Origin of the sequence: Bacillus sp. JJ1773 (assembly GCF_036962035.1) — a bacterium.
GTDB lineage: Bacteria > Bacillota > Bacilli > Bacillales > Cytobacillaceae > Cytobacillus.
The window spans coordinates 1-57671 of sequence record NZ_JBALNX010000029.1 but is presented as its reverse complement, the minus strand read 5'-3'; the positions used below and the strand labels follow the sequence as shown (position 1 = coordinate 57671).

At 37.4% G+C, this 57671-nt stretch carries 48 protein-coding genes and 1 tRNA gene (1 of these 49 running past the window's edge); 13 read left to right on the top strand and 36 right to left on the bottom strand.

Annotated features, from left to right (window positions below; genetic code table 11):
• Together gabT and V7127_RS07825 are read left to right on the top strand one after the other, a co-directional pair.
• A protein-coding gene (gene gabT, locus V7127_RS07830; protein WP_335484648.1) for a 4-aminobutyrate--2-oxoglutarate transaminase crosses the window boundary here: on the top strand, positions 1-271 show its 3' portion. Its footprint begins 1031 nt before the window's first position; the window shows 271 of its 1302 coding nt (coding positions 1032-1302); its start codon lies beyond the left edge, outside the window; its stop codon occupies positions 269-271.
• 32 nt (positions 272-303) lie between these two features.
• Complete coding sequence (locus V7127_RS07825) at positions 304-1695, top strand: NAD-dependent succinate-semialdehyde dehydrogenase (RefSeq protein ID WP_335484646.1); 1392 nt, start codon at positions 304-306, stop codon at positions 1693-1695.
• A 910-nt stretch (positions 1696-2605) separates the two neighbouring features.
• Here the strand turns inward: V7127_RS07825 and V7127_RS07820 are convergent.
• Positions 2606-3013 (bottom strand): tyrosine-type recombinase/integrase, encoded by a 408-nt coding sequence (locus V7127_RS07820; RefSeq protein ID WP_335484676.1) that lies wholly within the window; start codon positions 3011-3013, stop codon positions 2606-2608.
• Positions 3014-3117: 104 nt separating this feature from the next.
• Here V7127_RS07820 and V7127_RS07815 point away from each other — a divergent pair.
• Both V7127_RS07815 and V7127_RS07810 read left to right on the top strand, forming a co-directional pair.
• A tRNA-Sec gene (locus V7127_RS07815) sits at positions 3118-3214 on the top strand.
• A 378-nt stretch (positions 3215-3592) separates the two neighbouring features.
• On the top strand, positions 3593-4768 hold the full coding sequence (locus V7127_RS07810) for a M14 family zinc carboxypeptidase (protein WP_335484644.1): 1176 nt from the start codon (positions 3593-3595) through the stop codon (positions 4766-4768).
• A gap of 153 nt (positions 4769-4921) precedes the next feature.
• Here the strand turns inward: V7127_RS07810 and V7127_RS07805 are convergent, their stop codons facing one another.
• From V7127_RS07805 to V7127_RS07765, 8 genes are all read right to left on the bottom strand, one after another.
• On the bottom strand, positions 4922-5854 hold the full coding sequence (locus V7127_RS07805; protein ID WP_335484642.1) for a response regulator: 933 nt from the start codon (positions 5852-5854) through the stop codon (positions 4922-4924).
• A 4-nt stretch (positions 5855-5858) separates the two neighbouring features.
• Positions 5859-6965, bottom strand: coding sequence for an ATP-binding protein (locus V7127_RS07800; protein ID WP_335484640.1), 1107 nt, complete (start codon positions 6963-6965; stop codon positions 5859-5861).
• A 2090-nt stretch (positions 6966-9055) separates the two neighbouring features.
• Entirely contained in the window at positions 9056-9766 is a 711-nt protein-coding gene (locus V7127_RS07795; protein WP_335484638.1) for an ABC transporter ATP-binding protein, read from the bottom strand.
• Positions 9738-11552, bottom strand: coding sequence for a branched-chain amino acid ABC transporter ATP-binding protein/permease (locus V7127_RS07790; protein ID WP_335484636.1), 1815 nt, complete (start codon positions 11550-11552; stop codon positions 9738-9740). The genes V7127_RS07795 and V7127_RS07790 overlap by 29 nt, the downstream gene beginning before the upstream one ends.
• A gap of 1 nt (position 11553) precedes the next feature.
• Positions 11554-12453: a branched-chain amino acid ABC transporter permease gene (locus V7127_RS07785; protein ID WP_335354738.1), complete on the bottom strand. Its 900-nt coding sequence runs from the start codon at positions 12451-12453 to the stop codon at positions 11554-11556.
• A 104-nt stretch (positions 12454-12557) separates the two neighbouring features.
• A complete protein-coding gene (locus V7127_RS07780; protein ID WP_335484633.1) occupies positions 12558-13775 on the bottom strand; it encodes an ABC transporter substrate-binding protein in 1218 nt (405 codons plus the stop codon).
• A 91-nt stretch (positions 13776-13866) separates the two neighbouring features.
• A complete protein-coding gene (locus V7127_RS07775) occupies positions 13867-14664 on the bottom strand; it encodes a 3-hydroxybutyrate dehydrogenase (protein ID WP_335484631.1) in 798 nt (265 codons plus the stop codon).
• A gap of 709 nt (positions 14665-15373) precedes the next feature.
• Positions 15374-17107, bottom strand: a complete 1734-nt coding sequence (locus V7127_RS07765; RefSeq protein WP_335484628.1) for a sigma 54-interacting transcriptional regulator — start codon at positions 17105-17107, stop codon at positions 15374-15376.
• Positions 17108-17865: 758 nt separating this feature from the next.
• Between V7127_RS07765 and V7127_RS07760 the strand changes: the two genes are divergently transcribed.
• On the top strand, positions 17866-18864 hold the full coding sequence (locus V7127_RS07760; protein ID WP_335484626.1) for a zinc-dependent alcohol dehydrogenase family protein: 999 nt from the start codon (positions 17866-17868) through the stop codon (positions 18862-18864).
• A gap of 250 nt (positions 18865-19114) precedes the next feature.
• Here V7127_RS07760 and V7127_RS07755 read toward each other — a convergent pair whose 3' ends face one another.
• The 9 genes from V7127_RS07755 to V7127_RS07715 all read right to left on the bottom strand — a co-directional run bounded on the left by V7127_RS07755 (position 19115) and on the right by V7127_RS07715 (position 27023).
• Positions 19115-19513 carry a VOC family protein gene (locus V7127_RS07755; protein ID WP_335484624.1) on the bottom strand — a complete coding sequence of 133 codons (399 nt, stop codon included), beginning with the start codon at positions 19511-19513 and terminating at the stop codon, positions 19115-19117.
• A gap of 154 nt (positions 19514-19667) precedes the next feature.
• On the bottom strand, positions 19668-20165 hold the full coding sequence (locus V7127_RS07750; RefSeq protein ID WP_335484621.1) for an SRPBCC family protein: 498 nt from the start codon (positions 20163-20165) through the stop codon (positions 19668-19670).
• Positions 20166-20185: 20 nt separating this feature from the next.
• Entirely contained in the window at positions 20186-20557 is a 372-nt protein-coding gene (locus V7127_RS07745) for an ArsR/SmtB family transcription factor (protein WP_335355271.1), read from the bottom strand.
• Between the two features lie 275 nt (positions 20558-20832).
• Positions 20833-21384: a GNAT family N-acetyltransferase gene (locus V7127_RS07740; RefSeq protein ID WP_335484618.1), complete on the bottom strand. Its 552-nt coding sequence runs from the start codon at positions 21382-21384 to the stop codon at positions 20833-20835.
• A gap of 62 nt (positions 21385-21446) precedes the next feature.
• Entirely contained in the window at positions 21447-22223 is a 777-nt protein-coding gene (locus V7127_RS07735; RefSeq protein ID WP_335484674.1) for a DUF7225 domain-containing protein, read from the bottom strand.
• 500 nt (positions 22224-22723) lie between these two features.
• Positions 22724-23077, bottom strand: a complete 354-nt coding sequence (locus tag V7127_RS07730; RefSeq protein ID WP_335484616.1) for a VOC family protein — start codon at positions 23075-23077, stop codon at positions 22724-22726.
• A gap of 344 nt (positions 23078-23421) precedes the next feature.
• Complete coding sequence (locus tag V7127_RS07725) at positions 23422-23988, bottom strand: MOSC domain-containing protein (RefSeq protein ID WP_335484614.1); 567 nt, start codon at positions 23986-23988, stop codon at positions 23422-23424.
• Between the two features lie 513 nt (positions 23989-24501).
• On the bottom strand, positions 24502-25728 hold the full coding sequence (dpaL, locus tag V7127_RS07720) for a diaminopropionate ammonia-lyase (protein ID WP_335355274.1): 1227 nt from the start codon (positions 25726-25728) through the stop codon (positions 24502-24504).
• 44 nt (positions 25729-25772) lie between these two features.
• Positions 25773-27023, bottom strand: a complete 1251-nt coding sequence (locus V7127_RS07715) for a Zn-dependent hydrolase (protein ID WP_335484611.1) — start codon at positions 27021-27023, stop codon at positions 25773-25775.
• Positions 27024-27188: 165 nt separating this feature from the next.
• On the opposite strand from V7127_RS07715, the gene V7127_RS07710 reads away from it, so the two are divergent.
• Positions 27189-28067, top strand: coding sequence for an AraC family transcriptional regulator (locus V7127_RS07710; RefSeq protein WP_335484609.1), 879 nt, complete (start codon positions 27189-27191; stop codon positions 28065-28067).
• Between the two features lie 320 nt (positions 28068-28387).
• Here the strand turns inward: V7127_RS07710 and V7127_RS07705 are convergent, their stop codons facing one another.
• Together V7127_RS07705 and V7127_RS07700 are read right to left on the bottom strand one after the other, a co-directional pair.
• A complete protein-coding gene (locus V7127_RS07705) occupies positions 28388-29587 on the bottom strand; it encodes a hypothetical protein (protein WP_335344767.1) in 1200 nt (399 codons plus the stop codon).
• A 203-nt stretch (positions 29588-29790) separates the two neighbouring features.
• Positions 29791-30717, bottom strand: a complete 927-nt coding sequence (locus V7127_RS07700; protein ID WP_335484607.1) for a hypothetical protein — start codon at positions 30715-30717, stop codon at positions 29791-29793.
• Positions 30718-31585: 868 nt separating this feature from the next.
• On the opposite strand from V7127_RS07700, the gene V7127_RS07695 reads away from it, so the two are divergent.
• The 3 genes from V7127_RS07695 (at position 31586) to V7127_RS07685 (ending at position 34368) form a co-directional block, all read left to right on the top strand.
• Complete coding sequence (locus V7127_RS07695) at positions 31586-33013, top strand: dipeptidase (RefSeq protein WP_335484605.1); 1428 nt, start codon at positions 31586-31588, stop codon at positions 33011-33013.
• A gap of 120 nt (positions 33014-33133) precedes the next feature.
• Positions 33134-33415, top strand: coding sequence for a phage holin family protein (locus V7127_RS07690; protein WP_335484603.1), 282 nt, complete (start codon positions 33134-33136; stop codon positions 33413-33415).
• A gap of 98 nt (positions 33416-33513) precedes the next feature.
• Positions 33514-34368 (top strand): DUF2935 domain-containing protein, encoded by an 855-nt coding sequence (locus tag V7127_RS07685; RefSeq protein ID WP_438823980.1) that lies wholly within the window; start codon positions 33514-33516, stop codon positions 34366-34368.
• A 59-nt stretch (positions 34369-34427) separates the two neighbouring features.
• On the opposite strand, the gene V7127_RS07680 is transcribed toward V7127_RS07685, so the two are convergent.
• From V7127_RS07680 to V7127_RS07610, 15 genes are all read right to left on the bottom strand, one after another.
• On the bottom strand, positions 34428-35351 hold the full coding sequence (locus tag V7127_RS07680; RefSeq protein WP_335484599.1) for a cation diffusion facilitator family transporter: 924 nt from the start codon (positions 35349-35351) through the stop codon (positions 34428-34430).
• A gap of 198 nt (positions 35352-35549) precedes the next feature.
• Positions 35550-35864 (bottom strand): thioredoxin family protein, encoded by a 315-nt coding sequence (locus V7127_RS07675; protein WP_335484597.1) that lies wholly within the window; start codon positions 35862-35864, stop codon positions 35550-35552.
• A gap of 77 nt (positions 35865-35941) precedes the next feature.
• Complete coding sequence (locus V7127_RS07670) at positions 35942-36538, bottom strand: NADPH-dependent FMN reductase (protein ID WP_335484595.1); 597 nt, start codon at positions 36536-36538, stop codon at positions 35942-35944.
• 672 nt (positions 36539-37210) lie between these two features.
• On the bottom strand, positions 37211-38215 hold the full coding sequence (locus tag V7127_RS07665) for a proline racemase family protein (protein ID WP_335484593.1): 1005 nt from the start codon (positions 38213-38215) through the stop codon (positions 37211-37213).
• 122 nt (positions 38216-38337) lie between these two features.
• Complete coding sequence (locus V7127_RS07660) at positions 38338-40017, bottom strand: peptide ABC transporter substrate-binding protein (protein ID WP_335484591.1); 1680 nt, start codon at positions 40015-40017, stop codon at positions 38338-38340.
• A gap of 38 nt (positions 40018-40055) precedes the next feature.
• Positions 40056-41123 carry a M24 family metallopeptidase gene (locus V7127_RS07655; protein ID WP_335484589.1) on the bottom strand — a complete coding sequence of 356 codons (1068 nt, stop codon included), beginning with the start codon at positions 41121-41123 and terminating at the stop codon, positions 40056-40058.
• A 33-nt stretch (positions 41124-41156) separates the two neighbouring features.
• Positions 41157-41510, bottom strand: coding sequence for a DUF3899 domain-containing protein (locus V7127_RS07650; protein ID WP_335344777.1), 354 nt, complete (start codon positions 41508-41510; stop codon positions 41157-41159).
• Positions 41511-41540: 30 nt separating this feature from the next.
• Positions 41541-43541, bottom strand: coding sequence for an ABC transporter ATP-binding protein (locus V7127_RS07645; protein ID WP_335484587.1), 2001 nt, complete (start codon positions 43539-43541; stop codon positions 41541-41543).
• Positions 43542-43553: 12 nt separating this feature from the next.
• Complete coding sequence (opp3C, locus tag V7127_RS07640) at positions 43554-44570, bottom strand: oligopeptide ABC transporter permease (RefSeq protein ID WP_335344840.1); 1017 nt, start codon at positions 44568-44570, stop codon at positions 43554-43556.
• 2 nt (positions 44571-44572) lie between these two features.
• The gene (gene opp3b / locus V7127_RS07635; RefSeq protein WP_335344832.1) at positions 44573-45499 is read right to left on the bottom strand and encodes an oligopeptide ABC transporter permease; all 927 of its coding nucleotides are present in this window, start codon (positions 45497-45499) and stop codon (positions 44573-44575) included.
• Between the two features lie 363 nt (positions 45500-45862).
• Positions 45863-47353, bottom strand: coding sequence for an aldehyde dehydrogenase family protein (locus V7127_RS07630; protein ID WP_335344833.1), 1491 nt, complete (start codon positions 47351-47353; stop codon positions 45863-45865).
• 21 nt (positions 47354-47374) lie between these two features.
• The gene (gene dapA, locus V7127_RS07625) at positions 47375-48268 is read right to left on the bottom strand and encodes a 4-hydroxy-tetrahydrodipicolinate synthase (protein WP_335344834.1); all 894 of its coding nucleotides are present in this window, start codon (positions 48266-48268) and stop codon (positions 47375-47377) included.
• 234 nt (positions 48269-48502) lie between these two features.
• Positions 48503-49456 (bottom strand): proline racemase family protein, encoded by a 954-nt coding sequence (locus V7127_RS07620; protein ID WP_335344835.1) that lies wholly within the window; start codon positions 49454-49456, stop codon positions 48503-48505.
• Entirely contained in the window at positions 49453-50493 is a 1041-nt protein-coding gene (locus tag V7127_RS07615) for a proline racemase family protein (protein ID WP_335484584.1), read from the bottom strand. The genes V7127_RS07620 and V7127_RS07615 overlap by 4 nt, the downstream gene beginning before the upstream one ends.
• Before the next feature lie 164 nt (positions 50494-50657).
• Positions 50658-51842 (bottom strand): NAD(P)/FAD-dependent oxidoreductase, encoded by a 1185-nt coding sequence (locus tag V7127_RS07610; protein ID WP_335484582.1) that lies wholly within the window; start codon positions 51840-51842, stop codon positions 50658-50660.
• A 202-nt stretch (positions 51843-52044) separates the two neighbouring features.
• Here V7127_RS07610 and V7127_RS07605 point away from each other — a divergent pair, with 202 nt between their 5' ends.
• From V7127_RS07605 to V7127_RS07590, 4 genes are all read left to right on the top strand, one after another.
• Entirely contained in the window at positions 52045-53697 is a 1653-nt protein-coding gene (locus tag V7127_RS07605) for a sigma-54 interaction domain-containing protein (protein WP_335484672.1), read from the top strand.
• 71 nt (positions 53698-53768) lie between these two features.
• Positions 53769-54044, top strand: a complete 276-nt coding sequence (locus V7127_RS07600; protein WP_066291766.1) for a (2Fe-2S)-binding protein — start codon at positions 53769-53771, stop codon at positions 54042-54044.
• Positions 54037-54369, top strand: coding sequence for a (2Fe-2S)-binding protein (locus tag V7127_RS07595; RefSeq protein WP_335484580.1), 333 nt, complete (start codon positions 54037-54039; stop codon positions 54367-54369). Before V7127_RS07600 ends, V7127_RS07595 begins: the two co-directional genes overlap by 8 nt.
• Positions 54366-55610, top strand: coding sequence for an NAD(P)/FAD-dependent oxidoreductase (locus V7127_RS07590; protein WP_335484578.1), 1245 nt, complete (start codon positions 54366-54368; stop codon positions 55608-55610). The genes V7127_RS07595 and V7127_RS07590 overlap by 4 nt, the downstream gene beginning before the upstream one ends.
• A gap of 124 nt (positions 55611-55734) precedes the next feature.
• Here V7127_RS07590 and V7127_RS07585 read toward each other — a convergent pair whose 3' ends face one another.
• Positions 55735-57558 (bottom strand): M3 family metallopeptidase, encoded by a 1824-nt coding sequence (locus tag V7127_RS07585; protein WP_335484576.1) that lies wholly within the window; start codon positions 57556-57558, stop codon positions 55735-55737.
• Positions 57559-57671: the final 113 nt, after the last annotated feature.

Genomic DNA, 57671 nt, shown 5'->3' with positions numbered 1-57671 from the left:
AATACTAGTCGAGTTGGCTGCAAAACATGAATATATCGGGGACATTCGTCGATTAGGGGCAATGGTCGCTTGCGAAATCGTTGAAGACCGTATCACTAAACATCCAGATAAAAACAAAACAACTGAAATTGCTAAGTATTCTAATGAGAATGGACTTTTACTACTCACTGCAGGTCTAAAAAGCAATGTAATTCGATTTCTAGCCCCATTAGTGATTACGGATGAGGAATTAGAGAATGGGTTAGCTATACTCGAAAAAGCCTTTCAATAATTCCTAAAATGTATAAAGGAGAGTCAGATAAAATGGGGAATGTATTAATAGTAAAAAACCCAGCTACAGGCAAGGTTATTAAAGAGGTCAGAATTAATTCGGAAGAAGAAATCCAACATGCTATAAAAATAGGATATGATAGTTTTGAAAAGTGGAAAAAAGTAAATGCTCATGAGCGCTCTCGATTATTAATAAATTGGTCAAGGATTATTCAAGAACATAAAGATGAAATTGCCGAAATTATGACATTAGAGAACGGCAAACCTTTGTCCGAATCACGTGGTGAAGTTGATTACGCAACGAGTTACATCGATTGGTATGCAGAAGAAGCAAAAAGAATTTATGGGCGCACTGTCCCTGCATCGAGCGAAACGAAGCGAATCGTAGTCAGTAAGCAACCAATTGGGCTTGTTGCGGCCATCACTCCGTGGAATTTCCCAGCAGCAATGATGACAAGGAAAGCTGCACCAGCTTTAGCGGCTGGCTGCCCATTTATCGTAAAGCCTGCTGTAGAGACGCCTTTAACTACGATGAGATTAATAGAGCTTGCTCACGAGGCAGGTATTCCAACGGATGTTATTCAATATGTTAATGGATCTGGATCTGTAGTTGGTAGATTGTTTACAAGCAGTAAATATATCAGAAAAATTACCTTTACTGGTTCAACCCCTATCGGAAAGCAATTAATTAAAGAGAGTTCTGAAACTATAAAACATGTAACAATGGAACTAGGAGGCCATGCTCCTCTTATTATCGCTGAAGATGCTGATCTTGATTTGGCTGTAACACAAACGATGATTACGAAGTTTAGAAACGCAGGACAAACATGTGTGTGTGCCAATCGAATTATTGTCCATGAAAATATTGCTGAAGCCTTTTCGGAAAAATTAGCAAAAGAAGCTAGTAATTTAAAAGTCGGAAATGGACTTGATCAAGATACACAAGTAGGACCTATTATTAATGAAAAAGGATATGAAAAAATTGTAGCCCAAATTAATGATGCTGTGAAAAAAGGAGCAGTAGTATTAGCGGGAAATCAATACAAAGCGGATAAAGATCAGGGCTATTTCTTTGTATACCCTACGGTATTGACAAATGTCAAACCTGATATGGTTATCATGCAGGAAGAAACATTTGGACCAGTCGCCCCAATCATTACCTTTAGGACTCTGGGGGAGGCTGTAAAAATTGCGAATAGTACTCCTTATGGTCTTGCAGCTTATTTCTTCACAAATAACTATAAAACAGGGACTTACCTGCACGATCATTTAGATTTCGGAATTATTGGCTGGAATGACGGTGCCCCATCCGGTGCTCATATCCCATTTGGGGGTATGAAAGAAAGTGGATTAGGCCGTGAAGGCGGCATCGAAGGGATCGAGCCGTACCTGGAAACAAAATACTTATCGATTGGTAATTTATAAAAAGGGCAAAAAGCTGATTCCATTAAAAAATTGGGATCAGTTTTTTGATTGTCAAATTAGTGCTCTATGGCTAGTTAACTTCTAATCGGGTATTTTTACTTTCCCTTGAGTTTTCCTCTCATTAGCTTAAATTGGGTGTAATCCTAAGGTATCCGCTGTTTTTCTTTTATTCCGAATGAGTGAATTGAATGAAATATTTCCAGCGACTGACTCAGCCAGCAGTCGTGCAGGTCTTCACTGTCCCCACCTTCCAGGTTGGCGCTTCCGTTTCCTTTTGGTTCGCGGCACCCGTGCCTCAGTGATGTGTTGTTGTCGCCACCGAAATTCACCGACTCGCTTCGCTTAAACAGATGTGATTTTCTGCAAATCAGCCTATCACATTGCCCACCCTAACTAAAAGACTACGGTCGCCAGAGAATGAAAGAAAGAAACTCTTATCGTTGTAAAATCGGATTTAAAAAGTTAAGGGATTACCAAAAAAGCCAAATTTCTCAGCTATTAAAATTGAGAAATTTGGCTTTTTCGTTACTCCATTAATGCGCCCTTGGAAAGCAACTGGATTAAGTTTTGAATTTCTCTTCAGATTAAACCAAATAGATTATTCTTGAATGATTTAAAGTGTGCACAAAAGTGTGCACAGACTTAATTTTTTTATTTTATCTAGATTGTTCTAGATTTCTTTAAACATCCCTCAAGCCCTTGATACACAAGACTTAATTAATCTGTAATTATTTTATTTAACTCAGTTTATTTACATGAATCCCGCTGGCAGCGTAGAGGTCAGGGGTTCGAGCCCCCTATTCTCCATAACCGGAAACCCTTGTGTAGCAAGGGTTTTTCTTTTTTATCTTTTATTAACAACGGAGTTAATATTATAATTGTGCACCTTTAGTTAACTAAAGTTATTTAATCATATAAAAAAATTCTTCTCAAAGAGTTGAGCTGCTTCTACTTGAAGATCTTCGTTAACATGTGAATACAAATCTAAAGTAATTGAAACCCTTGAATGTCCTAGCCTTTCTTGAACTACTTTTGGGTTTACTCCATCAATCATTAATTGTGTCGCATGTAGGTGTCGTAAATCATGAATTGTAATCTTGGGAAGACCTGCTTCAACAATTAGACGGTTAAAATCCCTCAATAGATTTCTTGGATCTTTAAAAGTGCCTTCCAATGAACAGAACACTATATCTTGGTGAATTATTACCTTCCCGTATTTTTCTTTTTGTCTATCTCTATGTAATTGTAATTTGTTGATTAAATATGATGTAATTGATACTTGCCGTTTAGATTTCGAAGTCTTTACATCTTTAAAAATAATCCTCTTTCTTTAGTTCTGGCTAATGACCTTACAAATATAGAAAGCTATAGACTAGACCGTTGGTGTAATTGTGGGAAAACCGTTGTAGTCCCTTGATAAATGGGGCTGATTGGGGTACTGGTGTCCCCCTCGGTCTTCAAAATCGCTTGTGACTTGCGTGCCAGGTTAGCTGGGTTCGATTCCCAGGCAGTCCCACCAAAAGTATTGTATCAACGTTTTTGAACGTTTGGAATAATTTGATTAGAAAGAACCGTTTTACCTATTGACTGTTTAGGGTACTATCAAATAGACTTGGAGCCTCTTTTGCTTTGTTGGGACCCTCAGCAAAGCGAAGGGGTTTTTTTATGGCAGTACAAAGTAAGAGAAAAGAAGAAAGTTGGTATCCAGCCGGTTATTCGTTGAAGAAGAGGGGGCAACCCCTTGGAGTGGAAAGTCGTTAAGATATTAAGTTTTCAACTTTTAAATTAATTTAATAAATAATTATATATATTTAGTATATTTGTATCTTTCTGTATATTCCTGTAGTCCATCTTTAAAATAAAGATTGTAATCAATTATTTTAAAGGAGGATAAAAGATGCCTATTCGTAAGCTCAGTTTTTTGTTCGTTGCTCTAGTCCTGCTGATTACCCAATTTCCACTAGGCTCAAATGCTCAAAATGGTAACGCTGATTGTAGTAATCTTACCGATCCATCTGTCAATGGTTGGGTTAACTACGAACAAATGGTAAAAAGGCTTCACCAAATTGAACAAACAAGTTTTGGACGTGTGGAATTGGATGTTATTGGGCAATCGCGCCTCGGCAAGGACATATATGCAGCCCGTGTTGGAACCGGCGATCGTGTCATGCTTGTTACCAGCGAAATTCATGGTAATGAGAAAACTGGTACTGAAGCTTTGTTGCAAATGTTAAAGGAGCTGGGATCCGGCAATAATCCCGAAATTCAGGCGATTCGGAACAACGTAACTATCGTTGCTGTGCCAAAGTTTAATCCAGATGGAGCAGAATTGAACCAACGTCAAAACGTTTTCCCATGGGAAGAAGTCGTAAACACTTTTCCACAGCTTAAAGATGCCAAGCAAGCTTGGTACTACACTGCATCTAGAGGCGGTTTCGATGTTAACCGCGATTTTAACCCTGACCTAAACTATGAACCTCGTGCCGAAGATATGACTAAAGATGGAAGCCAACCTGGATTTTTCTTAACGAACGAGTCCCGTGTTCTTCGTAACCTTTATGTTAATTTGAAAAAAGAATTTGGTGAAGTTGAGGCGTACGTTGATTTACATCACATGGGAGCATGTAACAAAAATGAGGGTAGTGATCAATATGTTACAGTTTCATTAGACTATCCGCCGCTTGGTCCTGAAAACAATTCTAAATATCAACAATATACACAACTCGACCAGGAGAAGTCCAGACGATACGCACTAGCGGCAGCGCTTGGCATGGAAGATCACGCTGGAAATGGTAATGCCGAAACTTCCCCATTCTGGGGTGGAGCCAGCCGCTATTTCCATCCATCTGATCGAGACTTGCCTGGTCAGGCCAGATCATCTTTTGCTCTCAACGGTACTGCAACAGTTCTGTTCGAAGTTCGTGGACAGCAGCATAACTGGGGCCAGAAACAGAAGGGAATGCTAACTAAAGCAGTAAAGAACGGGCTGTACGGTATCGCCAATGGCATGGCTGATGGATCGGTAGACAGGCTTAACGGTAATGATTTCTACAATTTACCAAAGTACTGGTAGGTCATTTTGATTCTGTGTCTCCATCAAAGCTCAGGACTGCTAAGCAATTAGACGGAAAATGGTATAAGGAAACACCTCCGAAAACTCGGAGGTGTTTCAAAAAACTTGACTTAGTAAAAAAAAATTAAAGAAGTCAAACAGAGGTATTCATTATCAATGCTCGGACATTAGCCGTTTTGCTTCAAAATATAGGGTTTGGATAAACTTTTTTGCATTTATGCGAACTAGAGTGTTTGAAAGTGCTTGCTCTTTTTTTAATTCAGCCATTCTATCCCTTACAGTCTTAAACTCAAATAGTTTAGGAGCATAATTTTCGAAGATTGGATTGGAGTAATCATCCAGTCCAAGTGATGATAGATGATTTAACGATTGATAAATTGTCCTTCTAACACGTTGTTTCGAAGCTTTCATTTCTCTCATTACTTCACTTTGGCTTACGGAGTTTCCAAGCTTTTTTTGAGCCAATTGTAAAAATATATCCTTTAGTCGCGGGAAACCATTCGTAAATGTCTCAGTCCGTTCGCATTGGAATAAATACTCTAATATATTTAATAGGTCTCGATATCCGCTTTCACCCATAATTCCTAAATCAGATAAAAGAATCTGACCAGAATCTATTATGGTTGGTACCAATGAAGCCGCTTGCTCATGTACAAAAATTTGATCCAGCGCAATTATATTACTCAATGATTGATGGATGTTTAATATAGACTTCTCCAAACGGATCCGTTCGCTCACTTTTTTTATTACAGATATAACTTCAATCTTGTTAATAGGTTTCGTTATGTAATACTCAATACCAAGGGAGTATCCTTTACTTACTAACTCTTTTGACTCTACCAGTGAAATCATAATAATTTTCCCTTTAAATTCAGGTTTAATATTGCGGATTGTTTGCAGCCCATCTCTTTTTGGCATTAAAAGATCAATAAGCAAAATATCTGTTTTCTTTAAGGTTAATAGATTTCCATCTATGAGTGTACCGTCCTCCGCTTCACCTGCGATAACCCCAAGATCTTCGTCTTCTATTATTTCCATTAACATGGATCGAATGACAATGTCATCATCTACTATGTAAAAGAACATAACATCACTCTTCCTTGACCAAATAATTAACTGGTAATTTTATAGTGAAGATCGTACCATCTACTTCTGGTTCACTTTTCAAAAGGATCTTGCCTTCAAGTTCCTCAACGATTCTTTGTACATATGACAGTCCTATCCCTGTTGATGAACTTCCATCTCTTTCAAATTTTGAAGTGAATCCAGGTTCAAAAATTAAATTCTTTCGTTTATTTGGGATGCCAGGACCGTTATCACTTATTTGAAAATGAACCCAATTATTTTGTTTGGAAACAGAAATCTTCACAACTCCTAATTGTTTTATGGCTTCAATAGAGTTCATTACTAAGTTATTAAGGATCGATAGAATTTTAAAAATATGATAATCCGGATGAGCCCCGATAATCACTTGTTTAAACTCAATCTCTTTTCCTAAGGAAAGTGCATAATTTTTATTAGCTCGTATAATAAGATCAAGGAGTTCATATATGGTCATGTATTCGCTAAAACTTTCATCCGATATTAATTTGGAAAGTCCAGCATAAATTCGCTGGTTATCCTTTTTTATTTCGTGTATCTCTCCGACAATTTTTAATGTTTTGGCGGCCAGACATTGAATTGGCAGTGACTCCTTTTGCTCTTCAAACTCCATTAGTTTTTGATATAAAAAATAGGAATCCTGTGTTATTTTTTCACTGTTTTTTAATGTTTTCTTTAAGTGGATTGTTTCTTCATATAAGCTTGAGATAATCATGAGAAGATGAGCATTTTGTTGGCGTGTTTGCTTAACTGTCAGTTTGGTGTTATATAATTTCAGGAGATTGAAAAATCCTATCGTAAAATAGCTGCGAAAAATGGCAATCACGATTATTTTATATATACCGGAAAGAGAAGTATAAGCGTCGAATGCAATGTATTGAAAAGTGATTTCCGCAATGCTGGATGATATTTCAATGATAATACCCAAAATCCCCATTAGCACTGGACGATGATGTAAGCGATTCATTTTTATGGCATAGAAAAGACAGGCAAAAGTTAGATAATAAAAAAAAGTGGGATAATGAGCAATAAAAGAGTCCGTAAACACCTTACCGTAAATAATCAGGTCTAATAGGATTCGAAATAATACAACCATGATTCCTACTATGAAACCAGAGAGAACAGACGGTATTTTTCGTAGAAGTAATAAAGAAAAGAAAAATGTCGGTGTACCAAAACTAATCCGAAACGAATCATTGAAAGGATAAAAAAATAATTGACCCGCCAAAGGAACCAATATCAACATCAAAATAAAAATATAAGGATCTCTTTTGTTGAGTAAAAAATTCAAACCATCCACATCCTGAACTTTATAAAAGTAATTATATATATCGATGTGAATTAAAGCTAGAATTTACAGAAAAAACAGTCTATTCCGACTAGTTTGTATTGCGTTAGTCTTTAATGAAGTGGGAGGAAGGTCATACGATGCCAAGATTATTAAATGGTTATGAATAGGATCCTGACAAGCTACTACACGCGTTTAGTTTTGGAACTTTTAAATAGAAATTATCATGATTTTGCACTCCCAACCCATGCATGAAAACAGTTCTTCTCGGACCATAATTGTAGTGACACAAACAGTTTGTTAGACATGGCTTTTTAAGGTGGCTCGCCCCTGGAATAGAAACTGTTTGAGTAAGTTTGGTGTTCAACCCTTTATTATAATATTGAAACTTTATTAACACAACGCTAGTGGAGACATAAGTTTAAAAAAATATTAGTTATAAATGCTCCTTAAAGTTGGGTGATTAATCGTTCAGGTTTTTACGTTATTTAAATTAAGGAGAATTTGAAAAAGAGAATACAAGCTTATGACCTGTCGTACTGGAGCTTGTTAACATTAAACACCAATATTATAAACACAATTTGTATATGTAGTAATGGAAATCCTCGTTTTGCCTTCTATATTATAGATGAGCTAGAGAGTAACGGAGTGTTTTGCAAAAGAGCATCCAAACACAAAAGGTCATTAATAGCATCAGAGTAGTACTTGAAACGAAGTGGAAAGAGTTTAACACATGAAAAACCGTTTAGTAAAATATACTAGCATCAAAAACCCGCTATTTACTCTTGTGATAATAATGACAAGTCTAAATTCTGCATATAGAACCTTGAGTTAATTGCCTAATATGAAATTAGTATAGAAACGTAATTAGATTAAAACCTAATTACATTACTGGTTAGTATTTTGTTTATCTCATAAGTATAAAATTTATATAATATAAAAATTGGCTGTCATCGAGGATCCTAGTGTCATCAAGTTTTATTAAGTGTTATCGTCCAGTTCAGAATAGAAGTGTTCCTACCCACATATTGGCGATGTAGGGTAGATGACTACATTTTATTTAACGAAATACCTATAGCAATCATGGAAATTATCTTCAAAATCATTTCTTCAGAATTACCCTCACCGCCCTTTTCTACCAAGATTGGGGGACTGCTTCCAAATTTCGCAATATAAAAATTATAGGATCAAAATGCCTCATTCCTCCTTCACACAATTATGCAGAGTTAATTAAAAGTGAGCTAATTAAAATAAATAGTTTATTATATATTGAAGAATAAAATTAAGCCTAATTTTAACTATCACGTTAGTGGAACAAGAAAAAGAGCTGCTTTTCTTTGTTAATCTCAATCAACCCAATAGTTTAGTCCATTTATTAGCAATTTTCTTATATAAGAATTTAAATATTTGGTACTTGTACAAACACTTTATTGAAAGTGTGCACAGACTTATTTTTTTTAATTATTATTAATTAGTCTAGATTACATTTATGTATCTAAAAAACCTTGATCTATTAGACTTGATTATTTTTATTTGAACTTATTTTACTAAATTGCTCAATAGGTTTTCCTCTAGCAGCGTAGAGGTCAGGGGTTCGAGCCCCCTATTCTCCATCCGGAAAAAAAGTTGAAATAAAGCCACTTCTGATAAATTCAGAAGTGGCTTTTATTATTAAATTAAAGAGTCTTAGCTAGTTCTAATAGCTTTAAAGCAAGGTTCTGTCTAATAAATCATTCCCTTTTTGCCTATTCCGAACTATCCATTAACTCGATGGAGGGACGGGGGGTTCTTGTCCCAAAATAACTAAATAGAAGAGGCTAAAATAACTTTAAATGTTATTTAACTTCTCCTATTAATAGAAATACATAACAACATATTTTATACTTCTGTTAGTTCGCTTAAGCTGAACCTAAATACGTTTTTACCAGACTATCATCCCTTAATAAATCTCGTGATTCTCCGTGTAACTTCACCTCACCTGCTTGTAAAACATATGCACGGTCAGATATAGCTAAAGCAGCCATGGCTAATTGCTCGACAACCACAACCGTCTTGCCAGATTTCTTCAACTCTAACAGAGTGTCGAATATCTGTTTTACAAATATAGGTGATAAACCCATGGATGGCTCATCAAGAATAACAAAATCAGGATCAGACATTAGCGCTCTGGATACAGCTAGCATCTGTTGCTCTCCACCACTCAATGTACCAGCGTGCTGCCTTCTTCTCTCCTTTAATCTTGGAAATCTTTTGTATTCTCTTTCGATAAGCTCTTGAATTTTTTGTTTCTCTTTTTTAATCGTAAATGCACCAAGAATTAGATTATCCTCTACCGACTGATCACCAAAAACCTGACGACCTTGAGGGACATGGGATATACCATACCCTAAAATTTTATGAGCAGGCGTACCTGTAATCACATTATCCTTATATAGGATAGTACCCTCCTTTGCCTTCATCAACCCCGTAATTGCTTTTAAGAGTGTAGTTTTCCCAGCCCCATTGGGACCAATAACAGCAACGATCTCACCTTCATTTACTTCCATTGACACATTGTGTAATGCGGATGCATGACCATAATTAACCGACAGATTTTGTACCTGCAACAAGCTGGTTCACCTCTTCTCCCCCAAGATAGGCATCAATTACCCTTGGATCGTTTTGAATAGTTTCAGGATTTCCCTCACAAATTTTCTTACCGAAATCTAACACTGTAATATAATCACAAATATTCATGACAATATCCATATGATGCTCAACCAAAATAATAGACAATCCTGCCTTCTTCAGACGTTGGATCACATCCATGATTTTTACAATCTCTTTTGGACTAGCCCCTGCTGCCGGTTCATCTAGAATAAGTAATGCAGGTTTTAAAGCTAACCCCCTTGCTATTTCAACTAATCGCTGTTCTCCATATGGTAAGTCAGACGCTTTTTCATGGGCTCTTTTTTCTAAGCCAACAATTCGTAGTAGATCATAGGCTTTTTGTGCATAGTATTTCTCTTCATCAGATACCTGACCTAGATATAATAGGTTTTTCAGGAATCCTGTTTTGAAGTGACGATGAAAACCAACCATGACGTTTTGTAAAACGCTCATGTCTTCAAACAACTGCAGGTTTTGGAATGTTCTTGTAATTCCTTCTTGTGCTATACTATGAGGAGCATATTTTGTAATGTTCTTTCCTTTCCAAAGAATGTTTCCACCAGTCGGCATATAGACTCCACTTAGGACGTTAACTGTAGTGCTTTTACCTGAACCGTTTGGGCCAATAATTCCGTGAACAGTTCCACCTAAAACCTCTATTTCAACTTCGTCAATAGCTTTTAATCCACCAAAATACATAGAAATATTTTTAAGCTCTAAAACCTTACCATTAATCCCTTCAGGTAAATCTATTGTTGCCTTCCGACCATCATGTAAAATTCCTAATTCAGTATTGGCTTTTTTACTAGAAAACTTTTTAAAGTAAGAAAGATTGGTGAAGGCACCCACGATACCATCGGGTAAAAGGATAAGTGCGAGTAATAATATTCCACCAAAGATCATTAAGTGATAATCTACAAAGTTATGAAGGAATTGCGGTAACCCAACGATAACCGCTGTACCTATAATAGGACCTATCTTTGTTCCTGACCCTCCGATAATAACCGCAATAAGGAACATAATGGATAGATTCAATTCAAAAGTTGTACTACTTATAAACTGATTTTGGAAAGCGAACAGCCCCCCGCCTACACCTGCTAAAAAAGCAGAAACAGCAAAGGCTAATATTTTCCAATTCCGAACATTAATCCCTAGTACCTCTGAAGCAACTTCACTATTTCCAAAAGCAGTAAAGGTCCTTCCAAAACGACCTCTAAAGATATTCGTTGCGAATGCTGTAAATATGATAGCTAAAAGACCAATAAACCACATATATTGAATTGGATCAAGCTCAAGACCGAAAAAGGATGGTACCGAAGTTTTGGTTCCTGCAGGACCGCCCGTGACACCTACCCAGCGGTTGGCAATAATACTAATCAATTCTCCAAATGCAATTGTTACCATTGCCAGATAAGGACCTTTCGCTCGTAAGGATAAAAGAGCTACAATTGCTCCAAATACAGCAGTTATTAAGGCAGAGATCACAATACTTACGAAGAAATTCAATCCTACTTTCATCGTAAGTATTGCAGATAAATATGCTCCTATCGCATAAAATCCTACATGCCCCAAGGAAAGCTGATTGGAGAGTCCCACAAGTAGATTTAACCCTACGATGACAATGTAAGTAATTAAAAATGTCTGGGCTACATGAATAGTATGAGCATTGTTAAAAAACCAGGGAAATGCATATAAGAGGACGAGCGGGATCACAATTTGATAAATCCACCATTTTGCTTTTATCATACTAGAATTTCTCCTTTACTCGTTTTCCAAATAACCCCTGAGGAAGGACTGCTAAAATGACAAGAATTAAGAAGAACGCAGCAGCTTCTTTCATGGATGTACTAAATAAAGTAAAGAGGTTTTCTAATACACCTAGTAAAAGTCCTCCGATAAAAATGCCTCGTGGATTCTCGATACCACCAATAATTGCAACTGCAAATGCTTTTAATCCCAGGAAAAGACCAATAAATGCACCTGGATGTACCATAGGCCCGACTAAAACTCCACCTACTCCAGCTAGAATCCCTGCAATGATAAAAGCAATGGAAGCCATTAATCGGGGATTAATTCCCATTAATGAAGCAGCGTCTCTATTAAAGGCAACCGCTTCAAGCGCCTTTCCAAATAATGATTTCTTTAAGAAGACGTATAATAGAAACATAATAACTGCAGCACTAACGAGTACAAATATGTCGTGATAGCGGATTTTCAATATACCTAAATCTAAAATAGCGCGTCCAAATGGAGATGGGGCCATTAGAACATCCCTTCCCCAGATAAGCATAGCTATGTTTCTCACAATCATAGCAACGGCCACAGTACTTAAAATCCAACCAATGGAATGCCAACTTTTTAACGGACGGATAGCGACTTGTTGCAATGCCCAACCCGATATACCCAGTATGACGATAACCAATAGTAATGATGCTATAAAGGCAATCCAAACACCCCCACCCGAAGCAGTTATTGTCATAAAGGTAGATAATCCTATTAGTGAACCAAGCATGACGAAGTCACCTTGACCAAAGTTCATAGTTTTAGTCGTAATAAAGGTAATATAGTAGCCTTGGGCAATTATCGCATAAACACTTCCATACACTAACCCATTAATAATGGCTTTTAATATATCTGTTAATTCCAAAGCAAACGCCCCCTTGTGATACTACTAATAACAAGCAATGGTGAAAAGGGAAATCCACATATGGACTTACCCTTTACACCAGTTAAAAGATTTATATGATGACTCTATTTATCTGCTGCGACAATTTGTAAATCGTCGTTATATGTGGCAATGAATACTTCGTCAATACCAAACGCTTCATGGTTATCCTTAGTGAAAGGTACTGATTTAATTGCTGTTACACCTTCAAAGTCCGTGAAGGATTCGATTTGATCACGAATTTTTTCACTATCTAAACCAACCTTTTTTATAGCATCTAAGATAAGTTTTGCACTGTCATATCCTTGTGCCGTAGCAATAGGGAATACGTCTTCACCATACGTATCCATTACTCTTGCATGGAATTTTTTTGCTGCTTCATTTTGATCAATCGTATATGACTGTACAAAGAATAGATCACCCTTCACAAGATCTCCAACTAGATTTAAAACAGTTGGGTCACCTGTAGCCCAAGTCGCGTAAATAGGGGCATTCAACCCTTCATTGAAACGAGCTTCAAGCAACTTTGCTGACTGTGGTGCAAGCCCGTAGAAGATAACTGCTTCCACCCCTGCATTATTCATTTCACGAATAGAAGGCTCTAGATTTAATTCCTTTGGATCAAAGGCTGAAATAACAGTTGGTTCCAAATTGTAGGTTTCCTTCATTTGCTTAACAATATCTTCTCTTCCACCTTGCCCGTACCCTTCCGTATCATGGATGACACCAAGTTTCGTAAGGCCTTGTTTATCGATAAGCTCTTTTAAAATAGCGGACACTTGAACCCCATCAAGAGGGGACACGCGGAAAATATAGTTTTTATCAGCATCTTTATACTCTTGTGTGATTTTTGTCCCTGTAGCTACTGGTACAACTTCAGGAATTTTTGCCTCTTGAGTAAATTGAATGTGAGCCATGGCATTCCCAGAGTTAGCAGGTCCAACTAAGGCTAAAATTTTATCTTGGCTAATTAATTTTTGAACAATCTCGACAGACTTTTCTGGTTTAGCTTCATCATCATATAGGACTACATTTGCTTTTTTTCCTTCAAAGCCGCCAGCATCGTTAAAATCTTTAACAGCTAGGTCCACACCCCTTTTTACTCCTTCACCAAATAAAGCTGTTCCACCCGACATAGAAATAGCTAAACCTATGTTAAAGGTTTCCTCACCTGAAGAAGAAGCACCAGAATCACTACTAGCTGCGGAATTTGTTTTTGTTTCTTCTACCTTTGGACTACATCCTGTCAAAACTGTAAATAATACCATAAAAGCCACTAGAAAGATTGCACTTGATTTTTTCAAAATAATTCCCTCCCCTTTTAATAAACCTAAAGTTAACTCATTTATAAAACCGGCGTAATGAAAGAATAATAGCGTTTACTAATATTTTTTCTTATTGGACTGTGTAGCCACCATCAATAACAATCGCCTGTCCTGTAATACCTTTGGCTTTTTCACTTGCTAAGAAAACGACGTAATCAGAGATTTCTTTGACATGTAATAAGCGCTTCTGTGGTACAAGCGGATAAATTACTTCTTCAAGTACATTTTCTAACTCTACATTTCTTGTCTTTGCTAAGTCAGTTAATTGATTTCGCACAAGCGGAGTGTCTACATAACCAGGACAAATGGCGTTAACGGTGATTCCGTATTCTGCCCCTTCTAATGCTGCAACCTTCGTCAAACCGTTCACTCCATGCTTCGCACTATTGTAAGCAGCCTTCCCTGCAAAACCAACTAAACCATTAATAGAGGACATATTTATCACTCGACCAAATCCTTGTTTTTTCATGACAGGAAAAACATGCTTTGTAGCAATAAATGGACCTGTTAGCATCACCTTAAGAAGTAATTCAAAGCGATCAGCAGGAAAATCCTCAATGGCAGATATGTGCTGTAACCCTGCATTGTTTATTAGAATATCAATACCTCCATATGTATTAATGGTATGATTTAATGCAGATATGATTTCTTGCTCTTTAGTTACATCACATCCAATCCCCATGACTTCTAAGCCATCATTCTTCATGGACCCGGCAGTTTCTTTTACTGCTTCTTCATTCAGATCACTGATCACTACTCTTGCACCTTCTTCAGCAAATGCTTGGGCTAAATCTAGACCTATTCCACTAGCCGCACCCGTTATGAAAACAACTTTATTTTCAAGTGTTTTTTCCTTATTTTGATTCAAAACAACAATCCCCCCATTGGAATGCTAAACAATAATTTAATTGTGCTGGAATGATTAATTCCAGTCCTGTACATGCTTGAATATCTGCAACTATGTAACCTTCAACTATCTCAATTAATGTTAATCCTTCAGGGGTTCAGCTAAGCAACCTTGAGGTGCAAGTTCTACTTCTAGCCCACAAGACATTAATTGACGTTCAAACTTTTTATTCTTGCCTTGCATAGGAGGAAATCATTTGTTGATTTGTCTATTTTTCAATAGATTTACTAATCCCCAATCGTCAACCCCACAATTATTAGAAATAATCGTAAGACCTTAAACCCCCTTTCGATATAACCCTAAGATTCATTTTTCGGGTATACCTACTAGTACAGATCCCCCAACGAGTAATGTATCATCGTCATTAATCAATGGAAGAATAACCTTCATATCACCTTTCTCCTTCCTTTTATTACTTTTTCAACCTATTTATTTTCAAAGCAAAATTCGTGCCAACTTTTCGGGAGGATCTCTGAACACCTTGTAAATGTCCCATTTCTTTATTTTTTATTATCATTTTGTTCTATATTTTTAATTAGATTTGGTGTTTAATTCAGAAAATATAGAATATTAATAAAAATAACGTNNACGTTATTTTTATTAATATGGTCATTATAGCGAGTCCCAACACTTTGTCTCTATTATGCGACACGTCTCGTTATTGCAACACTTATTGATGCCTTAACAAACTATATTTCTCCATTTTTCGATATAGGCTAGCTCTATGTATCCCAAGCATTTCTGCCGCTTCAGTTCGATTCCCTTCACTGGCCTTTAATGCCTGGATGATTGCCGCTTTTTCAGCCCTTTCCACTTCCTCTTCAAGAGAGAAGGATGAAACTGAAACATCTGTATGCCTTTCAACATGATCTAATAAATAAGGGGGAAGGTGCTCTAAACAGATTTCCGGACCATTATCTGCGATATGAAGAGCACGCTCAATGACATTTTGCATTTCTCTCACGTTACCACTCCACTGATAACGATGAAATAAATCTTCTACATTAGGGTGAAAGCCACTTATGCTTTTACCGAGCTCACTATTTAATTGACCCAAAATTAGATGCGCTGTAATAATAATATCTTTGCCTCGCTCCCTTAAAGGTGGAATCATGATATGAATCACATTTAGGCGGTAATAAAGGTCTTCTCGGAACTCCCCTTTTTTAACCATTTCCTCTAACGGACGATTTGTTGCTGAAATTAACCTGATATCAATCTGATTAGTCTGACTGCCGCCAATTCTTTCAATTTCTTTTTCCTGTAAGACTCGTAATAACTTTACCTGCATATTGAGAGGCATATCGCCGACTTCATCTAGAAATAACGTTCCACCCTGGGCTTGTTCAATCTTTCCGGGTTTTCCGCCCTTTTTCGCTCCCGAAAATGCCCCCTCCTCATAACCAAAGAGCTCAGATTCCAATAAATTATCTGGTATAGCGGCACAATTAAGGCTTATAAACGGTCCATCAGAACGGTTACTGGCTTCATGAATTGCATGAGCAAACAATTCCTTTCCTGTTCCACTTTCTCCTCGAATCAATACCGTTGAGCGACTAGTAGCCACTTTCAATGCTAAATCCTTTACTTCTTTCATTCGCTCATGCTCGCCTATAATCTGGTCAAACGAATATTTGGATCCTCGCACTTTTTTCAATTCCGGTTTATAAAAGTCCTGCATGCTTTCAGTTACGTTTAGGCGCTGAACCAATGTTTTTAACTCGTTAATATCCGTATATAAAACCTTACCTATAGCCCCAACAACCTCCCCCTCTTTCCAAATAGGGGTACGCATGACAATAATACTTTTATCCTTTACTATCATAAATGAGCCAATTTCTGATTGCCCCGTTTTCACAACAATATGCATACGTGTATTTTCAATTACTTTTTTGACGTGCTTGCCAATCACATCTTCAACTTTAACCCCGAGGAACTCACCGTAAGTTTGATTCATCATTGTTATTAGCCCCTGTTTATCAATCATGATAACCCCGTCATATAACAATTCAATAATTTCCTTTAATTGTTCTACCTCTTTTTCCTTTTGATCAAGCAGATTATGGGTATGTTTTAATTCTGGTATTTCATGAAAAACAGAGATGGCCCCAATAAGCCGACCATCCTTATATATAGGAGATTGATTTGCAACAACAACCCGACCTTGGATAAGTTGCTGTATATTGACAAGTGTAACTTCGTCCAACAAAACTTGATGCAGGGTTGAATCTTCTATAATGCTGGTAATATGCTTATTTAGCATCTCTTTTTCAGACATACCAATAAGATCACATCCTGATGTATTACACATGATAATCTTACCGTCTCGATCCACTATGATGACACCGTTATAAATCCCCTCAACAATCTCAGTCCATCCTTGTGAAATGTGACGATTAATCACGCCTAACCTCTCCTTTTGATCCTCTATCAAAAATTTGTATGGTCCATACTTATTCGACAAAAACCAGAATCTTCCTTCAAATAAAGCCTAAGCTCTGTTTAGTTAGCTTTGCCGTGTACTTTTGCATGACGCTGCGCTACAACATCCGGATTATTACACACCATATTCTTGTTAGGATAGCACCCTTTCGAATAACGGAAATAAAGGGCAAATAGCTGGTTCCATTATTTATTGGAACCAGTTTTTGATTGTCAAATTAGTGCTATTATGACTAGTTAACTTCTAATCGGGTAATTTTACCTTTCCTTGAAATCGTTGTAAATGTATTTACAACGTAAGGATTACTAAAAATAAAAAGCCCAATTTCTCAGTAAAATTGAGAAATTTGGGCTTTTTCGTTACTCCATTAAAGCACCTTGAAAAGCAACTGGATTAAGCTTCGAATTTCTCTTCAGATTAACCAAATATTCTTCTTAAACCTATTCAACAAAAATGTGCGTACTTTAAATTTTATATTATATGAAGTATTATTAGTTTAACGAACAAAAAAACTAAATATTCATTATATTCCTACTACTAAGCGTTAAAGTTGTTACGTAAAAAAATCACCAGATCATCTTATAACAAATGATCCCATCATTTTTATCATCGTTCGAAAGGGAAAAAAGAGAGTTTTGGGCGATATCATTTATTGGAATTAGGAACTAATTAGATATTTCCCTATTTTTAGGTAATTCAAATAAAAAGGAGTGACTATAGTGAAATCACAAGTTATTCAATCTTTTGGGAAACCATCTATATTTCAATTTAAAGAGATTTCAGAACCTGAACTGAAACCTGGACATGTACTTATTCAAGTAAAGGCTACAAGTGTAAATCCTATTGATACGAAAGTCCGTGCTGGTGCAGTTCCAGCCGTTGCACCCGAGTTTCCAGCAGTATTACATGGAGATGTGGCAGGGATAGTATCTGCAGTGGGTGAAGGAGTAACCGAGTTTAACATTGGTGATGAAGTGTTTGGATGCGCGGGTGGATTTAGAGGGACTCACGGCGGTGCACTTGCAGAGTTTATGCTGACAGATGCCGATTTACTTGCTCATAAGCCGAAAAATTTGACGATGGAAGAAGCTGCGGCTTTACCATTAGTTTCTATTACCGCTTGGGAAGCATTATTTAATCGAGCAAGGCTTATTCCTGGACAAGGTATATTGATCCATGGAGCCACTGGGGGTGTAGGACACATCGCCATTCAACTAGCCAAATGGAGTGGAGCAACAGTCTATACAACTGCCTCTTCGCAAGAAAAGATGGAGATTGGCACACGCCTTGGTGCTGATGTAGCAATTAATTATCGAGAAGAAACCGTTCACGACTATGTACAAAAATATACAAACGGAAGAGGATTTGACATCGTGTTTGACACGGTAGGGGGTGAAAACCTTGATCGCTCTTTTGAAGCAGCAGCGGTACATGGAACGGTAACAGCCATTGCTACTCGTTCGACTCATGACCTCTCACCCGTGCATTCGAAAGGACTTTCGCTTCATGTTACCTTTATGTTGTTGAAAATATTAAACAAGGACATGCATAATCATTATGGAGAAATTTTGAAGAAGGTTGCTAGTTTGGTTGAGGTAGGGAAGCTGCGTCCACTATTGGATTCAAACATTTTTACGTTTGATGAAGTTTCAAAAGCCCATGAGTACATGGAGTCAGGCAAAGCGGTAGGAAAAATTGTTTTAAAAAATTGTTGGTAATACTATTGCAAATTTGAAATGCCTTAACAACTTTACGTTCATTTAAAGAGTAGATGGGCATTAGAATCTGTATAAGATTCTCTATGTACCGTCTGCTTTTAATTTTAATTACCGTAAAAAAAGATGTTGTTCAATTTTATTGCCCCATTCATTGAGAAGAGCGCATTTCTAACTAAAGAATTGCGCCCATTTGTGGAAGTTCAAGATTGTGATTACTGCCTTTTGCTTGTTAACACTAATTTTAATGAAATCACGAAGGAAGATTTAGTTGCCACGATACTCCAAACCGGTCATTTAGCCAACCAAACCTTTGACTAAAACCGTAATTACCAATTGGCATAAGTGCTTGTCCACCCTCGATAAGTTTCTCATAAAGGTTGTTAATTTCTTCTTCAGTATCACAAGTAACAAATATTGAAAATGAAGGAGTAAAGGAAAACTGATGCTTCACATTACTGTCAATGCACATAAATTCTTGCCCTTTTAAAGAAAAAGTAGCTTTCATGACAGTTCCTTCGTCTCCAGTTTCATTAGCTCCATAGCGAACAATACTAGTAATTTCAGAATCCTCAATGATTGATATGTAATAATTCATCGCTTCTTCTGCTTTACCATCTTGAAACATTAAAAACGGCGTAACATTTACCATTAAATACCAACTCCTGTAGTCACTTAATTAATTATTCATCAATTGATAAAATGAATGTACGTAAGGTAACTTAAATTTAATAATGCCCCTCTATAAAAATAATTTTATCCGAGTCATACTTTTTCTTTAGCCAACCTGCGCCGATGTATGAACATCAACCTTTATAGCTGATATATCCAGTTTCAACTAGTTCTTTGAGTCCCATAAACATTAAGTTCCAACCATGTTCAGACCCATCATGATACTCTCCTAGAGCTTTTTCAATATCTGCTTTTGTCCAGTTTTCTTCTGGAGCAACGTGTATGAGTTGGGTAAAAGTCATTTCACAGCCTGTAGAAATTTCTTTTATCTCAACAGTTATTATATCTTCTAACTCACTAAATTGAGGCATTTTAAAAGTAAATACCAATTTTTTTGGAGGATCAATTTCAAGGTACTCACCTACTGCTCGATAATCTTTTCCCTCTCTATGGTCGACGATCTCCCAACCTCCACCTACTTTGGGGTCATTCTGTGCGACCTTGTTCGTCCCTTCTAATGTAAAAAACCACTTTTTCATCATTACAGGATTCAACCATGCGTCAAAAACTCTTTCAGGTTCTACATTAAATTCTCTTTTCATTTTTAATGTTGTTGTTGAGATTTTATTCATAAAATTCTCCTTCCGATGTTTTAGTGTTCTTTCTTCTTGGCTTTCAATAACTCACTTTCCAGAAGATCAAAACGATTGCTCCAAAATTTCTCATAAAATTGGAGCCATTCTTTAGCTTGAGATAATGATTTAGTATTTAAGCGACATATGTGAGTTCTTCCATTTACACTCCTTTCCACTAATTTTGCTCCCTCAAGAACCTTAATATGCTTTGAAATCCCAGCAAGGGACATATCAAAAGGCTCTGCTAATTCAGAAACTGTTCTTTCTTTTTGCGCCATCATATGAACCATTTCTCTTCTTGTTGAATCAGCTAAAGCATGAAAAATTTTATTTAAATGATCATTATTATGGTTAACCATGTAGTTAAATATAACAGAGATAATTTTCATATTCAACTATTTAGTTAAATATAAAACATATCACTTTATTTCTTTTATTCCCATTTACTAAAGAAAAGTTGAATTTTCGATCTTCTATAATACGGCTCTAAAATGAAAATGGACGCATATCCTTATTCATGGATAGCGCCCTATTATGGAATAAAAGTTTGAACAGTATGTTCGAACTGCGACATAATAACTTTTTCTTAAACTATGGATACTTTAAAGCTTATTGTAGATTCTTGACTTAAGGGTACTTGCCACTGAAACGGCTGTTAATTGAACTATAGTTTACAGTTAGCAGGTTTATTTTTATTAATATGAAATAGAACATGTTTTCTTAAAGGACTATCTTTCTTAACATTGGGGTGATTGAAAGTTTTAATAAAATTCATACCAATTTTTATCATTACGTTTTTCGAAGGCTTATTAACATCAGCTGTAAAACTATAAACATCACTAAAACCCAATTTGTTAAATCCATATTGTAAACAGGCTGCTGCACCCTCAGATGCATATCCTTTTCCCCAAGCCTCTTTCTTCAAGCGCCATCCAATTTCAATACACGGTGTAAAATCAGCCTCAAAGGTTGCCCTATGAAATCCTATAAACCCTATAAACTCTTTATTTTCCTTTACTTCCACGGCATATAACCCAAATCCACATTCTTTAAACTCGGACAATATTGATTTATAAAACACCTTTGTTTCTTCGGATGATAAGGTTTTAGGAAAATACTTCATAACCTCTTCATCCTCATTTAGTCGACTAAATGGCTCTAAGTCTATTTCTTCCCAGTCGCGTAATTGCAATCTCGATGTTTCTAAATATATCATTTTACACCTCTGAAAGGAGTATTATTGGACGGCTATCATACTATCCTGCCCTCAAATGTATCTTACCCCAGAAAAAATGGACTGGTTTTTGATATTCTTTTTAAAGAACTTATATTGACCTCATAATTATTTCCATATGTTCTAGGTGATGGGATTTCTTCCTTTGGCCCATAAAATAACAGTTTAAAATCATCATCTTTGTACTGAACTACGAAAAAGTCATCGAATTGGTCGAATGTATTTTTATTGATCGTAATAAAACTATTATCTTGGGCAGTTGTTTTAACACTAATTCTTCTACCGTCTTTTATGACATCATATCCATGTTGATTGGTCACTTTAGCTAGTTCTCCATTTGTGTAAAGAACACAAAAGAATTCACCTAGACGACCTATAAGATGCCTTAATTCAGTTGCCTTGCATCCAAGTACATTCATTTCAAATCGTAACATTTCCAAGTATTCTTCACACAACTTTTTTATTTGTGAGATTCCTATTGAACCCTGTTTAATAGTTTTATCCTTATAGAGAAGAAGTAGCCCATTATCCCACTCACCAACAACAGATTCATACTCAGCCCCTCTAGGTTTGTGAAAGATTAGTCCAGTATAAGGATAATTTTCACCTACATATCTATATGTACTTCTATTGATGTATATAAATAGATGTTTATTAAAAGATATCCCGCTGTTATAACGGTTATAACAATAATCTGAAAGTATTATACTACTTGGATTTGTATTAAATTTTGTTATTAATTTATCTCTTATCTCTATAGATGTTAGAGTTTCACCTTTTTTTTCTTTAAGAACTTCTATAAGTTGGTCATAAATAGTTATCGTAATCCTCTCCTCATGATGATCGATTAACGCCAGATTGTTAAAGTTGTTTTTTAGTCATAGCTACAACCTTGACTTCCTCAACTGTTAAAAATACAATTTTCTCAATCAAACTATTAATCACTTGAAATAATAGGGAAGGAAAACCAAGTGAAACAGCTCCAGCGCAAACTAAAATTACAATTCTTCATAACCTTTATTATACTTCCCTTGATCTTTCACAATCTAGGTTGAGAATGATTAAGTGGTTATTCTTGTTCTTAGATAGCACCTTTAATCACACTGAGGTTAATGTAAAACTATACTTTCATTTATTAAAAGAAGTTCCTATTTTAGAAATTTCATTAACGTTGTCCACGACAATTTTTGGATGAAGATCAGGTACCCTTTTATTTGTAAATCACTTGTTTATACAACACAAATTGCCCTTAACATAAAGAAAGAGCGTAATTCTTGCTGATTCTTGCTTCAGAATTGCGCCCAAATATTAAGGTAGCTTATTATTTTTTTTGAATAAGACCAAATCCAATACCCGTTGGATCTACTAAGTATGCTAGAAAAAATTCATCAAACTCCATCTTTTCTCGAACTACCATTGCACCATTGTCTTTTGCTTTGAAGATAGAATCATCTATTGAATCAACTTCTATTTGAATACGTGTTCCATGAGGAAAATCATTAGGTCCTTTACTTACTCCACCGCTCATTCCAGTTTCCTGAGTGCCTACTTCCGTAGAAACAGCCCAATAATCCCACTGTGGTTCGGAGAAATCCCATCCAAAAACCCTGGAATAAAATTTTGTTGCTTTTTCCGGTTCTTGACTGCTTAATTCAAATCCAACAACTTTTCCCATTTTGAATTCCCCTTTCGAAAAATATAAAATCACTTAACCACAGTAATTCTCTGTTCTCCAATACAACACCTTTTTCTTATTGAATGGAATTGCTATTTTTGGGTAAGCTCGGAAGTTTAATTTAACACGTTGAAATCTTTCAGGCCTCCATAAAATGGCCCTATAACGAAAGTATGCGCTGTTCCTTTTTACAGAAAGTCGCCCGATTACTAAAAATTGAGACACGAAGAGCTGCAAAAATTATTCCTCTGCTACTCTGCTATTGTGCTAAAACTATCTGTTACTTTAAATGTTTGTTTACAAACAAGATTAATTTCACTATCGTACTAATACGCACAAGTTGCTTAAACACGTTTAAGCTTTATAAATGGTCTAGGAGGTAATTTAACACGGATGGTATCACCTGGTTTCACTTCTCCGCTCTGCAATATAACTCCCATTATTCCTGCTTTTCTTATTAGATTTCCGTCTGAATCCTTATCCAAAACAGCCTTTAAAAGACCCTGTTTAAAATTATCAATTTGAGCACATGGATTGCGTAAGCCTGTTACTTTAATACTTGCAGACTCACCTATAAATAATGTCGTGTCAGTAGGTAATTCAAGAAGATTTATTCCAACAGTTGTTATATTTTCACCCATTTGTCCAGGTTTAATAGTAAAACGGTCTGCTAAATCTTTGAATAACTCATTTTGAATTAAATGCACTTGTCTTAGGTTCGGTTGGTTTGGATCTTGTGCCACTCTCGATCGATGTTTAACCGTTGAACCAAAGTGTGCATCGCCTTCGACCCCGAAACCCTTCACTAATTTTATAATTTCTTGAATTTCTTTACTAAACGTATGCTTCTTACTTAAACTAACCGCTATGACTGTTCCTAAAATTGAACTCTCTTTTTCTTCACCAAACATTCAATCCTCACAGCCTTCCTCTTTAAACTCTCTGTTTTTCATATTCAATAAAGATTTAATTATTCCTTTTTCTTCTAACCTATTCTATAGATTAAGTACACTTCTTCACAATCCTTCTTAGCACAAAATTTAAGCTAAAGAATTTCCATCAAGAAAAGTGTGCACAGACTTCATTTTTTTATTTTATCTAGATTGTTCTAGCTTTCTTTTAACAGCCCTCGAGCCCTTGATACACAAGACTTAATTAATCTGTAATTATCTAATTTAACTCAGTTTATTTACTTGAATCCTGCTGGCAGCGTAGAGGGTCAGGGGTTCGAGCCCCCTATTCTCTAGACAACGAAAACCCTTGCGCTGCAAGGGTTTCCGTTGTCTCAAAAGTGAATTTTTATTATATGTGTTAAAAAATTCTTTTCAAAGCAGGGAGCTTCATCTTGTAGAAACCTCTTCAAAATACTCTTCGTGAACAGTACACGAAATTTCTCCTCTATCGTTCCCACTAATAATTTCCCATCAATTTGGACAAAGACCTTCCCATACAACCTGTTGATATTTTGCTAGATCTGTATCTCCTTCTGTGCTTATGAGTAGTACCCGAGAGTTTGAATCCAGTGAAATCTCTTGGCACACTTTCGGGTCGTCTGCTAGTTTTCTTAAGTAGTAAAGGACACCCAATGTTACTGCACCTGACTCTCCCGAGATAACACGCGGATCGCCCTTCATTGGATTCCCGTATACCCGCATTCCTAGGGCAGCAATACTATCATGACAAGATAATGCACCAACAGCATAATGACGCAATAACTCAAAAGCTCTTGTATTCGGTTCCCCACAGGCTAATCCCGCCATAATGGTATTCATTTCTCCAGTGACGATTTCTCTGCTTCCTTCTTTAGTTGAATACGATCGATAATAACAATCAGCTTGATCTGGTTCAACCACGACAATGATTGGAGGATTATCCCGATAATAACGAACCATATATCCAGCAATGGCCGCAGCAAATGAACCCACCCCTGCTTGAAGGAAAATATGCGTTGGTGGTTCTGCATCGTCTTTTTTCAATTGTTCCACAATTTCCGTTGCCATCGAGGCATAGCCCTGCATAATCCAAAGAGGGATTTCCTCATACCCATCCCAAGCAGTATCCTGCACCATTATCCAGCCATTTGTATCAGCTAAATTTGCACATAACCTAACCGTGTCATCATAATTGATTTCTGTAATATCCGCAGTAGCTCCTTCATCGCGGATGGCAGTCAAGCGCTGTATGGACGAACCTTTTGGCAAATAAATGATACATTTATGTCCAAGCTCCCTTGCTGCCCAAGCGACACCTCGTCCATGATTTCCATCTGTAGCTGAAATAAAAGTTAATTCACCTAGCTTTTCTTTGATTTTAGGAGATTGTAATTTTTCGAAGGAAAGATCCTCAATATTCTCACCTAGTTGTTCAGCTAAATATTTCGCAACAGCGTAGATCCCACCCATTACTTTGAACGCATTAAGACCAAATCGTTGGGATTCATCCTTTACCCTTATATCAGCAATGTTTAAGTGCTTAGCTAATTGCTTTAATTGATACAAAGGAGTTTCATTGTAGGATTTATGTGTTTTTTGAAATTCAAGAACTCCATTTATATCTTTTTCTGCAAATGCCGATAATTCCTCTTCGTTATATTCAGGTGAATAAAAGTTGTTTTTCGCAAACCTCATTACGGAATTTACTGTTTTCTGCATTTTAAGAACCTCCTATTATTGTATTGCGATGACCTCTATCTCAATTAGTCATTACCTGCAAGATTGCTAACTACGTCAAGTAATACATTAGCTCCAGCTACTAAGTCTGTATCTTTTGTATATTCCTTAGGATTATGACTAATCCCATCGATACTTGGAACGAAGATCATCGCTGTTGGGCAAACACGAGCCATCATTTGAGCATCATGTCCCGCGCCAGATGTCATTCGTTTTGATTGGAGTCCGCACCCGCTAGCAGCTTGCTCTACCAGTTTAACGATTGTTTCGTCAAAAGAAACTGGCTGAAAACGTACTAGTTGTTCAGAAGTAATGGTTACTTCATCAGAAGAAGCTAGTTCTTTAAGATAGTTTGCTAGTGCTTGCTCCTCATCTTGCAATCTCTGTTCGTTTGGATCACGCAAATCAACAGTGAATGTTGCAAAAGATGGAATGACATTAACAGCATTTGGCTTAAATTCAATCGTTCCAACAGTTGCAACAGTTTGTCCATTAGAATTGTTCGCACGATCACGTAAATATGTGATCACCCGTGCAGCCGCAAGTCCCGCATCACGTCGCATATTAGTTGGTGTAGTACCAGCGTGATTGGCAACACCTTCAATCATAATACGCTGCCATGAAATACCTTGAAGATTCTCAACAGCACCAATTGGAATCCCCATTTTCTCAAGAATTGGACCTTGTTCGATATGAAGTTCAATATAAGCGTGTGGCTTAATAAACCCAGGGTCCTTCTTGCCAGCATATCCAATACGTTCAAGCTCTTCGCCCAAAAGTGTTCCATCCGTTCCCACCGTTGCAAGTGCCTCATCAACAGGGAGTCCACCAGCAAATACAAGGGAGCCCATCATATCAGGGGTATATCGTACACCCTCTTCGTTCGTAAATGCTGCAACTGCAATTGGACGAGTAGGAATAAAACCTGTCTCCTGCAAAGTGTTTATGATTTCAAGCCCAGAAAGGACTCCATAGCATCCATCAAAAATACCAGCGTTAATGACTGTGTCAATGTGAGAACCGATCATAATTGGTGCTTCATTTTTGTTTTCGGGACTATACCAAATGCCAAAGATATTACCGATTCTATCGATCATAACCTCCAATCCAGATTCCTTCATCCAAGTAACAAATAGGTCCCGGCCTGCTTTGTCTGCATCTGATGCGGCTAATCTAGAAAGTTTGTTGTCATTGTCCCGACCAATTCGGCCAAGTTCTTGAAGTCGGTTGAGTAGGCGGTCCGATTTGATTGATAGATTTAAACTAGTAAATGTCATGTTCAGCTCCCCTTTTAAAATGAAAATAAAACAGATGTGAAGAAATTATAATTTTGATGATTAATTTTCTTAAATGCAACAATTGTGTTAATATTAAGTTAATATTCGTTAGAATAATACTATTATTGAATAGAAAAATATTATAAATATATTGAGGTTTTAGTTATGCAAATGAAAAACTTCATGATAGATGAAAGCTTAAAAGAGCTTACCAAACATCATACAGTCGTTATGCCGATAGCATGTTATGAGACTACCATAAAACAAAATATACATGGCTATATTCCACTTCATTGGCATGACGAAATTCAATTTGTGTTAATCGTAAAAGGGGAAGCCATTTTTCAAGTTAATGAAGATCAGATAGTTGTTCGAGAAGGCGATGGACTGTTTATAAATAGTGGATGCTTACACAAGGCACAAGAAAAAGATCAGTCGGGTTGTATTTATATTTGCTTAAATATTTCACCTCACTTTGTTTTAGCGCAAGAACTATATACTCCTTATGTAAAGCCCTATATTCAAGCTACGAATTTCCCTTACTTATATGTAGATGCAAATCAGCTTTGGGGGAAAAACATTTTAAATGCAATTATGGAAATACATCAATATATTGAGCAAAAACCAGCGTACTATGAAATTGATATATCGATGCAGCTAACATTCATTTGGAAAAATTTAATCGTGAATGGTATTCAACTAGAATATGTTCAGACAGAAATAGTAAAGGGCCATAGAATGAAACAAATGTTAAGTTATATACATCAACATTATCCAGAAAAAATAATGCTGGAGGATATTGCAAAGGCTGGTCAACTAAGCCGTTCTGAATGCTGTCGATATTTCAAGCGGTATTTAAATTGTACACCTTTAAATTATGTAAAAGATTATCGAATCCAAAAAAGCTTATATTTACTGCAGCAAGGTGATCTTAATGTTACCGAAGTTGCTTATCAAGTTGGTTTTAATAGTACAAGCTATTTTATTGATTTATTCAGAAATTCCATGAACATGACTCCATATGCATACAAAAAATTAAGATAAATAATCCATAGTGTGGGCATGTTAGAAAAGAACAGTATTTAGATTTGGGTGGAAAAACTCTGCAAAAAGTCTTGCACAATTATGCACTTTTTTCTTGCAAAATACATGTGGGCACTATTTTAGCACGGCCGATTTGAAGAAAAAGGGGAAATTTGCTATTAACTTGGATACCACCTACATACATTTGATAACAATTATTAAGTAAAAAGGCAGTTGAAAGTTCGTTAGATTGAACTTTCAACTGCCTTTATTAAAAATTGGACTTTTTCAGTGGCCTCAGTTGTACATGGGGTGTTTTTTCTAAACTGATCGGTTCACAATCATTTTTTAATGACAAAATCCAGTAAATACTCATAATCGACAGGGATTTTATGGACTAAATCAAAAGAATGATTGTCTAGAACTAGTAAGTTACCATGTTTTTCACCATCTGTTTCAAGTAAGTAAATTTCTTGTTTGTTTATGTCTTGATATAATAGCCTATACGAGTTTTCTTTTTTTATATAATCTTTATCTAGAACAGTGAATGTTGGTTTCTCTTTAAATGACAACAAACCTAACGTGGTTCCTGAGCTCTCATTATATACGCTGTGCAAAGCAGCCTCTTCATTTAGTAAAAGTGTACCGCCGCCTTCAATCTTATAATAGAAACTTTGAGGTGGTAATTCTTTAAAGGGTTCGTATGTTTTATAATCGCCGTCTTTATTTATTATAAAGAGCTTTCCATAATTGCCAATTATATAAGCTTGGTTCTCTTTTGCATATAAGGGATAAAATTCTGTCGATTGTTTATTGAAGTTTGTATATTCAACGGACTCATTTTGGCTATCAATGATCCCTATAAAAGCTTGATCGGCAATTCCTTCATCATTCACCTGTCCATTTCCTGCATAGATGATTTTTTCTCCAAGCTGTAATAGCGGAGACCAGTTTGGCGGATAACCATATTCAGTTTCATAACTTTTTTCTCTAGAAAAGTTAGAAATAGACATGTTAAATTGGTTATCTTCATTTGTATTTTGATCCCCTGTTCTATGCGAGACATTGGTTTGGAATAAAACATCCTGACCAAAATGTTTAATATGATCAACACCTACATCATAGTTAAAATAGGTTAAATTAACCTTTTTAAATTTGCGTTGATCTATATCATAAGTATAAAACCAATTATCGATGGCAGCCGCACCGAAAAAAGAAACATACAGCTGGTTGATTTCATTTGGCTTTTGATGAATTTCCATTCGGAAAAATTGGTTATCTCTAATTTCATACTCCTTTAGCACTTCTCCCGTTATGGATACTTCCTTAACTAGTGTAAATGATTGAGAGGTTCTTGGATCGGCTGGATAGAATAATAAATAACGATCTTCTTCTGGACCTTCTATCTTAGGACTAAAATTTTCAATTCCTTTAACAACTATGCGGTTACTATTATCTGATGATTTATTCCAAGTATAAATAGTAATCATGAATCCAATCAATATTGTTATGATAGCAACAAAAAGTAATTTTCGTTTCATAATTCCTCCAGATACCCTTATTCTTTAATATTATTAGAATAATTTAGAATCTTTTGTTTTTTCTTATCCTTAAACGACCACCTGCTAAAGCAGGTGGCTTTTTTACTGATAATTACTTCTGTTACTCAAGTATGGAGGTCGAATGGGAAGGCTAAAAGCGTTACAGTCTTAAAGATGGTGGAGTTGGACCCTGGATTTGTAAATTAAATTTTACCAGGTAATGACCTGCCCCAATCCTTTATTAAACGCGTATTTGCATCAATTCTAATATCAAATGGAATGACAAGTAAAAATCCACTCCAATGTAAACCTCTAGCACCTCGCAGATCATATCCTGCATCATACCACTGTCTCATCGTTAGCTTAGAGCAATACCAATAATTGTTATTCCAAAGAGCCGTTTTAAGTGAATATGGTTCACCTCTTTGGTTTAAACCAAATGTAACTGCCTTTTTTCTTTCTGCTACGTTAGCGTTTGTTCCAAATAGAGTAGTTACTTTATATTGCTTAATGCCAGAAGCGCCTTTCCATAGCTTATCTCTATTCCAATGAAAAACTTTATTTCCGGATTTTGATGTTCTGGATGCTTCAATTACATAATAATCAGTGGTTGACAGCACAGCTGTATGACCTGTAAAAGAAGGCTCGCCAGCAGCATTATCGCTACCTATTCCGTAATACAAAATATCACCATAACGCCAGTAAGTAGTAGCAGAAAGAGAGTTAAACTCGTCCGTACCTTCCATTGAAATAGAGTCGCTCCCCTCTCCTTCACCCTGAACTCTATTTGCTTCTAAGTCCAATTCATCTAACTTTTCAACCAGTTCCTCAAATTCGTATGTTTGCACAGACTCATCAAGAGAATTAAAGTATTCTTCTATTTCAACATGTATATTGTTTACTTGATCTAAAAAAGTCTCTTTTTGTTTTTCAATCTCAGCTTGAGTACACTTTTCATAACATTGTACTTTATCCGGACTTGATAAAAGTAAACTATCTATCTCCTGAATCTTAGATTCAATTACACTTAATACCTCTTTATTTACTTCATTACTTTGTGCATTTCCTTCTAGCGGACTTATAAAAAGAATACCACTTAATAATATGGCTAATATTGGCTTAAGTTTCATCTCTCTTTCCTCCTAACTTTGTAAACTCATTTTCTACTATTTACAATCATCTGTATAAAACAGAAATTATTAATAAGATTACATCCTCTCCTTTGTATTATTAAAAGCAATATGAACAAAATACCTTTTTCCTTATATTTACAAATTACACTAACAAATCAAATTATATTTTATAAACAATCTTAGGGTAAATAGGGTTTAATTACCGTTTTTTAGGGTGTCGAATGAATCATGTGTACATTAAGGACAGCCCCTTTTTCTAGGACGAAAGATAAAAGGTAGCTGTGAATATATATGAAAAAGGATAGAACACCTAATTTCGCCCCACCTTATCAAGCAAGCAGTATCATCCTCTATAAAAAAGGTAGCTCGAGTCATTCAATATGCGGCGGTGATTGCAGCACCCCCACCTGCAATCACCGCTGCACCGTGGCCTCCCTCCCAAAGTGCAGTCTGGAGATCACTTCCAAATCACTAGCAGCCCATTCGGAAACCATATCGATCATCATTGAATGAATTTTTAAATAGCAAAAGCAAGGAAAAGAATCACTGTGCTCCTCCCGCACTGTGATTCTTTTTTATTCATTGTACTTTCATAGAGTTATTGCATTATCAAAGGGATTAAGCCCTTTGTAACAATCTGTTTTCTAAAGTGTGATTAAAGGTATATATGAGGACAGGACTATATTACTGAATGTTCAGTAATGTTTGAAAATGGAAAAATACGGTTATATAATGATCTAAACTACAAGAATCACTTGCTTATAAATCATAGGGATTAAGGAGGGATTTACCCTAAATAGTACGGATCTAGCAAAAAAGATTATAACGAGATTTATAGTTTACTAACTTATAAGGAGGTTCTCTAATGAAAAAAATGTTTGTTTTTCTCGCGGCTGTTTTATTAATATTTTCCGGTTCACTTACATATCAACAAAATGAAGTATCCGCAAACGGTTCAAACGCATTAGATATCCATTTTAACTCGATAGTCGTGGATAGCCATAATGATACGATGATGAAGGTTGTTGATCCAAATACATGGCTGCCAACGACCGATATTAAAAATAATACTCCATTCCATATTGATATACCAAAACTTCATGAGGGAGGGCTAAAAGTTCCGTTCTTTGCTGCTTATACATCAGGCTACTACGGAAATAATGAGCGCAGCATAAGCAGAACCTTAGCTTTAATTAATGCCCTTTATTGGACTGAAGAAAGAAATTCAGATATTTTCAGTATCACCCCTTCTCTAAAGGAAATTGAGAAAGCTGTTCACAATGGAAAAATCGCTGCTGTACCAACTATTGAAGGAGCATATTCCTTAGAAGAACATAATGCGATTGGCTTACTCCATCAATATTACGACCTTGGGGTAAGAGCAGTTGGATTCACCTGGAACTATTCAAATGCCTTAGGAGAAGGAGCAAACAGAGTATATGGGGATCCGAATAGAACCCCTTCTCAAGGCGGGTTGACAGAACTGGGTAAAAAAGTTGCAGAAGAAATGAATAGACTCGGAATGATTATTGACGTCTCACATATGTCTGAAAATACCTTTTGGGATGTTATTAAGGTTTCTAAAGCTCCGATTATTGCGAGTCACTCTGCCGTCCATTCATTAAGAAATCATCAGCGAAATTTAACTGATGACCAGCTTAAGGCATTAGCTAAAAATGGAGGGGTAGTAGGCATTGTTTTTTATCCAGAATTTTTGACGTATGAGTATCCTGCAAAACCAAACCATATAAAGGACTATGCAGATCATATTGATTATGCTGTTAAATTGATTGGCATCGATCATGTAGCACTTGGCTCTGATTTTGATGGGGGGCCACTGCCATCCGATATAAAAGATTCTTCGGAATTGTATAAGGTAACAGAGGAATTAGTGAAAAGAGGTTACACTAAACAAGATCTTGAGAAATTATTAGGGCAGAATACACTACGTGTGTTAAAAGAAGTAGAAAAGGCAGCTGCACATACCCCTGACAATGTTGGCCAAAAGATTTCTGTTATCCCAGCATTCAAAATGGGTGAAGTGATTCAAAGCAATACACCTCTTTTGAATGCTACTATCGTACGCGATAAAGGATCTAAATTAGATGAGGCCAGTATCCGTGTAATCGTTGATGGCATTGAATCTAAGCCAAATTTTGATAAAGAAAATTCAACCCTCTTCTTCCAGGTGAAAGAACCATTAAAAGAAAAATTCCATGTAGTTACGTTCGAAGTTGCAAATAATGCAGGTAAAATTACCAGAGAAACCAGAATTTTCTACGTTGATCAATAAAGCTTCAGGGTTTATTTAAAGAAAAGGTTGGAGAACACGTGCAGATGCATTGTGTTCTTCTTTTTTGATTGAATCAGGTATCAATCCCTCATACTGATAGGCGTAAAATAATCCCTTGGTTTGTTTCTAAGGCAAACACCACATATTCCGTTATGGAGCCACGCCTGGATAAAATTGTTTTTTGCTATCATTGCTTGCCTTTTACATTATGGGTTTGAAATCGAATCTGTCGTTCAAGGAATATTAGTAACTGGGGCTACAGTGGTCTCTAGAGATTTAATACACAATACCATTTACGGAATTCACGCACAGAAAAGCGGCATGAAGTGGGATCCTAATAAAGGAGCATTTATTCCAAAAGAAGAGAAAAAGGAGAATAATAGTAAAAAAACTACGGGTTAACCCTTAAATCAAAGTAAATTTACTTAAAGATTATTAGGACAATGTATATTCATCCTTCTTATTAATAAATTTTAAAGACAAAGTTTATTAAAGGGGGAATGGATATGACCATGCCTGAACACTCACCAGAACATTACACTCAAATTAATCCAGTGATGTTCGTTACACGCTCATTAGATGAAATTCGTTTTTGGTCGAGGATCATGAAGGAGCATTCACTATTTCTCAGATTAGGTTTCAGATGTGAGGATACACAATTAATTGCGGAGGCAAATCAGTTTTATCATATTTTTGAACAGATCGAACAGCAATCTCATTCTTTTACAAATCAAACGACTCCTGATCAAATAAGAAGGTTTAATACCCAAGTCATGCAGGCTGCAACGAATATTTTTGCCTTTAAGCGGAAGGTGTTAGGATTAGTACTTTCTTGCAAATTACCAGGGGCAAATAATTTTCCCCTTTTAATTGATCACACAAGCAGGGAAGCCAATTATTTTCGAAAACGATTAATTGAATTAAATGAAGGGAAATTGAAAGCACTGCCTGATGCAATCATTAAGGAAAATGTTTTCTTCTTGAGGATCATGGCTGATCATGCCCAATTCATCGGACATCTTCTCGATCCGTCAGAAAGAAAGCTAGTAGATTTGGCCCGAAATTTCAGCAATGATTTTGATCAATTAGTTTTTCAAGCAAGAGATTTAGAATCTATGAAGCCGCAGTCTCAGACTGTTCCTCTTCTAGATCAATTCCTTGACCAGAATCGTGTGTCTGTTGCTTCACTGAAGGACTTTAAGAAAACGGCAAGAGATTTAATTGAGGAATGTAAAATAAAAAGTATTATCCACCCATTATTAGCAGATCATGTCTTCCGCGAAGCCGAAAGATTCCTAGAAATTATCGATATGTTTGAGGCACATCTCACAGGAGAAAAGCCACGAACTATTTAATAAATGATATGAGGGGCAATCTTCATAGAAAAAGTCTAACGGACTCAGCTTTCTATTTGCTAATCCGTTAGACTATTTTTATCATTTAATGATTTTTGAGTTGGTCCTGTAACAGAGTTTGGTTCAACATGGACATGTACCGTATAGACACCATGTTCCTGTATGAGTACGTTCTCGACAATGGTTGAAATATCATGAGCTTCCTGTAGATGTAATTTTGAATTAACGAGGATTACGATATCGACAACCGTATTATTCCCGTAATTTCTAGCTCTAATTTCTTTTATTCCTTTTACCCCAAAGGTATTTAGAATTGTTGTTTTATAGTCCTCTAATAATTTTTCATCAAAGCCGTCTGTCAAATGATGTGAGGCTTCTCGGAAAATCTCCCAGGCTGTTTTACAAATAAGAATACCCACTATTATGGCTGCAAGTGGGTCAAGCCATGGTATATGAAATTGGGACCCGATTATCCCAACTGCCGCTCCGATACTTACCCAGGCATCGGATATATTATCCTTAGCAGCAGCCATAACAGATTGACTATTAATTTTATTTGCAAGCTTTAGATTATATCGATAAACACCAAACATTACCACAGCGCAAAAAATCCCTGTCCACGCTGCAATTAAATCTGGGGCTTCCTTTTCCATGTCAAAGAAAGAGTGAGCAGCCCCATACAGCACTTGAATCCCAACTGACACCATAATAAAGGAAGCTACTAATGTAGCCACACCTTCCGCCTTCCAATGCCCATATGGGTGGTCATCGTCAGGAGGCTTTCGGGAAAGCTTCAATCCAATGAGGACAGCCGTTGAAGCAACAATATCCGTCACATTATTTAATCCATCTGCTTTTAGAGCTTCAGAGTTGGTCGCAGCTGCAATAATCAGCTTTAGCAAAGATAAAATAATATAAGCAGTGATACTAACTATAACTCCACGTTCACCCATCTTTAGTTGTTCGTATCTTAGTTTCTCCATGGCTACTCCCCTTCTCTTATCCCTCCCATATCTTATCAACTGTTCTGTATGTGGGTCTAGAGCAACGTTTTTTCATCATTATATAAAAATAACAAGTGGGCAAAAAAGTTGAACAAGGGAAACTCAAAATGAACAGCTTGATATTGAGCTAAATGAACAAAAAAACTAATCGAATGAGTTCGATTAGCATTTTATCCTTTATAGATTATTTAAGAATTCTTTCACTTGTTCTGGTGTTTTTGCATTGGCACTATGCAAATGAGCAAGCTTTTCACCATTTTTAAAAACTAATAAAGATGGAATTCCCATTACTGATTGTTCCTCAGAAATTTCCGGGAATTCATCTCGATCAATGGTAAACCATTTCTTATCGGGATTCTCCTCTATGATATCGTTAATAAACATATCTAATCGTTTGCAATCAGGGCACCAAGTAGTTGTAAAAATGCCCACAGAAAGCTCATCCTTTGTTATTTGCTCACGATATTCTTGCTGCGATTTTACTTGTTTCATTTTTTTCCCTCCTACATTTCCCATTAAAGTCAAAAAGGGAAGGGATTGATTATAATCCCCTCCCATTTATATGATTCTTATCGAATCGTTTTTAATGCACCGCTCCAAGCGTTTACTTGGTCAAGCATATCATTAACATTATTAAGGTGTAATTCAGCTGGTTTGAATTCAGACATATTTTCAAAATCAGTAAATAATGACAATGTTGGATGTGTGCGAACATCAGCAATCAATAATTCTCCCATGATGCCGCGTAAATGTTCTGCTGCACGAGCTCCACCAGTTGAACCGTAGCTTACGATACCTGCTGCTTTATTGTTCCATGCTTCACGTGCAAAATCAAGTGCATTTTTTAATGCTCCAGTAATACTGTGATTGTATTCTTGAACGATGAATACAAATCCATCTAAGTTAGCAAGCTTTTCATTCCATGCTGCGATTCCAGGTTCTGTACCATCTGTTGTTCCTAAAAATGGCAGATTGAAGTCTGCAATATCTACGATTTCATAATTTGCATCCCCGCGTTTGTCTGCAATTCCTTTTACCCATTCTCCAACTTGCGGGCTTACACGTCCTTGACGTGTGCTTCCTAAAATAATTCCGATGTTTAATTTAGTCATTGTTTCTTCCTCCTTCTGATCTGTTCCACCAAATAGTCTGTTTAAAAAACCCATTTTCCTGCACCACCTATATTATTATGTCGTTTTTAAAAAAGTTTATTAAAGCATCAACCCCTTTAAATTGGCATTGTGCTCTGCCTTTTTGTACCTTATTTTCCGCTTTCAGTTTATTGTGAGGTTCTCGCTTTATTATTACCGTGATCCACTAAAAAAATTATTGCAATTGCCGTATTTATACTAGTTTTTCAAGAATAATTACGACTTATTCATCTACCCTTCGAGAATCTCAACCTTGAGATATTCAGGCGAAAAATAATTCTATCTTATAAATTGAATTTTGATCAAGTATTAATATTCGCGAGATAACCCTTAATTCATATATCTTTAAATCATTTATCTTGAATACGAGATAATAATAATATATTCATTTTTGATTGTCAACAGATTAATAATATTTTTTGCGAATTAATTCATTAAACTTCATACGGTTGGTAACCTATTTACTATCTTTATGATTAGTTATTTGGACAATCACCTTGATTTTATATATAAGTTACTTTATGTAAGTAATTATATTTTTGTATGTAAATTGTGTCAAGTAATTTGATTATCTGCTGTCTTGAATTATATTGCATTTATAGGAGTGATAGCGGATAAACTAAAAAAAGCCGAATGTAACTGATGGCTACAAACAGCTTTTTTCGAATTCAAATTTACGAACGTCTATTAAGCTAATAAAAATCCTTGCTTCAATGGATCTCTCGGATCTACGACAAATTGATGGAACCCGGTAATGTACGCCTGCCCGGATACTTTAGAAACAACGGCGTCATAATCCGCAACTTTAGTGAGCGATAATATTTCGCCAATAAATTGGCCATCCGTAATGCACTCATGGACAAAGCTTTCTCCCTCTTTTAGACGGCCTTGCTCTACGAGTGTTGCAGCTCTGGCAGAGGTTCCACTTCCACATGGTGAACGGTCAACTTGTTCATCAGCAAAAATGGTCACATTCCGAAGGTCTGCCCCTTCTATTTTTGGCTCGTCTGAAAAAATAACTCCATAGATTCCCTTTAATCCAGGCTCAAGCGGATGTTTCACTTCCATTTGGCTCTCGATGTAATGTTTGATTTTCCCGCCCCATGTTTGGAGAGCCGCTACATCTTTAAAGTTTACGTTCAAATCCATTTCTTTACTATCAACAACAGCGTAAAAAGCGCCTCCATAAGCAATATCAACATTAAATTCATAGCCGTCAATTTTCACTGGAACATCCTTCTTATAAACAAATGAAGGGACATTTTCAAATGAAACGGATTCTACTTGATTTCCATTATATTTTGCATAAGCGACTACTTCGCCTGCTGGGCTATCAATAATAAATTTTTCTTTTCCGCCTGATAGATCAAACATGCCTGTCTCAATGCCGAGCGTCATCACAGCGATAATCCCATGACCGCACATCGTACTCCATCCTTCATTATGCATAAACAGCACCCCGAAATCAGCATGCGGACTTGCTGGAGGAGTAATGATGCATCCATACATTCCATGATGGCCACGTGGTTCGTACATTAATACTTCTCGTAAGTGATCTAAATGCTCCATGCAATAGGCACGTCTTTCTAACTGGGTATCACCTTTTATTTCTGGAAATCCGCCAGTAATAACACGTAACGGTTCTCCTGCAACATGCAAATCAACGGTTGTAAACATTTTGCTGAAGTTCATGGAATTACCTCCAATATAAATAGTGTATTAGATCGAGTATTATTCGAACTTAAATCATATAAAATCTTTTTCAGATTCTTAGTCCGCGCCATAAGAATGGACATGGACTAAGAATAACAAAATTATTTTCCTTCAATATAGGTCCACTTATAAGAAGCAAATACTCCGAATGGGTGAGCTACATATCCTTTAACGTATGGCTTTTTCAACTGAGCAAGACCAGATTGGTACATCGGAGAAATGGCTGCATCCTCTTCGATTAGGATTCTTTCAGCTTCCTGCATATTCTCCCATCTTTTTTGAACATCAGTTGGATTTGTTTTTGCTTCTGTTATGAGACTATCGAATTTCTCGTTCCCGTAATTTGACCAGTTATATGGGCCATCAGATAGATAAAGATCCATAAACGTAATTGGGTCTTGGAAATCCGGACCCCAGCCAGAATAAGTAAGATCATATTGCAGGCTTGATTCTAAGGCTAGCTTTTGCTTATTAGGCTGCTGATTGATTTTAATAGTTAAGCCAGGCAAATTGGTCTCTAACTGATTTTTGAAATATTCGCTGACGCGTTTTCTTTCCTCGCTGTCGTAGCTTAGAAATTCTAACTCGATGCTATTAACACCTAGCTCTTCTAACCCTTTTTCCCAATATTCCTTTGCTTTCTCGATTCCTTCATTATTAAAGCCAGCGTATTTTGTACGGAAGTCGTTCCCGCTTTCATCAAATGCAAATTCTTTAGGAACTAAATAATAAGCGGGCACAGAGCCGTTATTTAACAGGCTTTCTGCAGCAGCTTTCTTATCCCACCCCATATCAATGGCCTTACGGATATTTACATTAGCCAAGTATTTATTCTGTTGATTCATGCGGATAAAGAATACTTCTGGCTTTAGCAATGTATGGAATTCTGGTGTATTTGCATATTGGCCAATAAATTCAGACGCGATCTCAGTTAAATCAAGTTTTCCTGTGTCATACAGATTAACCCTTGTTGCTGCTTCTTTAACAACTTTGACATTGATGGTTTCTAGCTTAACTGTCGCAGCATCCCAATAGTTTGAATTTTTCTTATACGTCCAGCCAACCTCATGCTCCCAAGAATCTAATACGAAAGGACCGTTATAAATAAGGTTCGCTGCTTCTAGGGCATATTGATCCCCTTGAGATTCCACAAATTCATTATTTTGCGGGAAAAATACTGGATAAGTAACTAAGCTTAAAAAGTAAGGTACTGGATGATCTAGTTCAATTTGCAATGTTTGGTCATCTATTACTTTAACGCCTAATTCATCTACCTTTCCAAATAAGCTATTTTCGGAATCCTGGATTGCTGTAGCATTTTTAATATCATTGAAAAGGTAAGAATAGGTTGATAGAGTGTCAGGATTGATTGCCTTCTTCCATGCAAATTCGAAATCCTTTGCCGTTACAGATGTTCCATTGCTCCATTTTGCATCTGAACGGATTTTGAATGTATAAACTTTTCCATCCTCACTTAGCTCATAGCTTTCTGCCATACCTGGTACAGGTGCATGAGATTCGTCAAGTCTGTAAAGTCCTTCAAAAATATTATTCATGGTTCTGCTTGATAGTGCATCGAATAGTCCTAGAGTATCAAGGGTTGGCAGTTCTCCGCCTTCAACGAGGTTGAGGACTTGCTCACTTACTGCTTGAACTTCTTCCTTGCTGCTATCTCCTTCTGAAGTTGTAGTTGTTTGCTTACTTTCTCCTCCATAACAACCTGTTAAAAAGGAACTTAATAGAAGCATGAAAGCAAGGATGATAGTACTTTTGATTTTCATTGGAATTGCCCCTTTTTTATATGTTTTTTGCATTGCTGCTATAAAATAATTAATTCTTTTGGAGATTTCGTGATAATTTCAATTCCGGCCTGGGTGATAAGAATATCATCTTCAATACGGACTCCTCCAAGTTCTGGAATATAAATACCCGGTTCAACCGTGAGGACCATATTAGGCTCAATCACAATCTCACACTTTGTATTTTTGAACGGCTCTTCATGAATATCTAATCCAATACCATGACCTGAGCCGTGGCCATATTGCTTGCCATAGCCTTTTTCGGTAATAAAATCTCTTGATAAAGCATCTGCTGCTTTTCCAGTCATCCCTGGCTTTATGCCGGCTAAGGCTGTTGAAAGCGACTCTAGTACAATATGATAAATTTCTTTTAATTCTTCCTTCGGTTCGCCAACCGCAATCGTTCTCGTGATATCAGAACGATAGCCCTTATAGTAAGCACCAAAGTCTAGTGTTACCATATCGCCTTTTTCAATCATTTTTGAACTTGCCACACCGTGAGGAAAAGCACCACGGTACCCTGACGCAACTATCGTATCAAAAGCGGAGGAAGTTGCCCCAAGTTTTCTCATATATGCCTCTAATTCATTGGAAACTTCTATTTCCTTGATTCCTGGTTTAATAAACTCGAGAATATGTGTAAATGCAGCATCCGCTATTTCTGCTGCTTCTCTAATAATGCTTATTTCCTCTTCATCCTTAATCATCCGAAGCTTTTCAATCGCTCCTGTTAGTGGAACCATTTCTGCTTTTAATTGGGCTTGATACTCGGAATAAGAATAAAAGCTCATGTGAGTTTGTTCGAATCCAAGCTTCGAAATATTTAATCGCTCTGTTTGTCGAACAACTTCAGAGAGCAATTCTGCTTTTGTGCTTACTTGAACGATGGAAAAATCTTTGGCCTGCTCGTTTGCTTGTCTTACATAGCGAAAATCTACTAATAGCAATGCTTCTTCCTTCGTAATCAATACTAACCCGGCCGTTCCAGTAAAACCTGTTAGATATCTGCGGTTTTGATCATTCGTAATCAGCAATGCATCAATTCCAAAGCCATCGAACAATTCTCTCAATTTTTCTAGTCGTTTCATTTGTATTTCCTCCCGTTGAAATTTATTATTTCATCATAAATACGCAGCAAAAAGTGAAAATAAAAATAAGGCAGTACCAGAAATAAGAATTGGATGAACCGATAAACCACTTAAACTATTCTTAGGAGTGTTTTGTAACTCTCCAGTTTGCTCTGAGATATAATTCTCAAGCTTAGATGTTCGTCTATAAAAACGCCGAAAGCTATAAATGATTCCATCAAACATCCCGCCCTTAAGTACTATTAAAATTCCACCTAACATAAGCAGTGTGATAGAGATAAAAAACAGAAAGTTGATAAAGTCAATCCATTTATCCCCATTTGCAAAAGAGGTTGCAATGAATGAAATACACAGTGATATCAAAATGATGTAAATTGATTTTTTCATTGCTTTCCCCCTGACACTTCCTTTTTTCGCTTAGACGACATCAGTGTTTTGATTCTTGTATTCCTCATATTCCTGTTCTGTACATGCCAGCCAATGACCTGACTTTACTTCTCTAAGTATTGGCTCCTCTCCTTCACCATTCCAAGCAAAGCTAGAATCAAATTTAATTCTCGTACGTGTTTTCTCTGTTGCAGGATCAGGTAAAGGGATGGCTGATAGAAGTGATTTCGTGTATGGATGTAATGGATTATCGTATAGCTCATCACTTTCCGCTAATTCTACTAGTCTTCCTTTATACATAACTCCAATTCGGTCGCTAATATATTTCACCATAGAAAGATCATGGGCAATAAATAGATAAGTCAGCCCTTTGTCTTTCTGCAGCTTTTTCATTAAATTCACGACTTGAGCCTGAATGGAAACATCAAGGGCAGAAATAGGCTCATCGGCAATAATAAATTCTGGCTCTACTGCTAGCGCCCTTGCTATCCCAATTCTTTGCCGCTGTCCTCCGCTGAATTCATGCGGATACCGGTTCGCATGCTCCCGGTTTAGACCAACCGTTTCTAGTAATTCATAAACTTTTTCCATCCTTGTTTTTTTACTAGAAGAAAGGCCATGAATATCTAGACCTTCTGCAATAATATCCGCAACTGTCTGTCTTGGATTCAATGATGAATATGGGTCTTGGAAGATCATTTGAATTTTTCGATTTAATTTCTGTGCCTCACTAAAGGACTTTTTCTTATTAATATTTTCATTGTTGTATAGAATTTTTCCGTCAGATGCTTCATATAGTCCAATAATTGTGCGGCCTGTTGTAGATTTTCCACAGCCAGATTCTCCTACAAGTCCGAATGTTTCTCCTTTAAAAATATCAAAACTAATCCCATCCACTGCTTTAACTACATTGGAACCTGATGAAAAATATTGCTTTAAGTTTTGGATTTCAAGAAGTTTTTCCTTTTTTTCTTTCTGCTTAGCTAATCGTTCCTTTTGTTTTTCTTTCGGATCTTCTTCTCTATGCTTTTTAAGAACTTCAGGCGGCATGATCTTTGGCGATTTTTCATGAAGAAGCCATGTGGCTGCATAATGTGTATCCGATACCTTAAACATTGGAGGCTCAAACTGAAAATCAATATTCATCGCATATTTATTCCGATTAGCAAATGCATCGCCAACAGGCAGATGAATAAGATTCGGTGGTGTACCAGGAATGGTCGTAAGCTCCTCTGCTCTTTCATTCAAATTCGGCATAGCTCCTAAGAGACCCCATGTATAAGGATGCTGAGGACTATAAAAAATCTCCTCCACTGTTCCGATTTCAATGATTTTTCCAGCATACATAACTGCCACACGGTCGGCAATATTGGCAACAACCCCTAAATCATGGGTAATAAAAATTATGGACATATTTAATTTTTTCTGTAAATCCTTTAATAGCTCAAGAATCTGCGCCTGAATGGTAACATCAAGAGCTGTTGTCGGTTCATCCGCAATTAATATTTTTGGATTGCAGGAAATAGCCATTGCAATGACAACCCTTTGTCTCATTCCGCCAGAGAATTGATGCGGGTATGATGCCAATCGTTTTTCCGGCTGTGGGATTCCGACCATACTTAACAGTTCAATCGCTTTTTCCTTCGCATCTTTCTTAGAAAGCTTTTGGTGCTTCACAATACTCTCCATAATTTGCTTCCCAACTGTCATTGTCGGGTTAAGGGATGTCATCGGATCTTGGAAAATCATTGCTATTTCTGAACCACGAATATTCTGCATTTTCTTTTCTGAAAATTCAACTAAGTCATTTCCTTCAAAAATAATTTCTCCTCCTGAAATTCTTCCTGGCGGATTCGGAATTAACTTCATTAGGCTTTTTGAGGTAACTGATTTTCCAGAGCCTGACTCCCCAACAATAGCGAGCGTCTCTCCCTTATTAAGATGAAAGGAAACCCCGCGCACAGCCTTTACTTCCCCAGCATACGTATCAAAGGATACTTGTAAGTTTTTAACATCGAGTATTTTTTCCACGTTCACATCCTCCTATTTGCGCATTTTAGGGTCTAAGGCATCTCGAAGACCATCCCCGATCAAATTGAAGCTAATCATGATCATGCTGATAATAATGGAAGAAAAAGCGAGCATATGCGGATAAATTCGCATTAATTTATATCCATCATTTATCAGTGTTCCAAGTGAAGCGGTTGGAGGCTGCAGCCCTAATCCGATAAAGCTTAAAAAAGCCTCAGTAAAAATAGCCGTTGGAATTGTGAACATCGTTGTAATAATAATCGGACCCATTGAATTCGGAATTAAATGCTTCCAAATTAAGCGTCTATCTCGTGCACCAAGCGTTCTTGAAGCTAAAACATATTCCTGCTCCTTTAGCTTCAAAATTTGCCCGCGTACAATTCTCGCCATGCCAACCCATCCTGTAATAACCATCGCTAACGTAATGGAAACGATTCCTGGCTGTAAAACGAGAATCAGTAAAATAACGACGATTAAGCTCGGAATCCCTACTAAAATTTCAACAATTCTTTGCATAATATTATCAATTCGTCCGCCGTAGTAAGCGGAAATTCCTCCATAGGCAACACCGAAAATTAAGTCAATGGTAGCTGCCAAAAAGGCAATGTATAAGGAAATCCGTGTTCCTTCCCAAACTCTTGTCCATAAATCTCTTCCTAAATTATCTGTGCCAAACCAGAAGTATTCCGTTATACCGCCTGTTTCATAGCGGTTCACTCCTTGAATATCGACCCCATTAAAGCCTAACCATGAGACATGCTCTAACCCAGGAACTTTTGGAGGCAAATTTGCCCTAGTCAGATTTTGTTCATCATATCCATGCTCATTCGCATACGGACCAAAAATAGCTAAACCAAGAATAATCGTAATGAGAATTAGTCCTGTAAAAGCCGCTTTATTTTTTCGAAAGCGCCTCCAAACCTCATTCCAATATGTCATGGCTGGACGGGTAATAGCCTCTGGACTCTGCTCGGAAACAGCTGGCTGGAACATCTCGTCTGTGATTATGACTTCCTTATTATTAATCATCATCATTTCGTCCCCCCAGATAACCGGATCCTCGGATCAATCAACCCGTATAAAATATCAACGATTAGCACGACACCAATAAACAGGACACTATAGAACAAAGTCACACCCATTATGACCGAAAAGTCATTCGTCATAATAGATTTAACAAATTGTTCACCAAGGCCAGGGACACTAAATATTTTTTCAATAACTAATGTCCCTGTCATGAGATTGACAGTCAGTGGTCCTAGTATGGTAACAATGGGAATTGCAGCATTTCTAAGTCCATGCTTCAAGATAATGGAAAAGTGATTTAGCCCTTTTGCTTTAGCGGTCATGATAAAGTCTTGTCCTAATACTTCAAGCATTTCTGTTCTCATGAACCTTGCAATAGTTGCAATCACAAAGACGGATAATGAAATGGTAGGCAGGATCGAATACTCAAATCCTTCCCAAAAAGCAACTGGGAGCCATTGTAAACGAACTCCTACCCAATATTGCAATAGACCTGCAAAAACAAAATTGGGAACAGATAATCCGATTACAGCGATCACCATTGCCATATAATCAATTGCGGTATTATGTTTAACCGCAGCAATTATCCCAAGGAGTAGGCCAATAATACACCCAACGAGGATTGATTGTGCTCCTAAGACGGCAGAAGCGCCAATTCTCTCCCCGATAATATCAGTAACGGCCCGGCCATCATATTGGAATGAAACTCCAAAATCCCCTTTTGCAATATTCGTCATGTACTTTACATATTGAATAGGTACAGGCTCATCCAATCCATACCGCTCATAAAGTCTTTCCTTTTGTGACTCGGATAGTCTTTCATCATTAAATGGCGAGCCTGGCAAGGTTTGCATGAGAAAAAAGGTAAAGGTTGAAATAACAAAAAAAGTAATAATCATATAGCCAATTCTTCCGAAAACGTATTTCCACATTTGATTACACCTCCATTTTTTATGTAGAATCTCTGGCGAGTGATTTGGATTTACTTTTTAATATGCAATTTTTATACCAATCTCGACAACTTTAGGTAAAATTCCGAAAATAAATATTTCTCCCACTACTTTGAATAGCAATTGTTTTCTGCTTGTCTACTTTTTTATACACATTTGTAAAATATTTTTAGACAGTGTAAAAAATCATTTGAATAAATTTGCCTATTCCACTTATTCAAAAAAAAACCAAACAGCTCCTAATTAGCACTGTCTGGTTTTCCTTTATCAGTAAGAAAACAGGCAGCTTTCAAATAAAGCTGCCCGTTCCTTTTTAAATAAGATTTTGAAGTGTCCGCGTGCATCTTACTGCTTGATATTAACAAAAACACTTTTCACTTCTGTATAATTTTGCAAGCCGTACTCTCCACCCATTTCACGGCCGATTCCTGATTGTTTGTATCCGCCGAATGGCATTGTTTCCCATTCAAGACCAAAGTCATTAATCCAGACAGTACCTGATTGCAGCTTGCCTGCAATGTAGTGAGCTTTCTTGATATTCTCTGTCCAAACACTTGCAGCTAAGCCGTAATCACTATCGTTCGCACGTTTAATAACTTCATCAATCGTGTCAAAAACGAAGATGGACATGACAGGACCGAAGATTTCTTCACGGGCAATGACCATATGATCTTCTACATCTGCAAAGATGGTTGGTTGCACAAAATAGCCTTTATCAAATGCTTTTTCTCCGCCTGCTACAAGGCGTGCCCCTTCTTTTTTCCCTTGCTCGATATAATTAAGAACAGTTTGCTGCTGTTTTGCTGAAACGAGTGGTCCCATATCTGTTTCAGGATCCATGCCAGGACCAACTTTTAGTGCGTTTGCGCGCTCTGCTAAAGCTTCTACGACATGATCATATTGACTTCGATGTACAAATACACGTGTGCAAGCACTACAGTTTTGCCCATGATTGTACATCGTTCCATTAAATGCACCTTCTATTGCTTCTTCTAGATTAGCATCCTCTAAAATAATGGCTGGTGATTTCCCGCCAAGCTCTAGTGTTACACCCTTTATTTGCTCAGCAGCTTTTTTCATAACTTCTTTTCCAACAGCTGTTGAACCAGTGAATGCGACTTTATCGACATCCTTATGCGTGATAATCGCTTCTCCAGCAATTCTGCCCGATCCTGGCACGATATTCACAACACCGTCTGGAAAACCAGCTTCTTTAAACAGCTTTCCAATATAAAGTAGGGATAGCGGTGTTTCGCTTGCCGGCTTAATGACAACTGTACAGCCGACAGCAAGTGCCGATCCAAGCTTCCATGCTGCCATGGCAAGAGGGAAGTTCCAAGGAATAATTTGGCCTACAACACCAACTGGCTCATGAAGAGTATAGGTGACATAATCCTTCGAAATATTAGTTGTCTTCCCAAAAACCTTCGTTGCCCAGCCAGCGTAATATCGGAAGTGCTGGATAGTTCCGTCTACATCATCCGAAAGCGCGACTTTGTATGGTTTTCCATTATCCAATGATTCTAGCTGTGCTAGCTCTTCGCGGTTCTCTTCTAATAGATCCGCAAATTTATAGATTAGATGGGAACGCTCGGCCGCATCCATTTTTGTCCATTCACCTTCATCAAATGCCTTTCTGGCAGCAGCTACCGCAACAGCAATATCATCCTCTTGTGCTTCGCTTACTTCCGCAATGACTTCTTCGTTAGCTGGATTGACGACAGTAAATGTTTTACCACTGTTCGCTGGAACATATTCACCGTTGATATAAAGACCTTTTACACCATCTAAAAATTCCTGTACTTTCGGTTTCAACGTATAATTTGTCGCTTGCATGTTCTCTCTCCTCCATTAAACTTAGTTTTTGATAGTTTCTAAACTAGCAAGAAGTTCTTTTAGCTTTTGCTCTTCCTCTTGTGATAAGCCTAAACGTGGATAACGTGCAGGTCCGCCAGCCAATCCTTGCAGGTCCATAGCTCTCTTAACGATTTGTACATATTTACCTGAGCCTTCTAAGAATGAGCAAAGTGGAAGAATACGATCATTAATGGCCCATGCTTTTTCAATTTCTCCATTTTGGAAATGGTTGAACATGTCGGTTACTAGCTTAGGTACGATATTACCAGCAACTGAAATCCAGCCTGTTGCGCCAACAAAATAAGATTCCATAACAAGTTCCTCTGCTCCGCAGAACACTTCGAAATCGCCTTTTCCTTGTCTAGCAAGGTCTCTTACTTTGCCAATTTCTCCACTTGATTCTTTAATATGTGTAACGTTTTCGCATTCTCTTCCGATTTGCAGCATTAATTCTGTGCTCATATTCACACCAGAAGTGAATGGATTGTTATAAAGCATGATAGGAATATTGACAGTATTTGAGACTTCTTTAAAATGGTGATAAATTTCATTTTCTTTTGGCTTCATATAATAAGGATTAATGATTAAGGCACTGGCAGCCCCATGTGCCTCTGCCTGCTTCGTATATTCGATTGTTTCTTTTGTTGTTTCAGCAGCTGTTCCGACGATAACTGGAATACGGCCGTTTACCTCTTTTAATACTGTTTCTACCATTTGAAACTTCTCTTCTTTTGACAAGCTTACAAATTCTCCAGTACTTCCGTTAATAACAAGACCTGAAACACCTTGGTCAAGGAAGTAGTTCACATTATTTTTTACTCCGCCCCAATCAATTTCCTGTGCCTCTGTCATTGGTGTAATTAATACTGGATAAGCTCCTCTAATTGTTGTCATATTCAATTTCCTCCTTTATATGTTAAAATGCATATGCTCAAACGTTAAAAAATGCGGTAAAATAGCACTTTTTAAGTGAGTCTGAATCATTTCAAAAGCTAAATTTAGGTTTGTCAGCCAATTTGGGCTATTTGTAGCCAATTTGAGCAGTTTGTCAGCCAATTTCGGCTATTTATCAGCCAAATCCGGCTATTTATCAGCCAATCTACCAAGCAACACCTTTTAATAAGAATGCTATTTTAATAAAAATCCTGCTGCTAATGGATCCGTTGGGTCTAGCAGATAGGTTTGCATACCTGTGACGAAACCGCGGCTTGTAAATGTAAACGCAAATCCGCTGTCACTTTGATCTGCTAATTGGGAAGTAAGCAAGCTATTAAAAATACTTTCATTTTCAAGCGGCTGTTCCTTAGAAACTCCTTCACTAGAAAGCAGACTTGCATAACAGGCTGCAGTCGTCCCAAAGCCTGGTGAACGGACGATAAAGTTATCTCTGCGGAAGGTAACCGTCTTGATTCGTCCTGTTTCTATTGCAGAATCATCCAATAAAACGATCCTCTGAATCGATTCGTTAGATGTAAATGCTTCATTTACTGCCTGTCCCCAGCTTTGTACATCAGCAAGATCATCCAAATGAAGTTGGAACTGGACATCTTTATTATTAAAAATGGCATATAATTGATCTGCCTGTACAAGGGCGTACTCAGTTTGTAATTCGTTATGGTTCAATGGAACATTCGTTTGAACAACTTGACTAGGCTTCGTTTCTAGCTTAACGGAAACAACCTCGTCATCCTTCATTACTGCGTTAACCTTAATGGCACCGCTAACAGTTTCTAATGTGTACTCATTTGATTCCTTTGGTGATAAATGTCCGCATTCCAATAAAGCAGTAATCACCGCTACTGCCCCAGCATGATGCAATGGCACTGTTTGTTCGTGATTAAAAAAGACAACTGCAGCATCTGCTTCCCTGTTAAATGGTGGAAGCACAAGACAGCCATTTAAGCCGGCAAATCCGCGGGGCTCATTTAATAAAAGCTTGATTTCATCGGCATATGCATGAAAAAACTGTTCATCTAGTTGATCCAAGCTTTCATAATGAATAAATGGCACATCTTTGATAATGCGAAAAGCTTCACCGGCTACGTGAACATCTGTTGCTGTATAAGCCTTTTGAATTTTCATTTCACGTCCTCCATTTCATGTTCCTCCATTGGGGGAATGAGGAGAAATCCTTCTTTAAGCGGATCATCTTCGTTATAAAAGAATTTATGCATGCCCATTAACCAAGCTGATCCCGCAATTCTCGTCACTACCGCGGATACTCCATTGACTTCTGTAGTCTCTAGAACACATCCACGGAACAGTGAACCAACAATACTTTCATGGACAAATTCTTCATCAATGCCAATTTCTTGTTTAGAATAAAGCACCGCTAGTTTAGCCGATGTACCGGTTCCGCATGGAGAGCGGTCAATTCCTCCTGGAGGAACAATGACTGTATTTTTCACATCTGCCTCTTCATGCGTAGGTTCAGTGAAAAACTCAACATGGGTTAATCCTCTAATGAATGGATGTTCTGGATGAATAATTTCAGTTTCTTCGTTAATCGTATTTCTAATTTTGATCGCTTTTTCAATGATTTTTGATGCATTTTCTGGCACTAGCTCTAATCCAACTGATTTTGCATCAATAATGGCATAGAAGTTACCTCCATAGGCGATATCCGCATTCACTTGGCCGATGCCCTCAACATCTACAGAAACACTTTTAAGCAGAAATGCGGGGATATTACAGAAAGACACTTCCTTTGCCTTGCCGTTTTCAACCTTGATGTCAACCTCCACTAGCCCAGCAGGAGTATCTAGATTGATCGAAGTAACAGGCTCCTGAACAGGAATTAATCCCGACTCAATTAATGCTGTACAAACACCGATTGTGTCATGCCCGCACATTGGCAAATAACCGCCCGTTTCTATATAAATCACACCAAAATCTGCATCAGGATGACATGGATCTGTTAATAACGCTCCCGACATGACATCATGGCCCCTTGGTTCATTCATTAGTAATTTGCGAATCCAATCATACTCTCTTTTCATGTGGAGCATTTTTTCAGACATCGTTTCTCCCTTAAGTTCTGGAAGACCGCTAATCAATGTCCTCGTTGGATTCCCTCCTGTATGTGTATCGATCGTTGTAAAGACTCTATTTGCCTTCAAATGGTCAACACCCTTTCTATCAAATCTGCTTTGGCAGATTTGCGCCCAGATTTTTATCGGGCATCGCCCGATAAAAATCTGAGGCATCCGCCGGAGGCTTAACTTTATTCAGCAAGGGAATAAACCCTGTTGAAATAGTTATCTTTTTTGCATTTATCTCCCACTTAAAGAACAGGAGATGAATGCTGAATAGAGGTAAACCGGTTATAACTTAGCGGCTCAACAGGAATACATGTTTCCTTATTATTAATCAGCTCTTCAATGACTTTTCCTGTAACAGCTGAAAGGCTAATTCCATCTCCCTCATGACCAGCCGCTATGTAATAGTTTGGAATATGCTCCACTTTAGAAACGATTGGCAAATGGTCCTCTGTCCATGGCCGCAAGCCCGCATAGGAACGGATCACCATCATATCCGCCATTTTCGGATAAAAGCGGATCGCACGATTGGCAATGCATTTAAGAATTTCATTATTTACTTTTAAATTGAATCCGACGAACTCCCTGCTGCTGCCAATAAGGAAGTTTTGGCTCTCGGTTGGTTCAAAGACAAGTGCCACCCCATATTTCTCTGTTATCGGGTCAACCCGGCGCTGTCCGCCAAATTTAGAAATTAAATATCCAAACTCCATGACCTTTCTGGAACCTACATGCTCCTGTCTTGACGCAACAATAATATGACCTTTTCTTGGCTCAATTGGAATACGAAGATCAAGCATTTCTCCCAACTTTGGAGCCCATATCCCTGCTGCATTCACAACATGATTAGCTGTAAACACTCCATTTGTTGTTTCAACAGTAAAGGTCCCATTTACTTCTTTTTTCATTGATTTCACTTCTGTTTGCTTATAAGCTTTTGCCCCTAATTTCTTTGCTGCGTCTAATAGAGAGAAAGCAAGCATATAAGGATTAACGGTGGAATCAGTCGCACATTCTAAACCGCCTAATAAATCGTCTGCAAAAAACTTGGATTCCTGGCGAATATCCTGACGGTCAAGCATACGGAATGGCAGACCAGCCTCTTTTTGACGGTTAACCCATTTCTGTGCTGCCTCCATTTCCTCCTCAGACTCGCAAACAAGAATACTTCCTGGTGCACGATATTCAAATTTATGCTCTAATTCTCTGCTTAACTCATCAACTAATTTCTGGCTGACTAACGACATTTGACTGTCAAAACCCGGATCTTTATCAATGGCAAGGATGTTCCCGTCACATCTTGATGATGTTCCACTGACAAATTCTCCTTTTTCAAGGATCGTTACGTCTTTTCCAGATTTAGAAGTATAATAGGCAATGGAGCAGCCCATAATTCCGCCGCCAATCACTAACACATCACAATGTTTCACATACTCAATCTCCCTTCGCTAAGTTGCCTTTCATTTTCTAATGCAAGTAACGTGCCAAAAAGCCGTTTGTAACAAAATCGACAATTCATGCTTATTTTTATAAAATTCAGTATCAACATATTTAGAATTTCAAAAAAATTTGATAAACTACTGTATAATATCTTTTACAGTGTGTATATTTTTTTACACGTTTGGAGGGGAAATTGTGTTTTCATTACCGCCGATAAAAAAAATGATCGAAAATAATTTAATTAAATTATTAGTTGGCAAAAATATTTTTGAAAGAGCTGGTGAGTATTTTGTTGATGAAGCCCGAAGCACGGCAGTCAGTATCAATGATTCATTTGAAGCTTTAGTACCAGCCGATTCTCAAGTATCAACAGTCGTTGTTTTAGATTCTGATAAACAGCCAATTGGCTATATAACAGCGGCCGAAATTATTTATTTCCTCAATAATTCTTATAATCAACTAAAAGCTTTCTATGAAACTGTTACTAGAACAATGGATGCCTCTGTCACGGTAATAGATGATCAAGAGCGTGTATGCACATGGACTGAAGGGGCCGAAAAAATCTTTTCAGTGAAAGAAAGGGAAATTTTGGGACAGCCCATTACTAATTTCTTCGAGCATAAGGATCTTGAAATTCTGCAGTCGTTACATAGGGGAAAAAGAATTTCCCGTCAGCATCACCAGCCCCGATCGGATTTATTCGTCCTGATTAACTCAAATCCGGTATATTTCAATGATCAAATCATTGGCGCAGTTGTGTCGGAGACAGATGTAACAAATCAGGTTGTCCTTAACGAGAAACTATTCAATATGTCAACAGAAGTTCATCGTTTGGAACAGGAGGTTGCGAAATATAAACACTCTGTTGACCCGTTTAGTTTAATTAAAGGGAACAGCACTGCGCTTAAGCGAACAGTCCAAATGGCAAAAAAGGTGTGCTCAGTTAAATCAACTGTTTTGATACTGGGAGAAAGCGGAGTCGGCAAAGAAGTGTTTGCTAAAGCCATTCATGAAGCGAGCGAAGGAGCTGATTCACCATTTATTTCGATAAATTGTGGCGCTATTCCTGCTTCATTATTTGAAAGTGAATTTTTTGGATATGAACGCGGAGCTTTCTCTGGTGCTGATCAAAAAGGAAAGAAAGGCAAAATTGAATTAGCAAAAGGCGGCACACTGTTCCTGGATGAAATTGGCGAATTGCCGCTTGAAATGCAGGTTAAACTGCTCCGAGTCCTGCAGGAGAGGAAATTTTACCGAGTTGGTGGGGAAAAAGAAATTGAAACGGATTTTCGTGTAATTGCAGCTACAAATAGGAATTTAATAGATTTAATGAACGAAGGGCAATTTCGCGAAGATTTGTATTACCGGTTAAATGTCGTTAGTTTGCAGATCCCCCCTTTAAGAGAAAGACGGGAAGATATTATTGAACTCACTCATTATTTTTTAAACGATTTTTCGATTCTATATCAGAGACCGATTCATCAGTTCTCACAAGAGGTTTTGCAGGAAATGCTGCGTTATGATTGGCCAGGGAATATTCGTGAGCTTCGGAATGTTGTTGAACGTCTCGTTGTCTTTGCGACAGATGGGTCAATTAAAAAGGAATATTTGCCTTTTCATTCTCATCCAATTGATAACCATATAGATACAATGACTGAACAAAGTGATTCCTTTGAAATGGACAATACCATCCTGCCTCTGCAAGAGGAAATGGATCAGCATGAGAAAGGAGTGCTAGAAAAAGCACTTCTTATTGCAAACGGAAATAAACTTGAATGTGCCAAAAGGCTCGGTATCACGAGAGCTACCTTATATAATAGACTAAAACGTCTCGGCCTTAGTTAATGCCTTCCTCTAAAATTGGTACGATTTTTGCATAGTATTTTTCATAGTTAGAAAATAGAGGAGGTTTCCAAATGAACAACAAAGAGGCCATTGTAATCTGCCGCTGTGAAGAAGTTACCTATGGCGATCTGCGTTCCACGGCAGAGGAACATCAATGCACAGCTAGGGAATTAAAATTGCGAACAAGAGCAGGTATGGGTTTTTGCGGCGGTCGCACATGCAGAATTCCTTTAGATAGAATCATTGAAGATGTCATTCCTAATATTTCTCAAGGTGATATCCCATTAAAATACCAGCCGCCGATTCGCCCAGTAACATTTGGAACAGTAGGTGAAAATAATGACTAGAATTATAGACCACCCTATTTTAGGGAAATTAGAAGATAGAAAATCCATCCCCTTTACATTTGATGGGAAAACGATTGAAGCATTTGAAAATGAAACGATTGCCGCTGCACTTTTAGCAAACGGAATTCGAAAACTGCGGGTTCATGAGGATTGCGGGACACCTCGGGGATTTTACTGTAATATTGGCCACTGTATGGAATGCCGAGTCACAGTTAATCATCAAGCAAACGTAAGAGCATGTCTAACAGTTGTCGAAAAAGACATGGTCGTTGAAAGCGGAAAGCATCTTCCTAATATTGTTAGAAAGATGGTGGAGCAGCAATGATGGATGTCATTATTATTGGAGCGGGGCCTGCTGGATTAGCTGGAGCCATTGCAAGTGCTTCTTCAGGTCTGAAGGTAACCGTAATTGATGAATTTGTAAAACCCGGAGGCAGATTATTAGGCCAGCTTCACCAAGAACCGTCTGGCGAATGGTGGAACGGCATAAAGGAATCAGAGAGACTTCATCAAGAAGCGAAAAAATTAGCAGTCGACATTCGATGCGGAGTGTCTGTCTACAACCTGGAAAAGAACGATGAATTATGGAATGTACATACGAGCATTGGTACTTTGACAGCTCCTAATGTACTAGTGGCCACTGGGGCTGCAGAGTTCCCAATTCCTCTCCCAGGCTGGACTCTTCCTGGCGTTATGTCGATTGGCGCAGCTCAAGTCATGACAAACGTTCATCGTGTCCAAGTAGGTAAGAAAGGGATCATTATTGGAGCTAATATTTTAGCCTTTGCCATTTTAAATGAATTACAATTAGCCGGCATTCGTGTAGATCGAATCATACTTCCAGAAAAAGGCCCATTGAGCGGGAAAGCAGGCGAACCAGAAGAGGTTATGAAATCACTGCTAAATGCAGCACATCTTGCTCCATCCCCTCTACTACGAATGGGTAGTCGTTTCATGAAAAATGATTGGTTCCGTAAAATGGGGATGAAATTTTTCCCTAAAAATGGGGTAAAAGTAAATGGGACACCGCTGCTCCTTCGAAAAGCTGCTTTAGAAATTATCGGAACCGAACAAGTAGAAGGGGTTCGAGTAGCTGATACTGATGAGTATGGAAACATCATCCCTGGCACGGAAACTATATATGATGCTGATTTCGTCTGTATTGCTGGCGGTTTATATCCACTTGCAGAGCTTACTGCTGTTGCCGGCTGCCCATTCCATTACATTCCTGAGCTTGGTGGCCATATTCCCCATCATTCAGAAACGTTGGAAACTCCGCTTGAAGGTCTTTATGTTGCTGGGAATATTACCGGAATTGAAAGCGGAAAAATCGCCATGGCCCAAGGAACAATCGCTGGTTTTTCTATTGCTAAACATGCTGGTAAAGGCGGTTCAGCCATTGATGATAAACTGGACCAAGCCGTGCAAAACGTCCATAAAGTCCGCGAACAAGCAGCTATTCAATTCAACCCGGAAATTGATAAAGGCAGAAGAAAAATGTATGAGCTGTGGGAAAGACTTTATGCAAACAAAGTTAATGAAAGTTCAAATATAAAAATTAGCTAATCAAAAAAAGGGGATAGTGAGCATACTATCCCTAATTCTTCGCAATACAGCATTTTTACATTTGTTATTATGAGTTCCATATTGGCCTCCTATTGCATGATATTGAAGGATTGGCTAGGATCCCTTAAAAGCTTTGTTCCAACTCATCAACTATTCTGGCTATATTTGCAATAGCAAGCTTCAGGTTCTCTGTAGTTGACATATCAAGTCCCGCCATTTTATATAGATCAAGTCCATTCATACTGCCGCCTTTTTTGACAACCTCTGTCCATTGTTCACCAACACTTTGACCTTCTGTCTTTATTCGCTGTGCAATAATGCTGGATGCCGATATTCCAACAGAATATGTGAATGGATAAAGTCCCATATAATAATGAGGCTGCCTCATCCAAGTCAATTTTGCTCCCTCATCAATCTCTACCGTATCTCCCCAAAATTCAGACAGTATCTTTCCTTTCGTTTCACTAATAATTGAAGTTGTTAACGGTACACTACTTTCCGCAATTTTATAAAGTCTGCGCAACAGCTCAGCTTCAAGAACATGTGTAACACAATTATGATGGTAGCTCATCATTAAATACATATTTAACCACCGATGTAATCTCGGATCGTCTCTATTTTCCCGCAAATAGTCAACAACAAGATGTTCATGCAAGGTTGAAGGTGCTTCAGCGAATAATAATGATTGGGCATTGTTAATAAAGTGTTGATTTTCTGCAGATAGCGAATAATGCATCGTATGCCCTAGCTCATGGCTTAAAAGCATCAGATCGAATAGATTTCCGCCCCAAGGATAGAAGGAATAGCCATGAACACCATGGACTCCGCCTCCAAACGCAATCATTCTTCGGCCAACATTGTCACCTCTGTATACCCATCTTTCTGTGAATACACGCTGGATATGCTCCTGATATTCTGGTCCTAGTACACCAACTGCTGCAGTAATGATTTCCCCGGCCTCCTGATAACTAATTGGCTGGTCAAAATCAGGATCTAACGGTGCCTTTACATCGGAAAACAGTAATTGATCTAATCCGAGTTGACGTTTTCTCAATTTAGCATATCTTTGCATATGCGGTGAAAGTTCAGTACGAAAAGTATCTAATATACTTTCAAAAAAATCGGATGAAATTCCATCAGCGGAGTAAATTTGGGTTCCAGGCGATGAATATTGAAGCAGCATATCTATTGCCGATGAGAACCCTCTTAACTTAGCCAACGCTACATTTTTATTTATTTCGGCGGATAATGTTTTTGCCAGACCATGCTGATATTTCTTTAATCCATCTGATAACGATTGATAGGCATTTCTTCGTAAAATAGTGTCTGGAGATGTTTCTATTTGAGTAAAGTACATATGAATGGAAACAGGAACCTCTTTCCCATTTCGGTCAGTGGCTGGGGCAAATTTTATATCTGAAGAAGTTACAGTAAGAAATAAGGATTCTGGTGTGTTTAATGATTGAGATAGGGAAGCTAATGCTTCTTCCATTTCTGGTGTCAAAGAATGTTTCCGCTTTTCCTCGATCCTTTCTAAAAATCGATTAAATGATAGCAGTTCTACTTCTTCAATAATATATTGATCGAGCTCCTCTTTCGGAATATGTAATAAAGCATTCACAACTTTCATTGTGACATTATTCCCTTTACCAACAAGGATTTGCGAACGCCCCATCATCTTTTGATTTAAAGAATCTGATTCATCTTCCGAGTATTTATACATTGCATAACATGAAGTACGATCTAATTCACCTAGTAATTGCTCATACCTTTTTATTAATTCAACTGTTTCTTTTGCTTCATTTAAAGAAATAGATTCTTTTAGTATTTCATCAAAGTCTTTATCAAGTGTTGAGTAGGAACGCTCCCATTCCTCATCAGAACTGAAAATATCAGCAAGGTTCCAAGTTTCCGCTTCTGGAACATCTTTACGAGTTATTTGACTCATGTTAATACTCTCCTTTTAAATTTTTTAAAGATATGTATTTTACAAGATGTATATTATTTTTAGGAAACTTCTAAATTACTAATGCAAAATGTATGCCAATATCTGATTTCAAT

Excerpts from the sequence above, each read along its gene's own strand:
- V7127_RS07715 (WP_335484611.1), bottom strand. The coding sequence starts at position 27,023 with ATGACATTTACTAGTTTAAATCTATCAATCAAATCGGACCGCCTACTC.
- V7127_RS07740 (WP_335484618.1), bottom strand. The coding sequence starts at position 21,384 with ATGATATATTTAGAAACATCGAGATTGCAATTACGCGACTGGGAAGAA.
- V7127_RS07790 (WP_335484636.1), bottom strand. The coding sequence starts at position 11,552 with ATGATAAAAGCAAAATGGTGGATTTATCAAATTGTGATCCCGCTCGTC.
- V7127_RS07660 (WP_335484591.1), bottom strand. The coding sequence starts at position 40,017 with ATGAAAATCAAAAGTACTATCATCCTTGCTTTCATGCTTCTATTAAGT.
- V7127_RS07655 (WP_335484589.1), bottom strand. The coding sequence starts at position 41,123 with ATGAAACGACTAGAAAAATTGAGAGAATTGTTCGATGGCTTTGGAATT.
- V7127_RS07755 (WP_335484624.1), bottom strand. The coding sequence starts at position 19,513 with ATGGTAAATGTTACGCCGTTTTTAATGTTTCAAGATGGTAAAGCAGAA.
- V7127_RS07800 (WP_335484640.1), bottom strand. The coding sequence starts at position 6,965 with ATGGTTGTATTATTTCGAATCCTATTAGACCTGATTATTTACGGTAAG.
- V7127_RS07700 (WP_335484607.1), bottom strand. The coding sequence starts at position 30,717 with ATGAAACTTAAGCCAATATTAGCCATATTATTAAGTGGTATTCTTTTT.
- V7127_RS07675 (WP_335484597.1), bottom strand. The coding sequence starts at position 35,864 with ATGAAACAAGTAAAATCGCAGCAAGAATATCGTGAGCAAATAACAAAG.
- V7127_RS07725 (WP_335484614.1), bottom strand. The coding sequence starts at position 23,988 with ATGTTTGGTGAAGAAAAAGAGAGTTCAATTTTAGGAACAGTCATAGCG.
- V7127_RS07750 (WP_335484621.1), bottom strand. The coding sequence starts at position 20,165 with ATGAATAAAATCTCAACAACAACATTAAAAATGAAAAGAGAATTTAAT.
- opp3C (WP_335344840.1), bottom strand. The coding sequence starts at position 44,570 with ATGATTAATAATAAGGAAGTCATAATCACAGACGAGATGTTCCAGCCA.
- V7127_RS07650 (WP_335344777.1), bottom strand. The coding sequence starts at position 41,510 with ATGAAAAAATCAATTTACATCATTTTGATATCACTGTGTATTTCATTC.
- V7127_RS07825 (WP_335484646.1), top strand. The coding sequence starts at position 304 with ATGGGGAATGTATTAATAGTAAAAAACCCAGCTACAGGCAAGGTTATT.
- V7127_RS07620 (WP_335344835.1), bottom strand. The coding sequence starts at position 49,456 with ATGAAAATTCAAAAGGCTTATACAGCAACAGATGTTCACGTAGCCGGT.
- V7127_RS07680 (WP_335484599.1), bottom strand. The coding sequence starts at position 35,351 with ATGGAGAAACTAAGATACGAACAACTAAAGATGGGTGAACGTGGAGTT.
- V7127_RS07730 (WP_335484616.1), bottom strand. The coding sequence starts at position 23,077 with ATGGGAAAAGTTGTTGGATTTGAATTAAGCAGTCAAGAACCGGAAAAA.
- V7127_RS07710 (WP_335484609.1), top strand. The coding sequence starts at position 27,189 with ATGCAAATGAAAAACTTCATGATAGATGAAAGCTTAAAAGAGCTTACC.
- V7127_RS07805 (WP_335484642.1), bottom strand. The coding sequence starts at position 5,854 with ATGTTCTTTTACATAGTAGATGATGACATTGTCATTCGATCCATGTTA.
- V7127_RS07595 (WP_335484580.1), top strand. The coding sequence starts at position 54,037 with ATGACTAGAATTATAGACCACCCTATTTTAGGGAAATTAGAAGATAGA.
- V7127_RS07670 (WP_335484595.1), bottom strand. The coding sequence starts at position 36,538 with ATGGGTTTTTTAAACAGACTATTTGGTGGAACAGATCAGAAGGAGGAA.
- V7127_RS07705 (WP_335344767.1), bottom strand. The coding sequence starts at position 29,587 with ATGAAACGAAAATTACTTTTTGTTGCTATCATAACAATATTGATTGGA.
- V7127_RS07585 (WP_335484576.1), bottom strand. The coding sequence starts at position 57,558 with ATGAGTCAAATAACTCGTAAAGATGTTCCAGAAGCGGAAACTTGGAAC.
- V7127_RS07810 (WP_335484644.1), top strand. The coding sequence starts at position 3,593 with ATGCCTATTCGTAAGCTCAGTTTTTTGTTCGTTGCTCTAGTCCTGCTG.
- opp3b (WP_335344832.1), bottom strand. The coding sequence starts at position 45,499 with ATGTGGAAATACGTTTTCGGAAGAATTGGCTATATGATTATTACTTTT.
- V7127_RS07590 (WP_335484578.1), top strand. The coding sequence starts at position 54,366 with ATGATGGATGTCATTATTATTGGAGCGGGGCCTGCTGGATTAGCTGGA.
- V7127_RS07600 (WP_066291766.1), top strand. The coding sequence starts at position 53,769 with ATGAACAACAAAGAGGCCATTGTAATCTGCCGCTGTGAAGAAGTTACC.
- V7127_RS07695 (WP_335484605.1), top strand. The coding sequence starts at position 31,586 with ATGAAAAAAATGTTTGTTTTTCTCGCGGCTGTTTTATTAATATTTTCC.
- dpaL (WP_335355274.1), bottom strand. The coding sequence starts at position 25,728 with ATGCAGAAAACAGTAAATTCCGTAATGAGGTTTGCGAAAAACAACTTT.
- V7127_RS07745 (WP_335355271.1), bottom strand. The coding sequence starts at position 20,557 with ATGAAAATTATCTCTGTTATATTTAACTACATGGTTAACCATAATAAT.
- V7127_RS07665 (WP_335484593.1), bottom strand. The coding sequence starts at position 38,215 with ATGAACTTCAGCAAAATGTTTACAACCGTTGATTTGCATGTTGCAGGA.
- V7127_RS07630 (WP_335344833.1), bottom strand. The coding sequence starts at position 47,353 with ATGCAAGCGACAAATTATACGTTGAAACCGAAAGTACAGGAATTTTTA.
- V7127_RS07685 (WP_438823980.1), top strand. The coding sequence starts at position 33,514 with ATGGATATGACCATGCCTGAACACTCACCAGAACATTACACTCAAATT.
- dapA (WP_335344834.1), bottom strand. The coding sequence starts at position 48,268 with ATGACAACAATTAGAGGAGCTTATCCAGTATTAATTACACCAATGACA.